This window comes from Cellulophaga sp. BC115SP (assembly GCF_009905545.1).
GTDB classification, from domain to species: Bacteria; Bacteroidota; Bacteroidia; order Cytophagales; family Spirosomataceae; genus Flectobacillus; species Flectobacillus rivi.
This window is the reverse complement of sequence record NZ_JAAALB010000007.1, coordinates 115343-173013: the sequence shown is the minus strand read 5'-3', so window position 1 is coordinate 173013 and position 57671 is coordinate 115343. Positions and strand designations below refer to the sequence as shown.

The 57671-nt window shown below is 36.5% G+C and carries 47 protein-coding genes (2 of these 47 running past the window's edge); 29 read left to right on the top strand and 18 right to left on the bottom strand.

What is annotated here, in order from left to right:
* The 3 genes from GVN22_RS08090 to arfB form a co-directional block, all read right to left on the bottom strand.
* On the bottom strand, window positions 1-242 hold the 5' portion of the coding sequence (locus tag GVN22_RS08090; RefSeq protein WP_166550530.1) for a hypothetical protein. The gene continues 511 nt to the left of window position 1, outside the view; 242 of the gene's 753 nt are visible here — the first part of the coding sequence; the start codon lies at window positions 240-242; its stop codon lies off the left edge, out of view.
* Window positions 243-455: 213 nt separating this feature from the next.
* Window positions 456-1493: an agmatine/peptidylarginine deiminase gene (locus tag GVN22_RS08085; RefSeq protein WP_166550529.1), complete on the bottom strand. Its 1038-nt coding sequence runs from the start codon at window positions 1491-1493 to the stop codon at window positions 456-458.
* Window positions 1494-1655: 162 nt separating this feature from the next.
* Window positions 1656-2063 carry an alternative ribosome rescue aminoacyl-tRNA hydrolase ArfB gene (gene arfB / locus GVN22_RS08080; protein ID WP_166550528.1) on the bottom strand — a complete coding sequence of 136 codons (408 nt, stop codon included), beginning with the start codon at window positions 2061-2063 and terminating at the stop codon, window positions 1656-1658.
* Window positions 2064-2471: 408 nt separating this feature from the next.
* On the opposite strand from arfB, the gene dinB reads away from it, so the two are divergent.
* Window positions 2472-3542 (top strand): DNA polymerase IV, encoded by a 1071-nt coding sequence (gene dinB, locus GVN22_RS08075; protein ID WP_166550527.1) that lies wholly within the window; start codon window positions 2472-2474, stop codon window positions 3540-3542.
* A 999-nt stretch (window positions 3543-4541) separates the two neighbouring features.
* The gene (locus GVN22_RS08070) at window positions 4542-4892 is read left to right on the top strand and encodes a LytTR family DNA-binding domain-containing protein (protein ID WP_166550526.1); all 351 of its coding nucleotides are present in this window, start codon (window positions 4542-4544) and stop codon (window positions 4890-4892) included.
* A gap of 192 nt (window positions 4893-5084) precedes the next feature.
* Here the strand turns inward: GVN22_RS08070 and GVN22_RS08065 are convergent, their stop codons facing one another.
* The 4 genes from GVN22_RS08065 to GVN22_RS08050 all read right to left on the bottom strand — a co-directional run bounded on the left by GVN22_RS08065 (window position 5085) and on the right by GVN22_RS08050 (window position 9870).
* Window positions 5085-6269: an endonuclease/exonuclease/phosphatase family protein gene (locus GVN22_RS08065; RefSeq protein WP_166550525.1), complete on the bottom strand. Its 1185-nt coding sequence runs from the start codon at window positions 6267-6269 to the stop codon at window positions 5085-5087.
* Between the two features lie 113 nt (window positions 6270-6382).
* Window positions 6383-7324 (bottom strand): hypothetical protein, encoded by a 942-nt coding sequence (locus GVN22_RS08060; RefSeq protein WP_166550524.1) that lies wholly within the window; start codon window positions 7322-7324, stop codon window positions 6383-6385.
* A gap of 443 nt (window positions 7325-7767) precedes the next feature.
* Window positions 7768-9165 (bottom strand): HAMP domain-containing sensor histidine kinase, encoded by a 1398-nt coding sequence (locus tag GVN22_RS08055; RefSeq protein WP_166550523.1) that lies wholly within the window; start codon window positions 9163-9165, stop codon window positions 7768-7770.
* A gap of 24 nt (window positions 9166-9189) precedes the next feature.
* The gene (locus GVN22_RS08050) at window positions 9190-9870 is read right to left on the bottom strand and encodes a response regulator transcription factor (protein WP_166550522.1); all 681 of its coding nucleotides are present in this window, start codon (window positions 9868-9870) and stop codon (window positions 9190-9192) included.
* Between the two features lie 256 nt (window positions 9871-10126).
* Here GVN22_RS08050 and GVN22_RS08045 point away from each other — a divergent pair, with 256 nt between their 5' ends.
* Both GVN22_RS08045 and GVN22_RS08040 read left to right on the top strand, forming a co-directional pair.
* Window positions 10127-11419, top strand: coding sequence for a M20/M25/M40 family metallo-hydrolase (locus GVN22_RS08045; protein ID WP_166550521.1), 1293 nt, complete (start codon window positions 10127-10129; stop codon window positions 11417-11419).
* A gap of 201 nt (window positions 11420-11620) precedes the next feature.
* Entirely contained in the window at window positions 11621-12220 is a 600-nt protein-coding gene (locus tag GVN22_RS08040) for a DUF1080 domain-containing protein (RefSeq protein ID WP_166550520.1), read from the top strand.
* Between the two features lie 98 nt (window positions 12221-12318).
* On the opposite strand, the gene upp is transcribed toward GVN22_RS08040, so the two are convergent.
* Window positions 12319-12963, bottom strand: a complete 645-nt coding sequence (gene upp / locus GVN22_RS08035; RefSeq protein WP_166550519.1) for a uracil phosphoribosyltransferase — start codon at window positions 12961-12963, stop codon at window positions 12319-12321.
* A gap of 444 nt (window positions 12964-13407) precedes the next feature.
* Here upp and GVN22_RS08030 point away from each other — a divergent pair, with 444 nt between their 5' ends.
* From GVN22_RS08030 to GVN22_RS08005, 6 genes are all read left to right on the top strand, one after another.
* Window positions 13408-14637: an alkaline phosphatase family protein gene (locus GVN22_RS08030; RefSeq protein ID WP_166550518.1), complete on the top strand. Its 1230-nt coding sequence runs from the start codon at window positions 13408-13410 to the stop codon at window positions 14635-14637.
* A gap of 39 nt (window positions 14638-14676) precedes the next feature.
* Window positions 14677-15774 carry a sensor histidine kinase gene (locus GVN22_RS08025; RefSeq protein ID WP_166550517.1) on the top strand — a complete coding sequence of 366 codons (1098 nt, stop codon included), beginning with the start codon at window positions 14677-14679 and terminating at the stop codon, window positions 15772-15774.
* Between the two features lie 209 nt (window positions 15775-15983).
* Window positions 15984-16694: a LytTR family DNA-binding domain-containing protein gene (locus tag GVN22_RS08020; protein WP_166550516.1), complete on the top strand. Its 711-nt coding sequence runs from the start codon at window positions 15984-15986 to the stop codon at window positions 16692-16694.
* Between the two features lie 178 nt (window positions 16695-16872).
* A complete protein-coding gene (locus tag GVN22_RS08015; RefSeq protein ID WP_166550515.1) occupies window positions 16873-17601 on the top strand; it encodes an intradiol ring-cleavage dioxygenase in 729 nt (242 codons plus the stop codon).
* A 213-nt stretch (window positions 17602-17814) separates the two neighbouring features.
* On the top strand, window positions 17815-18327 hold the full coding sequence (locus GVN22_RS08010) for a hypothetical protein (RefSeq protein ID WP_166550514.1): 513 nt from the start codon (window positions 17815-17817) through the stop codon (window positions 18325-18327).
* Between the two features lie 5 nt (window positions 18328-18332).
* Window positions 18333-18989, top strand: coding sequence for a hypothetical protein (locus GVN22_RS08005; protein WP_166550513.1), 657 nt, complete (start codon window positions 18333-18335; stop codon window positions 18987-18989).
* A 39-nt stretch (window positions 18990-19028) separates the two neighbouring features.
* On the opposite strand, the gene GVN22_RS08000 is transcribed toward GVN22_RS08005, so the two are convergent.
* Window positions 19029-19739, bottom strand: coding sequence for a porin family protein (locus GVN22_RS08000; RefSeq protein WP_166550512.1), 711 nt, complete (start codon window positions 19737-19739; stop codon window positions 19029-19031).
* Between the two features lie 96 nt (window positions 19740-19835).
* Complete coding sequence (locus GVN22_RS07995) at window positions 19836-21059, bottom strand: ABC transporter permease (protein ID WP_166550511.1); 1224 nt, start codon at window positions 21057-21059, stop codon at window positions 19836-19838.
* Window positions 21060-21379: 320 nt separating this feature from the next.
* On the opposite strand from GVN22_RS07995, the gene GVN22_RS07990 reads away from it, so the two are divergent.
* The 6 genes from GVN22_RS07990 (at window position 21380) to GVN22_RS07965 (ending at window position 29416) form a co-directional block, all read left to right on the top strand.
* Window positions 21380-22351, top strand: coding sequence for a hypothetical protein (locus tag GVN22_RS07990; protein ID WP_166550510.1), 972 nt, complete (start codon window positions 21380-21382; stop codon window positions 22349-22351).
* Between the two features lie 92 nt (window positions 22352-22443).
* Entirely contained in the window at window positions 22444-23436 is a 993-nt protein-coding gene (locus GVN22_RS07985) for an Rpn family recombination-promoting nuclease/putative transposase (protein WP_166550509.1), read from the top strand.
* Window positions 23437-23582: 146 nt separating this feature from the next.
* Complete coding sequence (locus GVN22_RS07980; RefSeq protein ID WP_205690815.1) at window positions 23583-24941, top strand: MBOAT family protein; 1359 nt, start codon at window positions 23583-23585, stop codon at window positions 24939-24941.
* Window positions 24942-25193: 252 nt separating this feature from the next.
* Window positions 25194-26720: a glutamine-hydrolyzing GMP synthase gene (gene guaA, locus GVN22_RS07975; protein ID WP_095161867.1), complete on the top strand. Its 1527-nt coding sequence runs from the start codon at window positions 25194-25196 to the stop codon at window positions 26718-26720.
* 320 nt (window positions 26721-27040) lie between these two features.
* Complete coding sequence (locus GVN22_RS07970; protein ID WP_166550507.1) at window positions 27041-27748, top strand: hypothetical protein; 708 nt, start codon at window positions 27041-27043, stop codon at window positions 27746-27748.
* Between the two features lie 39 nt (window positions 27749-27787).
* Window positions 27788-29416: a hypothetical protein gene (locus GVN22_RS07965; RefSeq protein WP_166550506.1), complete on the top strand. Its 1629-nt coding sequence runs from the start codon at window positions 27788-27790 to the stop codon at window positions 29414-29416.
* A gap of 67 nt (window positions 29417-29483) precedes the next feature.
* Here GVN22_RS07965 and GVN22_RS07960 read toward each other — a convergent pair whose 3' ends face one another.
* The 3 genes from GVN22_RS07960 to GVN22_RS07950 form a co-directional block, all read right to left on the bottom strand.
* Window positions 29484-30137 carry a MarR family winged helix-turn-helix transcriptional regulator gene (locus GVN22_RS07960; RefSeq protein WP_166550505.1) on the bottom strand — a complete coding sequence of 218 codons (654 nt, stop codon included), beginning with the start codon at window positions 30135-30137 and terminating at the stop codon, window positions 29484-29486.
* Window positions 30138-30312: 175 nt separating this feature from the next.
* Complete coding sequence (locus GVN22_RS07955) at window positions 30313-31512, bottom strand: PAS domain-containing sensor histidine kinase (protein ID WP_166550504.1); 1200 nt, start codon at window positions 31510-31512, stop codon at window positions 30313-30315.
* Window positions 31513-31595: 83 nt separating this feature from the next.
* Window positions 31596-36143, bottom strand: coding sequence for a C25 family cysteine peptidase (locus GVN22_RS07950; RefSeq protein WP_166550503.1), 4548 nt, complete (start codon window positions 36141-36143; stop codon window positions 31596-31598).
* 292 nt (window positions 36144-36435) lie between these two features.
* Here GVN22_RS07950 and GVN22_RS27860 point away from each other — a divergent pair, with 292 nt between their 5' ends.
* From GVN22_RS27860 to GVN22_RS07925, 5 genes are all read left to right on the top strand, one after another.
* Window positions 36436-38781 carry an ATP-binding protein gene (locus GVN22_RS27860; protein WP_166550502.1) on the top strand — a complete coding sequence of 782 codons (2346 nt, stop codon included), beginning with the start codon at window positions 36436-36438 and terminating at the stop codon, window positions 38779-38781.
* A gap of 114 nt (window positions 38782-38895) precedes the next feature.
* Window positions 38896-39828: a peptidoglycan bridge formation glycyltransferase FemA/FemB family protein gene (locus GVN22_RS07940; protein WP_166550501.1), complete on the top strand. Its 933-nt coding sequence runs from the start codon at window positions 38896-38898 to the stop codon at window positions 39826-39828.
* A gap of 365 nt (window positions 39829-40193) precedes the next feature.
* Entirely contained in the window at window positions 40194-40571 is a 378-nt protein-coding gene (locus tag GVN22_RS07935; RefSeq protein WP_095161887.1) for a PadR family transcriptional regulator, read from the top strand.
* A gap of 51 nt (window positions 40572-40622) precedes the next feature.
* Window positions 40623-43052 (top strand): PspC domain-containing protein, encoded by a 2430-nt coding sequence (locus GVN22_RS07930; RefSeq protein WP_166550500.1) that lies wholly within the window; start codon window positions 40623-40625, stop codon window positions 43050-43052.
* Between the two features lie 132 nt (window positions 43053-43184).
* Window positions 43185-43895 (top strand): head GIN domain-containing protein, encoded by a 711-nt coding sequence (locus tag GVN22_RS07925; RefSeq protein WP_166550499.1) that lies wholly within the window; start codon window positions 43185-43187, stop codon window positions 43893-43895.
* Between the two features lie 400 nt (window positions 43896-44295).
* Here GVN22_RS07925 and GVN22_RS07920 read toward each other — a convergent pair whose 3' ends face one another.
* Window positions 44296-44760 carry a VOC family protein gene (locus tag GVN22_RS07920; RefSeq protein ID WP_166550498.1) on the bottom strand — a complete coding sequence of 155 codons (465 nt, stop codon included), beginning with the start codon at window positions 44758-44760 and terminating at the stop codon, window positions 44296-44298.
* Between the two features lie 358 nt (window positions 44761-45118).
* Between GVN22_RS07920 and GVN22_RS07915 the strand changes: the two genes are divergently transcribed.
* Window positions 45119-46171: a transglutaminase domain-containing protein gene (locus GVN22_RS07915; RefSeq protein WP_166550497.1), complete on the top strand. Its 1053-nt coding sequence runs from the start codon at window positions 45119-45121 to the stop codon at window positions 46169-46171.
* Entirely contained in the window at window positions 46168-47136 is a 969-nt protein-coding gene (locus GVN22_RS07910; protein ID WP_166550496.1) for a YpdA family putative bacillithiol disulfide reductase, read from the top strand. The genes GVN22_RS07915 and GVN22_RS07910 overlap by 4 nt, the downstream gene beginning before the upstream one ends.
* Window positions 47137-47201: 65 nt before the next feature.
* Here the strand turns inward: GVN22_RS07910 and GVN22_RS07905 are convergent, their stop codons facing one another.
* Window positions 47202-49088 (bottom strand): beta-N-acetylhexosaminidase, encoded by a 1887-nt coding sequence (locus tag GVN22_RS07905; protein ID WP_166550495.1) that lies wholly within the window; start codon window positions 49086-49088, stop codon window positions 47202-47204.
* 233 nt (window positions 49089-49321) lie between these two features.
* Window positions 49322-49909 carry a riboflavin synthase gene (locus tag GVN22_RS07900; protein WP_166550494.1) on the bottom strand — a complete coding sequence of 196 codons (588 nt, stop codon included), beginning with the start codon at window positions 49907-49909 and terminating at the stop codon, window positions 49322-49324.
* A 181-nt stretch (window positions 49910-50090) separates the two neighbouring features.
* Between GVN22_RS07900 and GVN22_RS07895 the strand changes: the two genes are divergently transcribed.
* Window positions 50091-50696, top strand: a complete 606-nt coding sequence (locus GVN22_RS07895; protein WP_166550493.1) for a DUF1684 domain-containing protein — start codon at window positions 50091-50093, stop codon at window positions 50694-50696.
* Window positions 50697-50788: 92 nt separating this feature from the next.
* Here GVN22_RS07895 and GVN22_RS07890 read toward each other — a convergent pair whose 3' ends face one another.
* Together GVN22_RS07890 and GVN22_RS07885 are read right to left on the bottom strand one after the other, a co-directional pair.
* Entirely contained in the window at window positions 50789-52597 is a 1809-nt protein-coding gene (locus GVN22_RS07890; RefSeq protein ID WP_166550492.1) for an acyl-CoA dehydrogenase, read from the bottom strand.
* Between the two features lie 192 nt (window positions 52598-52789).
* Window positions 52790-52990 (bottom strand): helix-turn-helix transcriptional regulator, encoded by a 201-nt coding sequence (locus GVN22_RS07885; protein WP_166550491.1) that lies wholly within the window; start codon window positions 52988-52990, stop codon window positions 52790-52792.
* A gap of 247 nt (window positions 52991-53237) precedes the next feature.
* Here GVN22_RS07885 and GVN22_RS07880 point away from each other — a divergent pair, with 247 nt between their 5' ends.
* The 5 genes from GVN22_RS07880 to GVN22_RS07860 form a co-directional block, all read left to right on the top strand.
* The gene (locus tag GVN22_RS07880) at window positions 53238-54608 is read left to right on the top strand and encodes a glycosyltransferase family 1 protein (RefSeq protein ID WP_166550490.1); all 1371 of its coding nucleotides are present in this window, start codon (window positions 53238-53240) and stop codon (window positions 54606-54608) included.
* Window positions 54605-56239: a vitamin K epoxide reductase family protein gene (locus GVN22_RS07875; protein WP_166550489.1), complete on the top strand. Its 1635-nt coding sequence runs from the start codon at window positions 54605-54607 to the stop codon at window positions 56237-56239. The genes GVN22_RS07880 and GVN22_RS07875 overlap by 4 nt, the downstream gene beginning before the upstream one ends.
* Window positions 56240-56270: 31 nt before the next feature.
* Complete coding sequence (locus GVN22_RS07870) at window positions 56271-56540, top strand: hypothetical protein (RefSeq protein WP_166550488.1); 270 nt, start codon at window positions 56271-56273, stop codon at window positions 56538-56540.
* A gap of 4 nt (window positions 56541-56544) precedes the next feature.
* The gene (locus GVN22_RS07865; RefSeq protein ID WP_166550487.1) at window positions 56545-56994 is read left to right on the top strand and encodes an energy transducer TonB; all 450 of its coding nucleotides are present in this window, start codon (window positions 56545-56547) and stop codon (window positions 56992-56994) included.
* Window positions 56995-57112: 118 nt separating this feature from the next.
* A protein-coding gene (locus GVN22_RS07860) for a TlpA disulfide reductase family protein (RefSeq protein WP_166550486.1) crosses the window boundary here: on the top strand, window positions 57113-57671 show its 5' end (the start). The gene runs 854 nt beyond the window's last position; the window shows 559 of its 1413 coding nt (coding positions 1-559); its start codon is at window positions 57113-57115; its stop codon lies beyond the right edge, outside the window.

Below are 57671 nucleotides of genomic sequence, written 5' to 3'. Positions count from 1 at the left end.
TCATCAACCGCTGTAAGAGTGTAATTTAACACTATTTCATCAGCAAAGGATAAATCCTCTTCCAAATCTACAGCTTTCAATTGCTTTACTTGCATACGAGTTTGATAGTCTGTTTTCACAATTGTTTCGGCAACTGGCGTGTTTTGTTGCGAAGTGGATTGAGTAACAGGTTTGGCGGTTTTACACGCACCCAAGGCCCATACAAGTCCAAATGAAGCGAAATACACTAATTGTTTTTTCATGGTGTGCAAAAAATTAGAGGTATCTCTATTTTTACGAAAGTAAGTACGCAAAATCAAATTTTTTTTTTTAGTTTTCAGCTATGGGCATTCAGCAAAAACATTTCTATCGTTACTAAAAAACAATTTAACACTCTTTGCCTTATGCCTGTTGCCTAACACACAAAACTTAAATATAATTCTGCACGAATACTAAAATAGAGATACCTTATGAGCTTACACGGCAGGTTCTTGCTGTGTGAGGCAGTGAAAACTTCCTTGTCCCCAAATAATTTTGTTAGATGGTAATCCAATTACTGGACGATCGGTAAATACCTGAGAAAGAATATCTAAAGCTACGTCATCATTTTTACAATCGAACGTTGGAACCAATACTCCTGCGTTACAAATCAAGAAGTTAGCGTAAGAAGCAGGCGTTCTGAAATCGTCTACTACGACTGGCGATGGAATTGGAATTTCGACAATATTCAACTGCTTGCCATTCAACAAACGCATTTGCTTGAGTAACTGAAGGTTTTCTTCCAAAATTTCGTGATTGTCGTCGGCCTTATTAGGTTCTACCATTGTGATAACGGTGTCTTCATTAACAAAACGAACTGTATCATCAATATGTCCGTCGGTATCATCACCAACAATTCCATCGTTTACCCAAAGTACTTGTTCGGCGCCATAGTAATCATACAAATACTGCTCGATTTGCCCTTGAGTTAAATGTGGGTTACGGTTTTCGTTCAACAAACATTCGCGACTGGTAAGAATCGTCCCAGCGCCATTAAATTCTACGGAGCCACCTTCCATAATAATACCTGGCGTTACATAATTCAAACCTCTATGTTTGGCAATAGCCGTAGGCAAATTATTGTCGTCGTCGAATGGAGGATACTTTCCACCCCAAGCATTATAGCCCCAATTGACAATCATTCGCTCCTTGGTTTCGGGATTAATCAAGAAGGCAGGACCGTGGTCGCGGCACCAAGCATCGTTGGTAGGGTTTACTAAAATTTCGATTTGATTAAGGTCGATCTCATATTTTGGTAACTCGCCCAAAATGAAATTTTTCAACGTCTCATCATTGACATTCAAGCCTACTTTCTCCCCTTTAGAGATTGCTTTGATAAGACCAAAATATTGTGAATACATGAGGTGGCGTTTGTTGCCTTGCCAAGATGCTTCATTATGTGGGAACGTCAGCCAAGTAGCTACGTGTGGATGCCATTCAGGCGGAAAAAAAAATCCTTGTTGCTTCGGAGTCATGTCTACTTCATTTTAAACCACAAAGTTACAAAAACCTTGCCTTGTAACCTGAGTTTTCGGCTCGCCATCTCTCATTAGGGCAAAACAAAAACAACAATTATCTAATTTTCAAATACTTACACTTCACTTTTTAATAAGATGTTAATTTTGTAATCGATCCACTCAATACTCAACTTTACCTCGTTGGGTCTTTCTTTCTGATTTCTTCTTCTTATCTTTCAGGCGCTCTGCAATCATAGCAGCTGTAGGCTTTGTAGGTTTTCTTTTAGGAGCAACGGTCAAAGCCTTTACCAAGAGAGCTTTAAATTTCTTGATAACAAGTGTTTTATTCTTAAGCTGACTTCTATCTTCTTGAGATACCACAATCAACTCACCCTCTGCGTTTATTTGATTTTTCAACTTTCGTAAAATCAAGGCTTTCTGAGGTTCATCAAGCAATTGGGAATTTACTACATTAAAACGTAGTTCTACTTTTGAAGAAACTTTGTTTACATTTTGTCCACCAGCACCGCTACTACGCGAGGCTTGGAATTGTAGTTCGGGTAAAAAATCTATTTCTAAAATATTCATAAAGTCGTTTTTCTGAATTTTAATTAATCCTTTATTTTCAAACTGGTTAGAAGATGTTATATGTTAACGGTATATCTGTTATTTTAAGGCACTCATCAGAAGGATACAACCCAAGCGTACCATAGGTATATTATATATTTAATCTTTCTTGTTACTCAAGTTAGTGAGCAAAATTAAAATAATTTTACCCGCCTTAAGCTTTATGCTATAGGCTAAAAGTTGAAATGAATTTCTCATGAAATAATTTAAGCTCTTTTGCCTAATGCCTACGGCTTACAGCTTAAAGCGTATCAATACAATTTCATTTTTCAATATTTCCGAAATCAGAAATCCCCAATCAGAGATTGTTTAAAAACTTTCGTATAAATTCTATCATATAGAACTCAAATAGCGGCTATTATTTCAAACGTGGAAACCCGAAAAATCATACATATTGATATGGATGCCTTTTACGCGTCGGTCGAGCAACGAGACAACCCTTCGTTGAAAGGCAAACCCGTGGCTGTGGGTGGCTCGAGCGAACGTGGTGTTGTGGCGGCAGCAAGTTATGAAGCACGCAAATATGGAGTCCGTTCGGCAATGTCGTCCAAAATAGCAGCTCAAAAATGCCCTCATTTAATTTTTGTCAAACCACGTTTTGAGAGTTACCGAGCTGTTTCGCATCAAATTAGAGAAATTTTTGCAGAATACACGCCTTTAATAGAGCCTCTCTCGCTCGACGAAGCTTATTTAGACGTAACCAACAACCTCAAAGGAATAGCGAGCGCCACCCAAATTGCGATTGAGATAAAGGAAAAAATCAAGATGCAAACGCAACTTACCGCTTCAGCGGGAGTTTCGTACAACAAGTTTTTGGCCAAGATAGCCTCCGATTTCAATAAACCCGATGGTTTGTATATCATAAAGCCCAAACAAGGACCTTTGTTTGTTGAAACCTTAGAAATTGACCGTTTTCATGGCATAGGGAAAGTTACAGCTCAAAAAATGCACAAGATGGGTATTTTTACAGGGAAAGATTTAAGAGAATATGAAGAGTCTTTTCTTATAAAACATTTTGGAAAAATCGGCAGCTACTATTATCAAATTGCAAGAGGTATTGATACGAGAACGGTAAATTCTGAACGTATTCGTAAATCGGTAGGTTCCGAAAATACCTTTATGCATGATCTTGAAGCACGGGCAGAAATACAACTTGGCCTTGAGCCTTTAATTGAAGATGTATGGCGCTATTGTACAAAACATGAGATATTTGGGCGAACAATATCTCTAAAAATCAAATACAATGATTTTCAAACCGTGACACGAAGTCGCACAACGCTCTCTCCTATTTTTGATAAATCTCTATTTGAAAGAATTGCATACGAACTTTTAGATCATATTATGCCTCCTAGTAAAGGAATTCGGCTTTTAGGTGTTTCGCTCTCAAACCTCAGCAATGAGCAAGATATGGAAGGGAAACAACTCACACTGGAATTTTAGAAGAGAACTAAGTTAGTGGGCAAAATTAAAATAATTTTACCCGCATTAAGCGCTAGGCTTTATGCTGTAAGCTAAAAGTTAAATAGTAGACTTTATCACGGTTTGTAACAAGTAGGTTTAACTAATGATAATGCTTACAGGCAACTTAATCTATTTTGATAAGTAAAAACCGTTAATTAGTGAAATTTAAGGCTTTTATATATCCTTAGAAAATCAATGCAGATTACGCTCTTATCTTATAATAAATAAACCGTGATAAAGTCTAGTATTTCTCATGAAATAATTTAAGCTCTTTTGCCTAATGCCTATGGCTTAAAGCGTATCAATGCAATTTTATTTTGCATTAATACTTAAGTTAGTGAGATAAAATATTAGTAATCATAAAATTGCACTCAAAGCTCATCATTCACAATTAAGCACTCACACTTAATTATCTTACCTTCAATTTATTAAGCAACAAAAAGCTTGCTTTTTTAAAATTAAATACTTACCTTTTTCTAACAAAACCCACCGCCGTCCATAGAATTATATGGTTTTTGTCTGTTTTATTCACAAACAATAAGATTTGATAGTCTAGTTAATCTCTGCAACAAAGACTTTATATAACCGCATCTAGCGCTACATTTTTGCTAATCAATGAGGTAGTTCATATCTCAATATAGGTATTTCGAAGCATATCAATGTCTTCGTAAGCTTGGAAAAGGAAGTATCATATATAATATTACGCACCATATTTTCGAATCTCTCAATTAAGCCGTTTGACATACTTTAAAGCGGTTTTCACATACTAAAAACCGACATTCACACAATTTTACATTTTATTAATCTACAGTCTTATATCTTTGTTACTGTACTTTTCTCTTATTTCCTCAGCACAACACATATATAACTCTGTGATTTTTAACCAAATAACCCAAAACAAGAATTGAACTTTAGTAAGAAAAACCTCAAATTATCTACCGTCTGTCCTTATTGTAACACACTTAAAATTATTTCGCTATGAGTTTTGAAAATTTTTGTATCGTCTCTCAAGGCAACCTTGACTTTAAATTCCAAAAAATTAAAATCGCTATCGAAGACATAGTCATGCTGCAAGCAGATAGCAATTACACTCATGTATATTTGAGTGATGGAAAACGATTTATATTCGCTCGTACAATCAAACTATTTGAAGATATGCTCAAAGATTATAGTTTTGAGCGTATTCATAAAACTTTTATTATCAATTGCGACCATTTACTTGGATATGATTCAAAAACAGAATCCTTGGTTTTAAGTAATAACCTAAAAGCCAATTTATCCAGACGTCGCAAATGCCAATTAAAAAGACAACTATCAGTATTAAATTAAAAGGGATTAGGCATAATTGCCTAATCCCTTTTTTATGTAAGTAAGCTGGCAAAATTAATTTTGCCAGCTTTAAGCTCTAGGCTTTATGCCATAGGCTAAGAGTTAAAAATGTTTCTCATGAAATAATAGAAACTTTTTTGCCTAACGCCTATGGCTTGTAGCCTAGAGCCTATTAATATAGAGTTTGTCTGTTTAGTCAACTTTGGCAACAAGTACTTGTGAATTCAACTCCACAGGCTTATTGAGTTTGTAGTGTGCCATTAATGGAAAATGGTCCGAAAAACCTACCGATGGAACAGTTTTACAGCTTTGTATTTCCCATTGATGGCTATAAAATTGTTGGTCAATTCTTACAAAATACGGTTGGCGATTGAGGGTAAAACCCATTCCTTTGCCTACTTCTTCGAAGGCATTTTTGTATAATAAACTCATTTTTCCGTAAGCGTAACCGAATGGTGTTTCATTAAAATCACCACAAAGAATCACAGGGTAACGACTCCCTGCCACATATTCTTGCACCTCGTCGATTTGTTGATAACGGGAATCAAATCCAAATTTCAATCTTCCAAAACTATCGCCTAGTTCGTTGAAAAAGCTTGCAATTTTACCTTCTTTCAGTGCATCAAACGCTTGGTTGATACGAATTCCCATCGACCAAAAATGTACATTTACTACACGTACGGTATCTCCTTTGTAAGCAATATCCGCAACAATATAACCATTAATATTTGGTTGTCCTTCACGATTCCAGATACGTCCGTATTTCTTCACAATCGGGTACTTAGACAAAAGTCCCAAGCCAACCTCCTCATTCAAATCGTCTGCTAATAGTACTGCTTTTTCGGCATAATTTTTCTCAATGGTTGCGTTAGGCGAATATTCCTGAAAACACGCAATATCGGCATCTAGCTCATTCCATTGTGCAAAATCACTTGGAAAATCCGCAAACTTAGCACTGTTAAAACTCAACACTTTGAGCGAATTCGCATCTTGCAAAGCGGTCATTGGTTTTTCGCTTCCAATACCCATAAATCTACGAGCTAAAGGCGTCGCCAACAAACACCACACTAAACCTACCGTTGCAACAACTCTTTGTTTTTTAACCAATAAAAAAATAGATGCTAAACCACCCCAAATCAACGCTACGGGCAAAGACATCATCATAAATCCAGCAAACCAATGTCCTGAAATTGGCCAATAACAAAATGCCATACTCAAAAACATATAACTCAAGCCCACAAACGAGAAAGGATAACGACGAAGGGCTGTCCACAACAAGCTAACGAATTCTTGCATCGTCTCGAATGCTTCGCTAGTACGAATCATCCAGTAAAGAATAGATATATGTCTGGGAAATGTGATGTGTAGCGTCTTCATGTGTGTTGTGTTTAAGAAATTGACCTCAAGAGATCAATTAGTGGTTTAATAAAAGAACGATGTAAGCATGCCTACACCGTTCTAGATATACTCAGTAAATAAAGGGCAAAAAACTATTTTACTTCAAAAGTACCTGTACCGATTTTGAATCCTTCCGAATATAACTCGATTGAATACTTTCCTGATTTGTAAGCAGATCCTTTGGCGTAAACGACATCTACTTTTTGGTCGTTGTTTTCAAACAACACGTTTTGTTTCACCGTGAATCCTAATTCTTTTCCATCGTATTGCATCGTTCCTGACGAACCATCTGCGCTTACAACTGCACCAGTAGCGTCCATAATACGGATATAGATGTCTTTGTTGTTTCTTTCAGCAACAGGATTGCTAGCTAAGCCAAAAGAGATTTTCAAACGGTCAATTTTAGAAGCTTTGTAACGACCACCATCACGCACTTTACCATTAGACGCCAAGGCATATACCTCAACATTGGTTGCTTTCATGGCCGAAGCAATGGTTACTTTACGCTTCAATTCTTCATTTTGAGAAGTATAATCAGCTACCGTTTTGCTCAAATTATCTTTATCTGATTTCAAACCAGCGTTTTCGCTCAATGCAGCTTGCTTTTCTGACTCTAAGTTTTTGTTACGAGCCATCAAGTCGCCGTTTTCTTCTCTTAGCTTGGTCAACTCTTCATCTTTGGTAGCCAAAAATGTTTCGTATTCTTTGATTTTAGCTTCGTATTTTTGGATAGAAAAACTCAAATCTGATTTCAATTTCTTCTTATCCGATTCTAATTGAGCTTTTACTTTTTCTAATTCGGCAACATTACCGCCCAACATCTCAACTTCCTTGATTTTTTCATCTAATGATTTTGAGATAGAATCTAATTTGATTTGTGTACTCGACAACTGTTCTACTTTTGTCGTAAGTGCTTTTTGTAATTCGAATGTTTCGTTACGAGCACCAATGAACAAATAACTCAACAAAGCGATAACACCTACTGTAACTCCTAATGCTACCTTAAAGAAGGTCTGATTATTATTATTCTCCATAGTTATTAATTTGCTTTAAAATGAATGGTTGGGATTGTTTTAAGAATCAATTTTAAAAAGTAAGGAAAAAATTAGTTACCACAATCATTTATAAGTTCCTGTTTTCGTTCGTTTTACATGAGCAAAATAACTGTAACGCTTTTAAAGAGGAGTTAAATCAACCTTAAATCGACCTTAAAAATTGTGGACTAGAGATTTTTGATTTCGGAATTCATAAAAAACATCTTCACTGTCTATAACATAGTATCTATTTCAGCTTTCCTACAGTTGACGATATTATTCCAAAATACCTTTCAAAATTTTACCAAAATGTGTCATTTAACCTATTAAAATCAAAAAGTGGTCAGAAATTGATTTCCTAACCACTTTTTGATTTTAATAGGTTGTTTAGACCGAAAGTATAATGTCTTTACCATTTTTAAAACAATCACTCAAACACTCAATCACAAATCACTCAATGGGCCAGGCATTAAAATACTTGGGAAACTTACACGGAAAGTGGTGCCCTCTGAAGACGATTCTACGTCTATGTGTCCGTTATGCAGTTGGGTAATTCGATGTACTATTGTTAACCCTACTCCATGACCTTTTACCGATTGTGCGGTAGCGTTGCTTCTGTAAAACGGTTCAAAAATATTAGGAAGGTCTTTGGCAGGAATTGCCGGGCCGTCGTTAAAAAATGATAGTTTTATCCAATAATCATTAGTTGAAAAATCGACTTTGACGGTCTTATTTTCCGAAAACTTACAAGCATTATCCATCAAATTCATCAATACTACTTTCAGTGCTGCTTCATTGCCATTAATGACCAAAGCGTCCGCTTCTTCAGGGAAATCATTGAAAGAAATGTTAATTTGATAGTCTTCATGCCATTTTTGGACTTGACTTTTAGCATCCCAAAGCAACTCATCCATGCGTACAGATGCCTTTGCAATAGCTTTAGAATCTACCACAGTATTTGCCAAATCTAATAAGGTATTGGTCAGCTGTGTAAGAGTACGCGTATCATCTTTCAAAGACGATAAAAGTTTTTGATATACCTCCACCGAACGTGGCTGTAGCAGAGTTATTTCAAGCTGCGAAAAGATTTTGGTTAATGGGTTTTTGAGTTCATGCGAAACATTCGCAATGAATATTTTTTGCGTCAAAAGGGTTTGTTCTACCCTATCAAGTAACCGATTGAAGGTATCTACCAACAAACCGATTTCATCCTCTCGGTCTGGGTGCTCAACTCTTTTTCCAATATTTTTAGGAAAAATAGAGTTTACCTGTCGCGTAATTGCCGACATAGGCGCTAGCGCTTTATCAGCAAAAATCCACCCACTCAAGCCCACCAATAGAATAGCCACAAGGGTCATTATCATCAATATTTTCCGTAAATCAGACAAGGCTTCTTTTCCAGCTTCATCAACAGCACTTACTATAATCCAATGATTATTCCCTTTATATTGGATAGACATTCCAAAAACCTGATAATCATCTACCATCAGGTAACTACTCGCCTGTGTGCTAATTACGCGAGGAAGCACTTGCGCATGAATTTTTTCATTACCTTTTTCAGTCGAAAAAATAAACTTATTATCTGCTTGACTATAAACCGAAACCGACTCATCGTGCAGAATTTCCTTATCCGAAATATTGACCAGCTTGAGCACCGTAGTATCTGCCGCTTGAATCTCAAACAGTAAAGTAGCAGTCGTAACAGCGCTATTTTGAAGACGCTTATAAAAACGTTTTTCTAAATAGAGTTTACTAAAAAAATACACCCCTACCGAAAACAAAATCATAATGGCGGTCACCAGGGCTATAAACTGAAATGTGAGTCTGAGACGGATATTCATATATTGGATTGCTGAAGGATTTACCTAATTTATCACCTTTAGTACGTATCCCATGCCTATGTGTGTATGCAGTAGCTTGACGGTGAAATCCTTATCGATTTTTTTACGTAAAAAATTCACATATACTTCTATCACATTAGTGCCTGTGTCGAAGGTTACATCCCAAATTTTCTCAGCTAATTCTACCTTCGAAATCACTCGACCTTGGTGACGAATAAAATATTCCAACAGACCAAACTCCTTGGCTGTCAACGGAATCGTCTTACCTCCTCTTGTTACAGACTTCATATCCAAATCCATTTCGAGGTCAGCAATTTTGAGTACGTTGGTGGTTTGTAAAGGCGCACTACCACGACGAGTAAGTGCTCGAATACGTGCAACCAACTCTCGAAATTCAAAGGGTTTCGCAAGATAATCGTCGGCACCAGCATCGAGCCCCACAATTTTGTCATCGGTAGTGCCTAATGCCGTAAGCATCAGGACAGGCGTGGCGATTTGAGCCTCCCGAAGTTTTTTACATAGTTCGAGCCCATTGAAGCCTGGCAAAATAATATCAGTAATAATCAAACTGTAAGGATGGCGTGAGGCTAACTGAAAACCCATCGGACCGTCATAGGCAACATCTACTTCGTATTGTTGCTCTTCGAGACCCTGTTGGATAATTCTAACCGTTTTTACCTCATCTTCTATTAATAAAATTCTCATAAGCCTTGAGTTAAGTCAGTGAGTGGGGAGGAAATTCTAGTCCAGATACGAAACAATGGTTACGTGTTGGAGCTTGAAAACGTAAAAAGAGGACGAAAGTACTTACTCAGAGTTAATTTAACACATTTTATAATCAATTTCTAATAAAATATACAGTAAAGTAAGCGTTGAAAAAACCTATTTTATTGTCAAAAATACCATTATAAGCTATATTAGGTATTTGAATTCTTAACCAACAAACGCTTTTCTAAATTAGATGAAAAAAATCGTACTTCCCTCACTCCTTGCTTTAGGCTTGAGTTTTGGCACACAAGCACAAAAACTAAATCCGACCGAACAAAAAATTGCTCAATATATCGATGCTCATTTTGCTCAAACCGAGCAATTATTGAAAGATGCTGTAAATATCAATAGTGGCACACTCAACACTGCTGGAGTAAAACAAGTTGGTGATCTTTTTAAAAAAGAATTTGAAAAAATTGGGTTTGCCACCACTTGGGTCAATCTACCTGATTCGCTCAAAAGAGCAGGACATTTGGTGGCTGAGAAAAAAGGAAAAGTAGGTAAAAAGCTTTTCTTGATTGGTCACTTAGATACCGTTTTTGAAAAAGAAATGACTTTTTCTCCCTATACCTATATCAATGACTCAACTGTCACAGGTCAAGGAGTCAATGATATGAAAGGAGGCGATGTCGTAGTCATAGCCGCACTTCAAGCATTACAAGCTCAAAAGCTACTCGATAATGCCACCATTACAGCATACTTTACAGGCGATGAGGAAAGTGCTGGCAAACCAACCTCTGTGAGTCGTAAAGATTTTATTGACCGAGCCAAAACACATGATGTAGCATTGGCATTCGAAACGGCTGTTGGTTTACATACCGTTGCTACTGCTCGTCGTGGCGCGAGTGGTTGGTCATTGAAAACCTACGGAAAAACAGGGCATTCGTCAAGAGTATTTAGTCCAGAAATGGGGTATGGCTCAATTTATGAAGCAGCACGTATCCTAAATGAATTTAGAGAGCAATTAAGTTCTGAAAAATATCTCACTTTTAACCCAGGCATGATTTTAGGCGGTGCCGAAATCAAATACAACGAAGGAAAAGCCAATGGTTCCGCGGTAGGGAAAACAAATATTATTTCGCCAGAAACAGTCGTAAATGGTGACTTACGATTTTTGACTGAAACTCAAAAAAATAAGGCACGTGAGGTTATGAAGGCTATTGTAGCCAAAAATCTTACCGAAACAAAAGCCGAGATAAGTTTCTCAGATGGTATTCCTGCGATGGAACCAACCGCAGCCAACGAGCAAATTTTAGCACAACTCAATCAAGTAAGTAAAGATTTGGGCTATGGCGAAGTAAAGGCTGGCGACCCAGGTTCGAGAGGTGCAGGTGATATTTCGTATGTGGCAGAATATGTAGCTTGTTTGGATGGACTAGGTGCATCGGGAAAAGGCGCACATGCCCCTGGCGAAACCCTCAATATCAAAGAGCTTCCTGCCTTAATCAAGCGCACTGCTATCTTGATTTACAGATTGACAAGATAATTTTTGAAGAAAAGGCAAAGATGAGATATATTCCTCTTTGCCTTTTTTTTTACTACCACAGAAAAGGATATTCTATAACGTTCTATCTTTTAATTTTCCTTTCAAGTAAGCGACACTTTCGCTTTTAAGCCATTGAACATTTTCAGCGCTTCATTACTTGGTCGCTTAGCTTTTTTACTCAATTTATACCCAATTTTAACTATGAAAAAAGTATCTCTCCTCCTACTCTTGTGGGTAGCGTGCGCCAGTTTTGGTATTGCACAAAAAAAACAATCATTATTCAACAAAAAAGACCTTAGCGGTTGGAAAATTTACGGAACCGAAAAATGGTACGTAGAAAAAGGGCTGCTCATCTGTGAAAGTGGTCCCGACAAAGAATATGGTTATCTGGCAACAGATAAAACCTTCAAGGATTTTGAATTGACCCTTCAATTTTTGCAAGAAGCAGATGGTAATAGTGGGGTGTTTTTTCATTCAAGTATCGAAGGAACCAAAATTAGCGGTTGGCAAGCAGAAGTAGCCCCTCCAGGGCACTCAACTGGTGGTATTTACGAATCTTATGGCAGAGGTTGGTTGATAAAGCCTGCTGAGGAAAAAGACAAAGCGCTGAAGATGGGCGAATGGAATACCATGAAAATCAAGGTAGTAGGCAATAAAGTAACTACATGGCTCAACGGCGTGGAAATGATTACACTTGATGATGAAAAAGTCGGCTCTCGCTCAGGCTCTATTGCGTTGCAAATCCACTCTGGCGGTGGTATCAAGGTAAAATGGAGAAAAATTAATATTGTAGAATTATAAAAGCTTCAATACAGAAATAGGATTTTGAAATTCCATCAGCAAGTAAATTACGAGTGCTTGCCGATGGAATTTTCTATCTTTTACCCAGTTTTTTGGCTTTACAGTTTCCCACCGTATGCCAAATCACCAGCGTCGCCAAGGCCTGGGACAATATAAAATTTCTCGTTAAGGCGCTCGTCTTTGGCTCCTATAAATAGTGATGCTTCTGGAATGTATTCTTGAATATAAGCCAACCCTTCAGGGGCAGCAATAGCAGCGGCAATAATCAATTTGGCGGGTTTACCATATTGTAAAAGTGCTTGATAGGATTTTACTAAGGACTTACCAGTTGCCAACATAGGGTCTACCAACATTACGGTTTTGCCTTCCAATGAAGGGCAAGCCAGATAATCCATCTGAATATCGAAGGTTTCATCAGCTCGATGTTTGCCACGATAGGCTCCAATAAAGGCATTTTCGGACTTATCGAATAGATTCAAAAAACCTTGATAGAAGGGTAAACTTGCACGAAGAATCGCTACCAAAACAGGCTGCTCTATTAATAATTCCGTTGATGCTTCTGCCAGTGGTGTTTGTACTTTTGCTGGCTGATAGTCTAAGGTTTTTGAGATTTCATACGCCAAAATTTCACCCAAACGCTCCATATTCTTACGGAATCGCATAGAGTCGTTTTGAACAGTGATGTCTCGCATTTCTGCTAAAAATTGATTAGCTATCGAATTTTGGGCATTGAGTATAAACATGAGGCTCTGGAATTTTTAGTATTTTGATAATATAAGCAGGGAAGAGATATGTTTAAAATTTCATTCGGCATTTGTTGAAACAAACAAAATTTCTATTTGACACTCTTTACTTTTCTTGTCTTGACACAAGAAAAGTAACAAAAGAAAGTCAAGAAATCCTAAACTCGCCTGCGGCTCAAACAATAGGATTTCAGAAAAATAAATACAAGCAACTTATTTTCAATAACCTACACAACAAAAACTCTAAGGCTAAATGATAAGTTATTCCTTGTATCAGTCAAATTTAGGCTTTATCTATTATATAAAAAACTCTCGGTAACTTCCATTTATATGAAATTAACCTAAGCTTAATCCAAACTGTTTGAAAAATACCTCATTCCTTTCTGAATTTTGTAGCTTAAACTTTTCTTAACTCAATTTTCTTACCATAACGATACTACCTTTATGAAAAAATACAGTTTACTCATTCCATTTTTTCTCTTAAATACTCTTTTTTCTTTTGCTCAAAAATTAACACCGAAAGCGGTATTTATCATTGTAGATGGGATTCCTGCCGATGTGATTGAAAAAGCACAAACTCCAAACCTTTCGGCAATTGCCAAGGTTGGCGGATTTAAACGTGCGTATGTGGGTGGTCAAAAAGGAACTTATTCTCAAACTCCAACGATCTCTGCGGTTGGTTATAATAGCCTTTTGACGGGTACTTGGGTAAATAAGCATAACGTATGGGACAACGATATCAAAGCGCCTAATTATAATTATTGGACCATTTTTAGATTCTTCAAAGAACAGTATCCTCAGAAAAAAATTGCGGTATATTCTACTTGGCTCGACAATCGTACCAAGCTCGTCGGCGATGGTTTGGCACAAACCAAGCAACTCAAAGTTGACTATCATTCTGATGGTTATGAGTTAGATACTGCGACTTATAAGCATGACAAAGAACGTTGGTATATTCATCAGATTGATGAAAAAGTGAGCGATGATGCACAAAAAGGTATTCTTGAAAATGCTCCAGATATGACTTGGTTATATATGGAATACTCGGATGATATGGGACATAAATACGGCGATAGCCCACAAATGCAAAAAGCCATTGAATATGTAGACCAACAAGTAGGAAAAGTGTGGAGTGCTATTCAAGAAAGAGAGAAAAAGCATAAAGAAAAATGGTTAATCTTTATCACAACTGACCACGGACGTGATGCTCAAACGGGTCGTAATCACGGAGGGCAATCTGAGCGTGAGCGTACTACATGGATGACAACAAATGCACAAAACCTTAATGCCTATTTCAAGGAATACCAACCAGCAGTAGTGGATATTATGCCAAGTATTGCCCATTTTATGAACATTAAATTTCCTCAAAAGCAAGCCTTTGAAATAGATGGCGTAGCATTGAATAAACCTGTTTCAGCTATCTCACCAGAAGTAAAACTGCTCGATAATCAGCTGGAAGTATCTTGGAAAGCATTGGAAAAACAAGGCAAAATGAAAATTTGGTTGAGCACAACAAATCATTTTGAAGAAGGTGGCGAAGACCAATATCAACTAATTGGAACGGCAGATTTGACTCAGGAGCATTTGATTATCAAAGATATTCCTGCTTCAAGTTTCTACAAAATTGTACTAGAAAGCCCACACAATACCCTCAATCGTTGGATAGTGAAATAGGGGTCTTGAGCATCTAAAAAATTATCAATACTTTGCAATATGAAACAGCGACTTTCGACTATCTTATTGCAAAGTATTCCAGTCCTTTCGTTTATTGGACTGATTTATATATTTACTCCCGGAGACCTTTTAGCTTGGGAAATGCTCAAACGTAATCCACACGAACTGAGCAATCTTTTTTCGTACACCCTTATGTTTGGTTGCTTTTATGCCAACTATTATTGGTTTACACCACGCCTATATCTCACCGAGAAATATCTTTCGTTTTTAGGGATACTGCTATTGCTGTTTGGTTTTATTTATGTTATTTCAAACCAAATCAATTGGCCTATGATTCTTGGTGAATCACAAAATAGGATTTTACCTCCTCCCCCACATCTAATACACCTTACTCCACCACCACCATCTAGTCATCCAGATATGGGTCATCATGGTCCTATGAATCCCCCAGGTATTATTTTTGATTTTGGAAAATCGATGATTTTATACTTATTGGGTATTCTTTTTACGACTTTATTTCGTACTCGTCAGTTTCAATATGCGCTTTCACAAGCCAAAACCGATGCAGAGTTAAAATATCTCAAAGCGCAAATTCACCCGCATTTCCTATTCAATTCTCTCAATAGTGTTTATGCTATGTGTATTGAAGAAGAGGCGCCACAATCGGGTAAAGCAGTATTACAATTATCAAATATGATGCGCTATGTGATTTCTGATGCCCATGCAGATTTGGTTGATTTGGAGAAAGAGCTTACTTACATCAAAAACTATGTTGCTCTTCAAGAGTTGAGATTGGGAGATACCGCACAAATTGATTTTAAAATAGAGGGAAATAGCCATTCTTTAAAAATAGCCCCTTTATTACTGATTTCGATTATTGAAAATGCCTTTAAATATGGCATTTCACCAGAAGAGGATTCTCCAATCACGATACATCTGAGTATTCAAGAACGGCTTTTATCTCTTTTAGTAGAAAATAAAATCCACCCCAACATTCTACCCAAAGAAAGTACTGGAGTAGGTTTGCAAAACACAAAGCAACGATTAGAACTAAATTACCCCAACAAAAATTATTTGGTAATCAATCATAATCAACATCTTTTTTCGGTATCCTTATCGTTGGAGTTACATCAATAAATCATTGATTCCAAATTAGTACTGTAAGAAGAATTATAAAAACCGTTTATTTCGGATATTGGATTTCGGAAGTGTAAGTTTCTATATACTATAAAAAATAAAGGTATTTTTCTTTATTCCCGAAATCAGAAATCCCAAATCTACAATAGTTTGAATTCCTCAGTACAGCCCTAATTCCCAATCCAGCTATTTGACTAAACCCTTTTGAAATGTCCACTTTAAAAGCCATAGCCCTCGACGATGAACCACCAGCTTTGAAGGTTTTAGGAAGTTTGTGCAAGCGTAACTCTAATATCAACCTTGTGCAAACTTTTACCAAACCTTCCGAAGCCACATCTTTTTTGCAGAACAACGCGGTTGATTTAATTTTTTTAGATATCAATATGCCTACCATTTCTGGTATTGATTTCTTCAAAAGTATTCCACAACCTATCATGCTCATTTTCACAACGGCTTTTAGCGAATTTGCTTTGGAAGGTTTTAATCTTCAGGCGATTGATTATTTACTAAAACCCATCACACCCGAACGTTTTGAGCAAGCATGTCAAAAAGCCTTATTATATCATGAAAAAATATTGAGCACCCAAGAAGAAGAAAATATACCTGAATACATCCAAATAAGAGCCGACTATAGTTTACATCAAATTGCCTTTGAAGATATTATTTTGGTAGAAGCCCTTGATGACTATGTGAAGATTCATTGTACAACAGGTAAACCTATTGTTGCTCGTATGACATTGAAAAATTTACAACTCAAATTGCCAGAAAAACTCTTTATCAGGGTACATAAATCCTATATTATTTCTTTCAATAAAATTAAAGCTTTGCGGAATAAAGTAGTGTATTTACCCAATTTCGAAATTCCACTTGGGCCTACTTATGAAAAGGTTTTATTGGCAAGGTTAAAAGGTTTAGATTAAAAATATTCTTGTAGGCATCCGTTTATTTCTTTTCAAAACATATCTTTCACCGACACATTTTTACTCTTCACCTCAAAAATATACCTTTTCATAACGCTTCATGCTTAAACTAGGTCATGAAAGTAAAGTAACAAGACATATCTCGAAATAGGTATCTAATCTAATAAACAACTGTGTTATGAAAAGAATTGATTTTTTGAAGAGAGCAGGTTTGGGTTTAGTAACAGCACAAATCGTAGCATGCAAAACTGAAAGTGTTGACCCTACATCAAGCTCAAGTAGCTCTAGCTCGTCGTCAACGACAACTAGTGGCTCGACAAATACAAGCTGTACAAGTACTCCATCTGAAACTGAAGGACCTTTTCCTACTAAAACACCTTCGTCTTTAGTACAAAACAATATTACTTCTGATCGTACTGGAACCAAATTGACGGTTAAGATAAATATCCAAAATAAAAATGCAAGTTGTGCTGGTTTAGCTAATGCAATTGTAGATATCTGGCATTGTGATGCAGCTGGCAACTATTCAGAATATGGTGGTACTGGCATGCAAGCTACTAATTATACAACAGTGCACTTTCTGAGAGGTCGCCAAGTTACAGATAGCACAGGTTTGGTTACCTTTACGAGTATCTACCCTGGTTGGTATTCAGGTAGAGCTACACATATTCACGTCCATGTGTACAACAGTTCGGGAACGTCATTATTGGTTACACAAATCGCATTTCCTGAAGATATTTCTAAAATTGTATATGCACAAGGTGTGTATGCCAGCCATGGGCAAGCAGATACTACCAATGCAAAAGATAACGTCTTTGGAGATGGTGTAACTTACGAAATGTCAACTGTTACAGGTAATACCACCGACGGCTATGTCTTAACACATAATATTGTAGTTTCAGCATAAGGCAAGAGGCAAGAGGCAAGAGGCAAGAGGCAAGAGGCAAGAGGCAAGAGGCAAGTAGAAAAAAATTGCTACACACCCTATCTACTCGGTGTTGAACTTTTTTTTCTACTTTTTGATAAACTAACAACTATACCCTCACCCCTAAAACACCTTGTGCCTTTGTGCCTGTTCACTAGCAACTATACCCTGTCCCCTAATCCCTAGAAAACAACCATGTCCAAAGGAATCATTCAACTATGTTATCGTAAAATCATAGACGCTAACTCTACCAAGCTTTGGGACAAGTATGTGTTTGATGATACTCATCAAGAGTTTTTTATGCAAGCACAATTGTATAACCAAGAAGGAAAATTTAGAACTTATCATGAAATTCTTGAGAAAAACCCGCAAGCAGAAAAGCTTCATTTTTTGGTAAGTACTGCAGCTGTTGGATACATTCAGCAGCTTAACGGAGTTGTTCCCGAAGTCACTAACGCATTTGGGAAGCTTTGTTTGTCGTTTGAAAACTTCAGATTTGAAATTATTCAATCACACATTAGTGACAAACAACAACACAGAGTAGCTATCTATTTTTATAGCAAACCACTTTTATGGATAGATACCATTGGGAACCAACTCTTGGTAAGTCATTCGGCTCAAATTCAAGAAGAGCAAGAAACTGATTTGATTGCCTTACAACCCTTACTCAATATTAGTTCGTTTAAAGCTACTTCAACCATTATTTGACAGCTATGATTACACAAACTGAAGGGCGTATCATTCTGTCCGATATGCAACCACATACGCAAACACCAACCTTTCACAAGACTCATATTTGGGAAAAAGGTGAAACACAAAACTACGAGCTAGAATATGTAGAAAAGGTATTGCTTTTGCCTAACTGCACCTTTAGTCTACCTGTTTCTTCCGTTCACTCTGTCTTGATTATTCCCTACATTGGTGATTTATATGTAGAAAACACCCGAATAGGACAAAAATGTATTGAAGAACATCAAACATTTTCTTTGCAAACAAACCTATATTCTGAGATACTTAATCCTTATCAAGATGAAATGGTTACATTTTTTATTGCAAAATATTCCAATGTACTAGCAGAAGAACTTAACGATATTTCGATTCAGGTGAGTAAAAATGAAATACTACCAATACCTGCGTCATCGTGGATAGGACAGTTTGATGGAAGGCAAAAAGGCGAATTATCTTTAAGCAATAACCATAAAGATATCTTAGTGTATGTGGTTGATGGCGCTTTCGAGGTTCAAGATAGGCTATTACACGCAGAGGACGCGCTGTTACTAAATTCAGTCGATGTAGTAGACTTTGAAGCTCTTTCGAACCAAGCCATTTTATTGATTTTTGAATTAGCATTATATACAAAAAGGGGATAAAGTAAACACCCTATCCCCTTATACGTAATCCTACATCAATTATTTATCAGTTTTATCTCCAATAGAAAACCCTAATTTAAGGCCAAATAAACTCGTAAAATCATTACTCGAAGCACCTGAAACATCGCTAATTTTGCCCACAAACTTATGACCATCAGGCATACTAGCCGAAGGGTTACTTACCCCTACTGTGCCATTCAAGCGATCTGTAAAGGCAAATCCTGACTGTGCTACAAACGAAAGTTTTGCTTTTTCTGAAAGTTTAAACCCTACCTCAAATCCAAATGGAATAATCAAGTCATTTACACCTTCAGGGCTACTTGCAGTACCATCCGCATAACGAATGACTGCGCCATTTTGACTAACCTGCGGGTTATATGCAATCACGCCCAAACCAACAAATGGCGAGAATGTAGGCTTTTTTCCCTCTCCTTTCCCAAGTTGATATTTCGCTAAGACCGCCGTCTGGAAGAAGCTTGTTTTTCCTGTATAAGTATATCCAGAATAAGCATTGGTTGCTATAGAACCGAAATCAAAACTAGCATTTAACGAAAACTTTTCAGTCATTCTTTTTTCGATAAACATCCCATAGGTCAAACTACCTGTGAATGCCTGTCCATCGCCGATAATAGAGCCAAAGCCAGTTTTTACACCAATACTCCAAGGTGAAGTTTGTGCTTGTGAAATAGAGGCAATAGGAAAACAGTTGGCTATAAAAATAGCCAATACAGCCAAAGAGAACTTTTTCATGAGGATACTGTTTAAGTGATCAATAATAGCAGGAAGGAATATGTACCTTCTACTTTATCAGACGACTATTCATGAAAAAGTCACAATCAATCTTTTTTACTTCTTAAAAATAATGGCTTTAATAGGTTGAATTCTTGTAATAACGAAGGTCGGAATTAATAAAACAAACAACACTAATGACACTGTTGCGAGATTAAGAAGCAAAATGACACCCCAATTCATGGTTATTGGGACAGTGTTCATGTAGTAGTTGGCAGGATCAAGCGGAATTAGTTTAAAATATTGTTGAAGAAGGCAAAAGCCAATACCAATAATATTACCGTAAACCATACCTTTAAAAATCATCAAAAAGCCACTCCATAGGAATATCTTACGAATTTGCCAGTTGGAACTACCAAGTGCTTTAAAAAGTCCAATCATAGGAGTACGTTCCATCATGAGCACGAGTAATATCGAAATCATGTTGAAGCAAGCCACAAACAAGATTAGGGTAAGAAAAATCACCATATTTCGATCCAACATTCCAAGCCAGTCAAACAAACCCATAAATTTATCCGTCACCTTTTCGAGCTTCATATCAGGTTGCATTTTATCCTGAACTACTTTCGACGAAGCTTGTATGGAGTCGAAATCTTTCAAGTATATCTCATAAGACCCAACGGAATCAGCGCCCCAACCATTTATTTTTTGAATCAACCCTAAATCACCAATAATCAAAGTTTTATCAAATTCCTCCAAACCTGTTTCATAGATTCCAGAAACATTCAATTTTCGAGGGCGATCTGGAGCGTTCAAAAAGTAAATAATTGCGTTATCACCAACATCCAATTTTAGCTTATCTGCAATGATTTTACTAATCAAAATATCTTTTGAATAAGTGGTATCGTTAAATTGAATAGGCTTTCCCGCAATCATGACAGAATGAAAATTGGTTGTATCAAAATCTCTGCTAATGCCTTTCATCACCACGCCTAACATTTCCTCAGGTGTTTTTAAAATACCTGCTTTCTGAGCTGATACCTGTAAATGCTTTATGTCGGGAATATTTTTATAATGACGATACAAATCAGTTTGTTTCGTAATAGGATATTCCTCATAAGATTCATTAGCCGAAAATTTGGCTACGCGAATGTGGGGTGTAATACTAAAGAGTTTTTGTCGAATTGCATCCTTAAAACCAAACAATATACCAAAGGCAATAATCATAACCATCAATCCCAAAGCAATGCTGCCTATGCCGATTTTGGTAACTGTAGTCGAAAATGATTGAGATGCTGTATTTTGAATACGATTGGAGATATATCTAGGGAAATTAGTCATAATTCAAGTGTTTCAAGCATGAAAGCTGATATCGTAGGGGTATTTTTTGAGATTTTCTAAAACACCCAAATTTATTTGAATCTACAAACAAAGTTTATGAGCAGATTACTAAATCATAATGAAGGTTAAAACTTATTACGTTTTCTTTTCAATCTACAAATAAAAAACAAATGTTTCGTATCCTCAAACATCAACTCATTTAATATAAATTAAGCATATCATGGCATTCGGTTTTATTTTAAAAAGAAATAGGTTGGCATCTGTTATATTATGCTATTTTTGTCAAATCAATACATTATATTTTCTGACACATCGACTCTGTGAAGTATTTAGAGTACGCATATAACCTGTACCCAAGCATCCTCAAAATCATAAAGTACCTAGTAGGTGCTTTGGTATTTCTATGGTTAATTGTGTTTACTTATCTCAATTTTATACCTTCTTCAAAAAACTGTTATCATGCTGCCATTCTACAAAAGCAAAAGCTTTTGGAAGAAACACCGTCTCCTCGCATCATCATTACGGGAAGCTCGTCGGCTGCTTTTGGCATCAATAGCACTATTTTACATAATGATTTTAATTTGCCTGTTGTAAACATGGCACTTGACTCTGATTTGGGAAGTAGTTTTATGTTAAAACAACTCGAAGGTCATCTTCAGCCAAACGATATTGTGTTATTGGTGGTCGATTACCAGACTTCTCAAAAAGGGAATCTTTTTCCTCAATTAATTACGGGCGACTATCTCTCTGAGGCTCGTGATTGGCGTTCTTCATTTACATTTTCAGAACGTTTGAATGGGCGTTTAGCCTATTATTGGTATATCTCAAAGTCTTTTTTTTTAAGCTTATGGGATATGGCTCACATTTCTAAAGAATCCTCTTTTAGTAATATTTATACCAGTCAGGGTTTTGATACAAAAGGTGATTTAGTTTCGCATTTGGGACAGCCCCCTTATATCAAGAATTCTTTACCCGCATTGGTAGTAGATAGCACGCTGAATCAACAAATCGAAGAAGTAAATAGCTTTAACAGATACGCTACCCAAAAACAAGCAAAACTGTTTTGGGTAATAGGCAGTTGTTCTGAGGGGTATTTCGAACAAAATCAAAAGGCTATTCAGCAGTATGAAACGGTGTTGAATAATACATTATTTTGCCCAATTATTGGGAATAGCCTAACTGGTGTCATGGACGATGCTTTATATTTTGATTCTCAAAATCACCCTAATGCTGAAGGACGCAAGATTTGGACCTATCGGATTGTAGAATTATTGGATAGTTTTGACTTCTAGCTCAAACAGATGGAAATCAAGCTTCTATGATTATAAAGAGTAAGTCATAAAAATTATCTAACTTTGGATTTTAGAACTACTCCTTTATAAACATGAAAGCAAAATATCTTAATCCATTTACGGACTTCGGGTTCAAGAAAATCTTTGGTGAAGAAGCCAGTAAGCCACAACTTATTGACTTCCTAAACTCCCTTTTGCCCGAAAGAGACCAAATCGTAGAACTCACCTTCAAAAACAATGAACAATTAGGCTTTACGCCTTATGACCGAAAAGCCATTTATGATATTTATTGTGAAAATCAAAATGGTGAAAAGTTTATTGTAGAATTACAAAAAGCCAAACAGAATTATTTCAGAGAAAGGACTATTTATTACTCGACTTTTCCGATTCGGGAGCAAGCCGAAAAAGGTATCTGGAATTACAATCTCAAAGCGGTGTACTGTATTGGCGTGCTGGATTTCACCTTCGATGATTACGAATCTGAACCTGAAAAGTCAGAAGTCGTTCATACCATCAATCTCAAAAATCAGCATGGAAAGGTATTTTATGATAAGTTGACCTACATCTATCTTGAAATGCCCAATTTCAAAAAAGAGGAAACTCAATTGCACACGCGATTAGATAAGTGGCTATATTTCATCAAAAATCTCGAAGACTTTCAGAACATACCAGAGTTATTTAAAGATGAAGTATTTACCCATGCCTTTGAAGTAGCCGAACTAGCCAAAATGGATAGAGAAGATTGGGAAAGGTACGAATACAGTCTCAAAGTATTTAGGGATAACAAAGCCACATACGACTATGCCGTGGAAACTGCCCATGAAGAAGGACTCCTTAAAGGTATGCAAGAGGGTTTGAAAGAGGGTATGGAGAAAGGAATTCAAAAAGGAATTCAAGAGGGGCTTGAAAAAGGATTAGAAAAAGGTATCCAAGAAGGACTAGAAAAAGGAATTCAAGAAGGTATTTTAGAAGGAAAAAAAGAAGAACAACGACATATTGCTCGTCAAGCAAAGGTTATGGGTCTCGGTATTGAAAATATTAAAATACTCACTGGACTCTCAGAAGAAGAAATCAACAACCTGTAGGGGGCTCCCCTACAGGTATTTTTTACATTATGCTTTTTAACTCAATTGAATTTTTAGTGTTTTTTCCAATCGTGACGATTGGCTATTTCTTGTTACCTCACAAATTCAGATGGCTTTGGCTACTGATCGCATCATGTTATTTCTACATGGCATTTGTACCCATTTATATGGTTATTTTGGGCTTTACCATTATCGTTGACTATTATGCGGGTATCTTTATAGAACAAAGCGAAGGTAATCAACGAAAGTGGTTTCTAGTCATGAGTCTTATTGCCAATATCGGTGTTTTGGCCGTTTTTAAGTATTATAATTTTATCAACGAAAATATCACTTGGCTACTCAAAGGTTTTGCTCTTCAAAATCCTATTCCTTATTTAGAAATACTTCTACCGATTGGTTTATCATTTCATACTTTTCAGGCAATGAGCTATACCATAGAGGTTTACAGAGGCAATCAGAAAGCTGAGAGGCATTTTGGTATTTACTCACTCTACGTGATGTTCTATCCACAACTGGTGGCTGGACCTATCGAACGCCCACAAAATGTACTGCATCAATTTCATGAAGAACATTATTTTGATTATAAAAATGTAACTGATGGTCTCAAATTAATGGCCTGGGGAATGTTCAAAAAAGTAGTCATTGCTGATAGATTAGCCGCTATGGTAGGACAAGTATATGACCAACCTCAAGGATATACAGGCTTACCATTAATTATTGCGACTTGCTTGTTCTCAATTCAAATATTCTGTGATTTTTCTGGTTATTCTGATATTGCTTTAGGCTCAGCACAGGTAATGGGCTTTGAATTAATGAAGAATTTTGACCGTCCTTATTTCTCAAAAACTATTTCAGAATTTTGGCGTCGCTGGCATATCTCTCTATCTACGTGGTTTAGAGACTATTTGTATATTTCTTTAGGTGGAAATAGGGTATCCAAATGGCGTCGAGAATTTAATTTATTTATCGTTTTTCTAGTAAGTGGCATCTGGCATGGTGCTAGTTGGAACTTTGTAATTTGGGGTGCTATTCATGGCTTTTACTTGATTTTTGCTAATCAAACTAAAGATATTCGTAATAAAATTGTGCGTTCTCTTGGATTAGCAACATGGCAAACATTCTACAATATTCTTCAGGTATTCACTATTTTTGGACTAACAAGTTTTGCTTGGATTTTTTTCCGTGCAAAAGACTTCCAAACAGCATCATACATTGTAAGTCATTTGTTTACAGATTTACCACAACAGATAAGCCAATTGAGCAACAGTGAGTTTTTTGCCAAAAATGTGATGCTCAACAAAGGCGAACTCAATTTTGTCATGGTCATCTTGGCACTTGTGATAATGGAAAGCGTTCATTGGGCACAAAGGGGTATTCATATTAGAGAAAAACTTAGCCAAAGACCACTCTGGTTTCGTTGGCTTCTATATTACGGAATTATCTTTGCTACCTTGTTTATGGGTATGTATCAGGCGCCAGCACAATTTATTTACTTTCAGTTTTAACAAAAATGGCATAAAGACAAAGTATTCTTTATACCGTTTTTTGTTACTAAATATATTAAAAATGAAAAACCTTGTACAATTCATCATACTTTAGAGACATACGACACTATTCCTTCATTTTTAGGAAGATATTTTATAGCATTTTTGAATAAGCTATGTATTTTTTTCCGAAATTTGCACCTTCTTTTTAGACACGTAGGACTTGCTGATAGGCTAAACCCCTAATTATCAATATCCTAATTCCAAAGTATCATGACCGAAAAAATATTAATCCTCGATTTTGGTTCTCAAGTAACGCAATTGATTGCACGTCGTGTGCGCGAGCTAAGCGTCTATTGCGAAATTCATCCATTCAATCATATCCCTGAAATTGGTGACGATGTAAAAGGAGTTATCTTCTCAGGTAGTCCTTGTTCTGTACGTGAAGAGGATTCTCCACGAGTGGATATGTCTCTTTTCAGAGGAAAGTTACCTTTATTAGGTATTTGTTATGGAGCACAACTTTTGGCACATACTGCTGGTGGTGAAGTATTTAACTCAGGACACCGTGAGTATGGTCGTGCTAAAATGACGAAAGTTCAATCATCTGAACTTTGGGAAGGCGTTTCGGAAGATTCTCAAGTATGGATGTCACATGGTGATACAATCATGTCAGTTCCTGAAAACTTCGAAATCATTGGTTCTACGGATTCAGTGAAAGTAGCTGCTTTCAAAATCAAGGATGAATCAACCTATGGTATTCAGTTCCACCCAGAGGTAACACACTCTTTGGAAGGAAAAGACATGTTGAAAAACTTCGTTGTTGGCATTTGTGGTTGTAGTCAAGACTGGACTTCGGACTCATTTGTAGACTCGACAGTTGCTAATTTGAAAGAAAAATTAGGTAATGATAAAGTCGTATTAGGGCTTTCAGGAGGTGTTGATAGTTCAGTTGCAGCTGTGTTGATTCACAAAGCTATTGGCAAAAACTTATATTGTATTTTTGTAGATAACGGCTTACTTCGTAAAAACGAATTTGAAGAGGTACTCGAATCTTACAAAAACTTGGGATTGAATGTAAAAGGCGTTGATGCCAAAGAACAATTCTATACAGCATTAGCAGGCTTGTCGGATCCTGAAGCAAAAAGAAAAGCCATTGGTAAAACATTTATTGATGTTTTTGACCAAGAAGCTCATTTAATTGAGGATGTAAAATGGTTAGGGCAAGGTACTATTTATCCAGACGTAATTGAGTCTGTTTCAGTAAAAGGTCCTTCTGCTACCATCAAATCTCACCACAATGTAGGTGGTTTACCTGACTACATGAAATTGAAAGTTGTTGAGCCTCTCAATACTTTATTCAAAGATGAAGTTCGTTTGGTTGGTAAGACTTTAGGAATTGATCCAAATATTTTGGGTCGTCACCCTTTCCCTGGTCCAGGTTTGGCTATTCGTATTCTTGGAGATATTACACCAGAAAAAGTAGATGTTCTTCAAAACGTAGATGCTATTTTCATTGGTAAACTAAAGGAAAAAGGACTATACGACCAAGTATGGCAAGCGGGTGCAATTTTGCTACCAATTCAATCGGTAGGTGTAATGGGCGATGAACGTACATACGAAAAAGTAGTAGCGCTTCGTGCAGTAACCTCTGTAGATGGTATGACTGCCGACTGGTGTCATTTACCTTATGAATTTTTGGCTGAAGTCTCTAACGACATCATCAACAAAGTAAAAGGTGTGAACCGTGTTGTTTATGATATTTCGTCAAAACCACCAGCAACAATTGAGTGGGAATAAGCATAAAAAGGAAAGTCCAGTCGAAAGGTTGGACTTTTTTATTTTTGTAGTTTTTTAGTAATCTTCTACTCAGTATTGAGTAGAAAAGCCTCCTCTAAATCATAACACCCTCATTATCAATACAATACAAACACCTCTTTTTCTAAACAATTTTATTTTCAAAAAAATATAACTAAAAAGATATTTTTTTGACCTATTTGGTTTTTATCCTCCGAAAAATAAATTTCCATTCAGTTTTGTGTCCTTTAAGTACCATCCTTAGAATTTTTAGAATGATATTTGAGCGTGCTTTATTAAGTCTCATTTTAAAAATCTCATGTATGAAAAAGTTTTACCTTTTAATCCTCTCCGCTCTTTTGGTGGGCAATGCTGCGACAGCACAGAGTGGCAAACCTGCTCTGGGAAATTCTATTAATCTCCAATTTGGCAGCTTTGGCTTTGGTGCAGGTTTAGCAAGACAACTAAAACCTGGCAAGTTTAATTTACGTATCTCAGCTGAATTTTTAGACAGTAAAAATTTCGTAAAAAATCCCATTAAAGTAAACCTAGGAGACGGAGCGTCAGATGTTTTGATTAATCCAACAGTTACTTCTATGCTTTTGGGAGCAAAGGTAGATTGGCATCCTTTTAAGAAAAGTTCTTTCAAATTAGTAGGTGGTGTATCCTATGGTAGTGGAGACTTTTACGTAGATGTAGAGCCTGCTCAAAAAACTGGACGCTTTAAATTGGCGAAAGATGTAGAATTGGATGCAGAAGAATTTGGAACGGCTCGTTTGATTGTTTCGGGTAACAAAGTACGTCCTTACCTAGGACTTGGTTTTGGTAGAGCTATCCCTAAGCACAAATTAGGTTTTTCGGTTGATTTGGGCACGTATTACACAGGCTCTCCAAAATTGGCAGTACCTCGTACTGGTATGATTGAGTCGATTTTGACGGACCAAAATATCGCAGATATTGAGAAAAACATCAAAAACTACTCATTTGTACCAAACATCACTTTCAGCATTACCTACAAGCTGAGTAAATAATGAAAATTCAAGGTAAAAATTAATTAAAAACGAATACTTATGAAAAAGCTTATATATATTTTAGGTGCTTTTATGCTAGCAGGTGCGTGGTACGCATGTACTCCTCCACTAGAAGGGGTAACACTTAAACTTCCTGTTGCCTTAGCCAACTCAAATGTGGTAGTTCAGTTCCAACCTAGCAATGTTAGCGCAGGCGACTTACCTAGTAATATCAAAATCACACTTGGTGGTGCAGATACAGCCAAAGTTGTAAATAGTGTTGGAGGAAAAACATTAGCGGTAAAGCAAAACGTTTTGACCCTAGCTGCCAAATCAAATAGTGTTCCTAGTGCAAATGCTCCAATCAAGTTTTTTATCATAGCAGAAGCTGACGGATACTTGCGTAGCATTACTCCAGTAGAAATCACAAGTACAAAAGATCAGAACTTAGTTGTTAAGTTGACCAAAATTGCAGCGCCACCAACAGGGGTATCTGTTGTTCAACAACCTGCTACTGTTCCAGCATCAGGTACAACTTCAGCACCTATTACCGCAGCTACTTCGACTACATCAACTGTACAAGAAAAAGCAACAGTAAATATTCCATCGGGTGTTACGATGAAAGATGGTGACGGACAAACCGTTGGCGGTAGTGTAAACGTAGTAGTGACTAAAACTGATGCTACTAAGACACCTGTCAATATTGACTTGAGTGATGTGAGTAAAGTTTTGGATAAAAATAACCAGCCTATTCCTTCGTTTACTTTTAAGCCAGTGGTAGGCATGGACATTGAGATTTCGAATGATAAAAACCAAAAAGTAAAATCATTCTCAGGACAAATTGATGTTCAAACGGAGTTTCCGACTGGAGCTACAGACCCAACTACAGGCAAACCTTTAGCAGCAGGAGACTTGATTGCCATTGCTTCTTATGATGAAGATACTAAAGTATTTAAATATGAAGGAAGTGTAAAGTTAACGACCAATGCCAATGGTAAATTAGAAGCTAAAGGAACCATCAATCACTTAACTTCTGTATTTTTTGCTTCATTTAATGGTATCAGTGTTTCTGGTAACTCAAATAACCCTTCAGATGTTGCAGCCGCAAAAGCAGCCTTTGGTGATAATGTTACACCTGCTATGATTATGGCTATCAAATCTTATTCCTTAGCATTTGGAGGGTCAGTTGGACAGTATGCTAGCGAAACATTTATTGTAGACGTAAACGACGGCGCTGTTGTATTTGAAACGACTGATAGATTAAACAACTCTATTATTACGCCAAATGATATTACTAAAATTGTAGTCAAAAACTCATTAGGAGAAGTAATAACAACAGTCAATAACCCATATCCAAGTGGTTCGTCGGCAACCATCAATATGCCAGCTCCTGCTAATTTCATAGAACTTCAAGCAAATCTAAAGTGTAAGGATGCCAATAAAACGTCTAATGCAGACAATATTCACATGTATGCAAAAAAAGCTGGTGGTGGATATTTCTACATCGGTAAAGCAACTAGAAATGCCTCAAATATCATCACTGCTACTTCTACTATTTTGAAAAGAGGTGGTGTTTATGATTTCATGTTCGATGTGGGTGGTATTTTGTTTTACTACGATAATCAAACAGTAACTACAGGCAGTGTTCATTCTATCAACAGCTCAATGCCAGATGTTTTGTGTAAATAGTCATTAATAAGCACATGACAAATAAGAAAGGGTCTATTTCTGATGGAAATAGACCCTTTCTTATTTACTAGATTACCTTTTTCAAAATATCTTCAATTTCTAATGCTCGCATTTCGGAATAAACACTCGTATGAAAACGATCAAGTTTTGCTAAAATATGAAACAATACTTCGCGTTCGTCGGATTGTAAAACTTGAAATAATACCGAATCTACCTTTATCATATCTGGCAAACAACTCATAATCCAGTTTACGCCTGACTGGGTAATTTTTACTTGTTTGGAACGAGCATCGTCAGGGTCGTTAAACTCTTCTACAAAACCATTTTTTATCAATCGATTGATAACATTAGTTCCCGAAGTAAATTCAGAAATATTACGGTGTATCAATTCACTTTTACGCATTGCCCCCATAAAATGTAAATCCGACAAATAGGCAAAATCCTCAATGTTATCTATTGGTAGATTTTGCATGGTTTTTTTAATGTAAAAATGAAGATACTTTTGTACACGCACCAATGCTTTTCCTAATCCATTCGACGGTTTGGCTGCCCTTCCTCCTGTGTGATGTATATACCCTTCATCAACACTCTTAAACTTTGCTAACTGTTGTTTTCGCAAATAATCCTGACAAAACGCTTCTAAGTTTCCTGTTGGATTCTCATTCTCAAACACTTCCCAAGCCTTCACTAATTCAACTACTGGATTAATTGCTTTTTTCATATATTCATCAACGCTATTACTAACTATCTATAATTTAAGGAGTATCTTTTTCCATCTTTACTACAAATATAAAAGAGTAGTAATAGCTTTGCTAATACTACTCTTTAGTAACAACACTTATCTAATTTTGTTTGAAAAAATCGAAGGGCTTGAGATATATCTCAAGCCCTTCGATTTAAACTACTTCATCAGTCATTCCTGCGATAATTATTCTGAATGTAGTACCTTTCCCTACCTCCGAATACTTGACAAATAGCTTTCCATTGTGATAATTTTCGATAATACGTTTAGCTAAGGTTAATCCCAAACCCCAACCTCGCTTTTTGGTACTAAAACCTGCATTAAACACTTTACTCAGATTTTGTTTACTAATACCTTTTCCTGTGTCCGAAATATCAATAATAATCTGATTATGTTTCCCATTTTCCATGGTTACTTTCAATGCCCCAACACCTGTCATAGCATCTACCGCATTTTTACAGATATTTTCAATAACCCATTCAAACAAATACTTATTAATCTTAACGGTTGGATGCGTTAGATGATTTTCAATGGTAAGCGATACTTTCGAAGAGATTCTTCGTTTGAGATAGCTCAAAAATACCTCAACGGTCTCTGCTACATTTTCTTCTTTGAGTACAGGTATCGAACCTATGTTAGAAAAACGTGTCGTAATTACATCGAGTCGCTGGACATCCTTTTCTAATTCCTTTACGATTTCTGGATCAAAAGCTGGATCTGATTTAAAAAATTCTACCCACGCTGTTAATGAGGATAGAGGTGTTCCTAACTGATGTGCGGTTTCTTTGGCCAAACCTACCCATACTCTATTTTGCTCAGAACGGCGCGATGCATCAAAAAACAAATAGGCTGCCAAACCAAAAATCAAAACCACAATCAGCTGAAATACAGGGTAGTACCTAAGCATATTCAACAAATGGGAATTTCCATAATAGACATATTCTTTATGAAAATCCATGTCTAGCTCAATAGGGGGATTATCATCTCGCATGATTTCATTCAATTTATCCCTTAAAAAAGCTTGTTGCTCTTTCGAATTTAGTCCTGGCGGAATTTGGATACTTTCTGAGGCTGTCAAATACCCAGAGCCGTCCTTCAAAATGACAGGAATCGTGATATTCTCGTTAGCTTTTTTGATTTTCTCGAAAAAGAAATTTACATCTTTGTCCAAATCATTCGTCATCATAAATTTAAACGACTCAGCATAAATCTGAATTTGTTCCTTTTCTCGTTCTTCTAATTTCGAAACAATACGGTCAGTGAAGTACAAGGAAAATGCCCCAATAATAACGCAAACGAATAGAAAGGCGATTTTCCACCAAGTATTTTTACTATAAATATCGACTGTTAACATAGAATAGTTATTGAGCGAATTAGCGAATGGGTAATTTAGTGACTTTGACAAAAAGTATTTGAACAAGAATAAAAGGTCATTTTTTACTTTCTTTCCAATACGATTTTGCCAGTAAAGGTATCTGCTATCGACAACGAATCCTTTGATTCTTTATTTTGTAATGTTAGTTTGTAAAAATACTGCGCATTAGGCAAAAAATTACCTTCTTGATTTCTTCCATCCCAAAATATTTCTTTTTCGGTCGCATTTACGGTTTGTTGGACTTCGTAAAGCTTTTTTCCAGACACATCAAAAATTTGACAATTTGCCCAATATTCCCTTTCAGACAAATTTTCAAATCTCCATCTCGTCCAAGTATGTAATGGATTTGGAAAGACTTTTAATTGGATAGGAGTCATTTTTTCATCAATCACAATCTGAATTTGATACGCTTTGGACGCAACCTTCCCTCCCACTCCATCGCTAGCATTAATAGCTACCCAAACGGTATCTTTAAGCCAGTCTTTGGCTTGATATATTAGTTTTAGCTGTCCTTTTTCTTCTGATAAAAACGTCATGCTTAAGTGACTGCCAGAAACCCAATCACAAGTCTGACACTGTTTTATGGATACTTCTACATTTTCTTTTTTCAAAAAAACAAACCGATTATTATCCCATAATTCTATTTTCAATGGAGGGTTAGGGGGAAAATGCTCATAGTTTTGGGGAATTCTCTCATTCACCTGTACAAGCATTGTTGGGGCAATATTGTCTTGCTTGACTTTCACCAAAATTTGAGCAGAATTATTACTAAAATTAGCTTCATGTTTACGAGAAGGATTTACCACAAAACGTAAAACATAGTCACCAACCTGCTCAAATGCCTTTGATAATGTAGTAAGTGCCAAAGAATCATGTGCCATCAAAGACGGGAGTGTCTCCTTTTGCTCCTCTAAAATTTCGCCATTTCTTACAATTTGCCAATGCAAACTAGTAGTATCGCTCAAAGGTGAATCGGAGAGATTATAAATGTACCGCCTGATATTTAACGTTTGTTCAATCTCTACTTCGTGGGTATCTGTCGATGCCTCTATGGCTAAATCTGCATACGGTTTACCCAACACTCCCCAACGACGGAGTTGACTAGCCTGCTGAACTTGTTTTGCACTAAATTTTACTTGAATAGGACTCGCAAATATTTGGGACGATAAGGTTTGAAAAGATAGATTTTCTTGGAGTAAATAGCTTTTGTTATTAATATTTAGCTCATAGTTTTTAGCTTTTTCCAAAGATTGAAAATCTGTAAAAGCTCGTTCTACATCTTCCAATGTCCCCACTTGTGGAGGAATCATTTCCCAATTTTGACTTTCGGGCAAAAGATATAACGTATCACCAATGGCAGAGATAGCACTAGTACCAAATTTTTCAATGACGGTTTTCTTACCTTTTTGTACTGCTAACAAAAACGGAGCACCCAAGGGCAAAGCTTTGAGTTTGGGAATTGAAAAGCCTAAATTTTGCAAAGAAGTCCAAATATCTGCGGACCACTTTTGCATATCTACACGCCCATGCGACCATAGAATAATCCAATCTCCAGTTTTGAGTTTTTGTAGATAAGTCAACAAGGTATTTTCGCCCAACAATAGATTATCATTCAAATTTTGAATCCAATAAGGCGAATTTCCACAGCTCAATTGGGGCAAAATAAGATAGGGTTTTAATTGTGTGTCGAGCGTAATGGCGTTGAGGCTACTCCAAGGATAGCACAAGCCGTTACCCATCCATTGTTGATCATTGACTTTAGCCCAACCCAAATAATTACTTTGAGGAATATCTGCGCCAGGTACGTACAAAGCTATTTTAAGCGTATCAGGTTGTAATTTCCACTTACTTTTATCCCATGTAATTCCTGAAGTTTTTATGGTTTGAAAATGCTCAGATGTTCGCTGAATCCAACCCAAAGAACTATTGGGTATATAGGTAAACGCTCCATGTTGCAAGACACTATCCTCAACAATCATCCGCCAATAATAAGTCATTGTATCCTTGGCAATACTTTTGAATAAATGGCGAAAAATACCTTGGTTGGTAATCGTTTTTTGCAAAAGAATAGACTTGAAATTTGACTGATCAGCAACCTGCAATTTCAACAAACCCGCTATATTCTTGGTGCCTTCTAACCAAATTTCTGGCTTTGACACAATCGCCCAATTGCTTGGATAAAACAGTTCTAAGGCTTTTTTCAGATGAATATCTTTGAGTTCAATAGCATTGTTTTTCGTATTCACTTCTTTCAAAACGCCCTCTTCGTCAAGCAATAATCGAAGATTGATTGTATCATTTTGCCAGATAGGATTTAATGGAATTTTCAAAATGATAGCATCAGTATTGGTCAAGGATTTTTCATACATTTTTTGAAAAACATCTTGTTGGTTTACATATAGATGAATCGAAAATGGAAGTTGGGTAGCCTTACCATAGTTTATCATCGAAAAAGTTACTTTTAATGAATCCTGCTGGACGTCTACACTCAGACTATTTTTCACAAAAGCCACATCTGGCAACGCTATCGCTTTGAATAGCCGAATGGCAGGGTCACCTTGTAATGTAAATTGTTGTAAGGTAGTTTTGAGATAAGGATCAATAGGTTGATTTTGAAGTAGCTGTGCATGAACTTCCCCTAAAGTTTGAGATAAATCCCTTTGAAATAATTGCTGATAAAGGGTCTTTGAAAAAGAATACAAGGAATTTGGATATGCCAAATGGGTATGAGCCATAAACGCAATAGCACCACGATCGGGAGACAATAACCAATCGGTACTCAATGCCTTTTTTTCTGTAAAAAAATCGCCTGCATCACAACCATTTACTAACACAAACGGGTATTTCCCTTGGTTTTGATACCCCAAATCGGGATTGCTCGCATAGCCAATATCAAGGTCGAGTTGACCAATTGCCGAATGTCCAAACAGTGTAATCATTCCAATGCCTTGATTCACTTCTTCAGACACGTTGCGCACTTCCACATAAGCATCGGTTTGTTTGCCAATCGTATGAACTACCAAATCTTGTTTTTGGGCGATACCTGCCAAGGAATCCAAATAATTTCGAAATAAAGTTTGCTCTATTCCATATCTACCACCACTCAAATGCAAAAGTTGTTTGCGTCCCAAATAGGTATTTTCCTCCTTTTCAAAAGTAATTACTTTGTTTAGATAAGCCTCCACTTCGGTATTCGTCTCGGCAGGTATTCGACCAATCGACTTATTCGTCCCTATAACAAAAGGCGTATCCGAACAAGGATAGCCATTGGTTGGAACCCAATCTCTAGCATAAGCTGATGAGATCTTCCGTGCCATTTGGGGATAGGCGGCAGTACCAAGTAGCAAGATCGTTACAGGCTTGGCGTGGCTTTGAAAAAGAGAAAAATATCGATAAAATGCTAGCGTTGATTTGTCTCCATGGTTAAAATAGTCATATAACATACGGCTAGTTACCACTTCACAACGATAGGCTCCGCCAGCTTGGGAGCTTCGGTAACTAGCATAATTTTGGGCACTTTTCCATAAATTTTCGTGAGTGACAATCAAAAAGTTAGCCGTAGTATCAGGTTGCCAATTACGAATTGGAGATAGTTTTGTTACCTCTACAGGCTTTTCCCACAAAACTATTTGAGTAGCTTTCGTAAAAAGTGTATCTCTTATTTGAGGTATATTTTCGGGAAAAATATCCTGAGAAATATTCCATACGTTGAGCGTTTGGGAGCTCATCGGGATTTTTTTGAGAAAAGCCGATTTCCAAAAATATTGTCCTTCTTTCTGAGCAAAAGGATAAGCATAATCATAGTTGAAACTTGCTATGGCAAATAATGCCTCTGCACCTTTTATCTCCAAAACATTTCCTTTACTGAGCAACAGCACACCGCTTATATCCTTACATTCAGCAGGTTGTAGTTCGACCGTTGAAATCACTTGTGAATCTTGAGTTATTTGCAGCATCTGCTTTGTGCGCTTTTGACTTATGAGTCTTACTTTAAAATTGAGTGTATCTCCTATCAGTTCAGGAGAGTCGAAGAGGAATCGTGCGGGAGCGTTTTCTGTAAAACTCTTGCTCATCCAGCCTTCTGCTTGTTGATAATTGGAGTCCCAAATTTGTTCATTATCAAAAGGTGTTAAAACCAAGCCTGCAAAATAATTATTAGAAAATACCTGAACTTGATTTTTCTGTGTTCTCAAACTCAAAGGATAATTTTCAAGCAAGTTTTGCCTTTCAGTTCGTATTCTAAATACCGATTTTTGTGAAGGCTCGTATGTCAACACATAAGTAGCAGTATCAGAAAAAAGATTGTAGGAAGGATTGGCTTGAGCTTGTGAAGATTCATATAAAGAAGAGTCGGTAGTCCCATCATTGGGTTTTCCCCAAAACAATAGATAGTCTCCTGATGCGAAATAGGAATCATTTTTGCTGTGAATTTCTAGCGCAACTTCTTGTCCTTGCCGATAGAGATGGATATATTGGTGCTCGATAAGGTATGGCCAAAAATTCTGAAGCGTTTCGTATCTGATTTGACACACCGCATTTTGAGTAACAGGAGCGTTGAGCGCTGGATAATAAGTAGTTACTTGAGCAAAACAGCCCAGTACCTTGCTCATAAAAAGCAAACTAAGAAAAATGACTTTTTTCATAAACGTAGGCGTAAACTAGAATTTAGTATAGAATTATTTGAATGGAAATTTACAAAAAAACTTAAAAGTTCTCAAGAAAGCGAAAAAAATCACAAGCTTTACCTAAAAATTATTAAGCTTCCTATACACTCTACTTGATTTTGTATCACAGTTATTTTAAGTTTATAAATGCAGAAATGATTCTTTGATTACAATTTCGAATCATTTGTAACTCATTATCTTTGCCGATAAATTCGATTATTTAAAACTTTAAACTAAAGTGTTTTTAAAAAAATATACCCACTGGCAATTTAATACCTTAAACCCTTCCGATTTAGAAGAGTTTGAAGCAGACCGTTTGTCTTTTCAAACGCGAGCAATTGTTTTTGCTTTGAAGATTGGCATTATTATGATGCCATTATTGACTATCAGTGATATTATCGCACTTAAAGATATTCTTACGCCTAATGGTTGGACGGGCTATTTGGCTGGACTCTCATCTATTGAACTACTTTTTATTCTTGCTCATGCTCAAATTGGAAAGCTAATTCCACAGCCACAAAAAATTAGTAGCCTAAAGGCGTGGATTACCTTGGCTGTTCTCACTTTGACCATAATGCAATATGTTACTGCCTTTATGGCAAAATATTATGGAGCAGAATTGTCGATGATAGCCTTAGCGATTTCATATTTCAACCTTTCTTTTATGCTCAATGCCAAAGAAAGGCTCTATTACAATATTATCTGTTTGGCATTTTTCTTCTTGGGCTATCTTACGATTTTCCCTAAAGAACATATCCTTTTGGACACCATGTTGGTGGCGGTTGGACTGAGTGTTACTCTATACTTTGCTGGCGATATTATTTATAAATTACAATTAGAAAAGTTTGCTCAAAATAGACTCTTATTGAATCAAACCAAAGAGCAAAATGTGCAGTTGAAACGAGCCATTCGTAATCAAAAAGATATTTTGGAGGTACTTTGTAAAGAAATGGGCGTGAGTACCGACGCACTCGACTTTGACAATACCGACGCTTTGGGCTATCAAACTAAAGCATTGTTATTACGCTTTGCAGAATACAAACAACAAATTCTTGAATCAAAAGAGCGCTATCAAGACCTCTTTATGAATATGAATGATGGTGTTGCTATTTTGTCAGAAAAAGGTGTTGTAAAAGAAGCAAATGATACCTTTTTGCAAATTTTAGGCATCAATAGAGATGAAATGACCACCTTTGATTTGGGACGTCTGGTACATCCCGACGATCGAGAACATTCAAATAGTTACTTAAAGAAATTATTGACTGAAGGGTTTTATAAAAACTATGTAGGAAGAGTCGTTCGAGGTGATGGAGAAATTCGTTACTTGGAAGTAAACTCGACTGCGATTATCGAAAATGGAGAGTTTAAGGGTTCGAGAGATATTATTCGAGATATTACTCATCGTCGACTAGCAGAACAAGCACTTGAAGAAGCACGCAATGCCGAAAAACAATTCTTGTCGACCATGAGTCATGAGATTCGTACGCCTTTGAATGCTATCATTGGAATCACGCACTTGTTGTACGATACGCATCCTAATCCTCAGCAAGTTGAGTATTTTGACATCTTGAAAAACTCATCGCAGTTTTTGCTCAACTTGATTACCGATTTATTGGATTTTGCGAAAATGGATGCTGGAAAAATCACAGCACATCCAAAAGACTTTGACTTAAAAGGGCTGCTCAAAACCATTCAGCAAACCTTCCAAATGAAGGTTACACCAAAAGGATTGGATGTAGACTTTATGGCAGATATGCGTATGGACCAATTTTATCATGGCGATGAAACGCTTATCTACCAAGTACTTTTCAATTTGCTAGGTAATGCCGATAAGTTTACTGAAAAAGGTAAAATTGGACTAAAAGTAAAAATCGTAGAAAGAAGCGAAGAGGATACCCTTTTTGAGTTCCAAGTATTTGACACAGGTATGGGTATTCCTGCTGATAAGATTGATTTGATTTTTAATAAGTTTACCCAAATTCATGATAAAAATAAAATCAAAACGCCTGGTACAGGTTTAGGGCTATCTATTTGCAAACAAATCATTGAATATTTAGGTGGTACAATTTGGGTAGAAAGCGTTGAAGGAAAAGGTACTAAGTTTTTCTTTACACTTCGTCTACCAAAAGCTGTTTCGGCTAACGGACTAGCGCTAGAAGAACCTTTGGCTTTGACCGAAACCAAAAAAGCCTCTGAACCGAGCTCAGTGCTTGAAGGCTTCAAAATATTGTTGGTAGAAGACAACGAACTGAATCGTAAATACGCCACGACCTTACTCAAAAAATGGAAAATAGAATATGACATGGCGTTTGATGGCGCGGAAGCTTGCCAGAAAGTCCTCGATAAAAAATATGATTTGATTTTGATGGATATTCAAATGCCAATTATGGATGGCTACGAAGCTACAATCAAGATTACCAATACCGAAAACCCTAATAAAAATACGCCAATCGTAGCACTTACTGCTAGCGCCTTAGTCACCCAAAAAGACAAGGCTTTGGAATGTGGTATGTCCGATTATCTCAGCAAACCATTTACGCCAGTGCAACTCAAAAGTGTTCTGAGTAAGTTTGCTATCATGTAAGCCTTTTGAGTGATGAGTTTTGAGTTGTGAGTTTTGAATAAAACATAAACTATTAATTACCAACGACTTAACCTTATAGCTCATCACTCATAACTCATCACTCAAAACTTTCCCATGCTACACTTATTAAATCACTACGCCACTCAGGAAGAGTGTTCGTTTACACTATCTTTATTTTTTCAACCAGAACATTTACGTTGGCAGTCTACTAGGCAAGCTGTAGGGTTTGCGTGGCAAAGTAATGACAATGCTAAATGGCAGGCTTTAGCCTATTTCTGGCTTGAAAATCAACAGGCAAAGAGTCCATTCGCAGCTAGTTTCGGAGGTTTTGATTTTGATAATGAACTTTCAGACAAACAGCTTTTTGCCTTCGTTGAAGCGGTATTTTACTGGTTAAAAACGCAACAAATTCATACTGTTCAAATCATTCAAGCTCCTGTTTGCTACCAAGTCCATTATCCAAGACTACAAAAAGTATTAGCTTTCTTTTCTACAAATATCATTTCCGAAACCAACCAACATTTGATTGTTTCGGATATACCTTTTTCGAAAATCATAAACCCTACGGCTAAACGACGTTTGGCTAAGTGTGAAAAAGAAGACTTTACGCTGGACATTAATTTGCAAAAACTTCATGAGCAATATGATTTTATTAAAAAAGCACGATTCGCTAAAGGAATTCCATTGACCATTTCCCAAATAAGGTTTTTGTCTCTTTTTGAGACATTTCCTGAAAGCTTCATCCCTTTTACCCTATACCATAAGCATCAAATTATTACAACTTGTACGGCTGTAGTGGTTGTTCCTCAACAAATCTTATACTACTTTCTTCCTGCGAGTGATATCGCTTATAATACTTTCAGTCCAAGTATTTTACTGATAAAACACTTATATGAGTATGCTCAAACAAATCATTTTCAAATCTTAGACTTAGGTATTTCATCAGTCAATGGTATTTTGAATGAAAGTTTATTTCGATTCAAAAGAAATCTTGGTGCCTTCACTACCACCAAACCAACTGGAAAGTTTGAGCTATTAGATCGTTGATTTTGAAGCCGTTTAAACAGCTTCTTTAACTATTTTCTTGTAAAACCTAGACCTTTTCACTTTGTCCCTTCGCGATTTTGTATCTTTTTACAAAATCGTTTTGCTAAGGCCTTACTTCTTATTTTTCAACAAGTCAAAATTTTACCATTCAACCGTTTTTCTAACCATTTATCCAGCTTGGACAAAAAAAATCTCTATAGTACTTTGCATTGCATAGTACCTTTTTATATCTTTGAACTAAGGATTACCCAGTAGTGGGTATTATCCAAATAAATCGACTAATCACCGCAGTAGACTGACAGAGCAAGAAATCTGTATTTTACTGCTTTTTGCTAACAGTCTAGGCTAAAAAATATTTAGAAACTATGGATTTGGAAAATGCCAAAGTGCAGATGCGGAAGGGAATTTTGGAATTCTGCATTCTGCAAATCATATCGAGAGGCGAAGTATATGCCTCGGATATGCTCGAAGAACTAACCTCTGCCAAGATTATGGTCGTAGAAGGAACGCTTTATCCTTTGTTGACTCGCCTTAAAAACTCTGGCTTGTTAGATTACAAATGGGTAGAATCGTCGTCAGGACCTCCACGTAAGTATTATGTTTTGACAGACAATGGTAAAACTTTTCTTGAACAACTCGAAACTACGTGGAAAGAATTACAAGAATCAGTTGCTCAAATTATTCTAGACAGCTACCACAAAAAGCAAGAGGCAAGCAACACCGAAACGGAAGAACAAGCCTAATTTAACCTTAAACCAATATTCACACAGCGTGAGCATAAATTGAATTTTGCGATGAAAAAGACCATTTCTATCAATATAGCAGGTATTATTTTCCATATAGAGGAAGATGGATACGAAAAATTGGGGCTTTATCTCAAGGCTATCCAATCGCACTTTGCTTCTTATGAAGGTTCAAAAGAAATTACCGAAGACATTGAATCTCGTATAGCAGAAAAATTTTGGGATAAACAAAAACGTGATGCCAAACAAGCAATCACTTTAGAAGATGTGGATTCTCTTATTGCTTCAATGGGAACAGTATCTGATTTTGAAGCAATTCAAGAAGAAGAAGATTTAGTGACAGAAGAAAAAGCACAACAAACTGCCCAATCAACACAATCTGAGCAAAAATATACGACTTCTGAACAATACGAATATCCAAAATTTGAAACTGCTAAAAAGCTTTATAGAGACACACAGCGTAAACTTTTGGGTGGCGTTTGTGCAGGCTTTGCACATTATTTGGGTATCGATGCGCTTTGGGTACGTTTGATTTTCTTAATCACTTTCTTAGGTCTAAGTCCGTTAACAGAATCGCCATTGAGTGGGGTAATCTTCGTTTTATATATTGCTTCATGGATTGCCTTTCCTGCGAATGCTTTCTTGGAAGAAGACGATACAGTGAAGAAGTTTTACCGTAACCCCGACCATAAAGTACTAGGTGGCGTAGTGAGTGGCGTATCTTCTTACACAGGTTTTGATTTGGGAATGTTACGCTTTGTATTTGTTCTTTTGATTTTTGCTTTTGGTTCGGGCATTGTTATCTATTTGATTCTATGGGCAATTGCTCCAGAAGCAAAAACCATCACCGATAAAATGCAAATGACAGGAGAGCCCATTACTTTGGAGAATATCGAGAGCAATATCAAACGTACGCTTAATACCGAAAACAAGCCTGAAGATACCCTAACCAAAGTATTATTGTTACCATTCAGAATGATTTCGCAGGTATTTAAAGCGCTTGGTCCTATTGCAAACTTTGCGATTATCTCATTTAGATTCTTTGCTGGTGGTATGATGATTTTCACATCTCTAGTAACCATCGTAGCGCTATTTTTCTCTTTATTCGTTGGTTTTACGGCGCTCGAAACAGCAAATGTGTACATTGGCGACAACCTACCTTTAGGTTTTTTGGCTCGTGATGCCTCACCTTTTATGTTCATAGCTGGGTTTTTAGCAGCTATTGCTCCTGCTATTGCGGTTGGTATTGCGGGGATTTCCTTAATTATTCGTCGTAATATCTTTACTTCGGTAGTTTGGCAAAGTTTACTTGGTATTTTTATAATAGGTCTGTTTGGATCTATGTACACAGGTATTAGTTATGCCAAAAACTTCTCAAGAAGTGCCAGCATTCAACAATCGTCTAACCTTGATTTTGGCAAAAAAACGCCTTTATTCATAATCAAACATGTTTCTGACCATGTAGAATTTGTGCCATCGCTCGAAATTATCGGCTATGAAGGAGACGCATACAAACTTGAAAAGGAGTATTATGCAAAAGGTATTGATAAAAAAGATGCAGAAAAAAATGCATCAGAAATACTTTATACCTACTCAAAAGTTGATTCAGTTTTATCTTTTGACGAAGAGTATGAGTTTACCGAAAATGCTCGTTTCCGTGCCCAACGTGTTCGTTTGAGATTGTATATTCCATACGAGAAACCATTTAGTATGACCAGAGAATTTGCTTCGTTCATCGAGAATAGAATCTCTGGAGGATACTTTGATGGTGAAAAGGACTTGTTTAAAGGCTCTTTGTGGCAGTTTACTCGTGAAGGCGAACTTGTATGTTTAAACCGTTTCCCTGTAGAAAACAATTATGATAACGATAGCAACTCTTCTGATGATGAGACTGATTTCGCACCTAATGACTTTGTACAAAAATTCCCGCTCAAAGACTTCGACAAAGTCCAATCAGCTATAGAAACTCCTTCTGAAGTATATATTCATTTTGGAGAAAATTACAAAGTAGAAGTTGGCGGAGACCAAAAAGATGTGGAAAACATCGTTGCAGAGGTAAAAGAAAGAAAATTAACTATTTCGCAAAAGAGTCCAAGTAAACAAGCTGGTTTCTTGACGGTGCATATTACACTACCCAACCTTTCATACTTAAATCTTGAAAAAGGCTTTGGCAATGTCAGAATCAAAGATATTCAGGCTGACAACTTCCAATTAGATACCAAAGGACAATATAAAATTCGTGCTACGGGTCATCTGGGTAATCTTACAGCTGAGCTTGCAGGATTAACTAATTTGGAAGCTTTTGAACTAAATATCGAAAATGCCAAAATCAATGCTGCTGAAAATGCGCATGTGGAAGTTGATGTAAATCAAAATCTGGAAGCTAAGGCTTCTGGCGTTGCGCAAATTCGTTACAAAGGAAGTCCAAACCTTCAAAAAACGATTAAAGATAATGGTGTAATCAAACCTGAAAGAGATTAGATCAGCATAATAGAGGCATAATGTCAAACGCGTTATGCCTCTATTTTTAAAATACTTTTGTTTTTTTTCTACATCATGCAACCTTCCTAAGTCTCTTTGCATCTTATCGACAAATCATAATCATCAATTAATATGAAACTTCAAACCTACTTTCGCCAAGCTATCATGGCTGGTGCCTTATTTTTAGGAGCTAATTTGGCTCAAGCTCAAAGCCAAAAAGATTTTAATCTTTCAGGATTCAACGAAATTGAGATGTCAAGCGCATTTGTGATTGATGTAACTCAGGGCAGTACTTTTAAAGTACATGCAGATGCCGAAAGAAGCGAAGATCTAGAAGATTTAGAAGTTAAAGTATCAGGCAAACGTCTGATTGCCCGCTACAAAGACAAGGGTAGCTGGGGTTGGAATAAAAACCGTAAAAGAGTACATTTTACCATTGTTGTTCCAGACATCAAAGTGTTAGATTTTTCGGGCGCAACAAAATCAAAAATCTCTGGTTTTAACGACTTAGAATATTTGAAAGTGCAATTTTCGGGTGCATCTAGCTCAGAAATTAGTGTTAATGTTGATAAATTACTATTCGATATTTCAGGAGCTTCTAACGTAACACTTAGAGGAAAAGGTAGCATTATGAAGCTTGATGCTTCAGGAGCTAGTAAGTTCAACGCGCTTGATTTTGTAGCAAAAGACGCCGATTTGGATGTTTCAGGTGCTACAAGTGTACGTGTAAATGCTTCAAAAACATTGAACGTTGAAGCTAGTGGTGCATCTTCAGTACGTTACAGAGGTACTCCTTCGGTACGTAGCGACGCATCTGGCGCCTCATCAGTAAGAAGTGAATAGGCTGCTGTTAAACCTCTTTAAATACTTTTAATACAAACGAGCAGTCCCATCTGGAATAAAATTCAGATGGGACTGCTCGTTTATAATGGGATATTGTGTGAAAATATTTTCAAATTCCAAACTTGGTTTGGAGACGTAAGCATTACGTCTCTACGGAGGGAGAAAATTATTTTCCCGAAAATTCTACCATTTTCAAATCTTCAAATCACCACATTTTCAAATTTAAAAACTTGGTTTGGAGACGTAAGCATTACGTCTCTACAATCGACTAGTTCGAGACTTAGTCTCGGACTCATAGTTTGCTCAGTTTCTAAACTTTATTGAAAAATAAGTCCAAGACTAAGTCTTGAACTAGTATGGTTCCACCATTTTCAAATCTTCAAATCACCAAATTTTCAAATTATCTTTTCGGTTCATTCAATTCAATCACATAGCCATCTGGGTCGGTTACATAGATTTGATAAGCACCATCAAATCGCTGTTGACGATGATAAGGAACTTCTTTTGACTTCAAAAACGCCTCGATACCATCAGCAGAATTACTTGGAATAGTCAGTGAAAAGTGCGCTCCATTTCTATCGTTATTACTCACAGGGTCTTTGCGACCAAGCAATAAATGTAACTCCTGTCCTGGAGCTATCTGAAACCATCTACGTATTGAAATTAAGTTATCTGGCACTGTCACAGGTGACAAACCGATAATTTCCCGATAAAAAGCTGCACTGACTTTGAGGTCTTTTACCGCCAATCCAACGTGATTATATGACAAAATGGTAATTCCTTTGGGTGTATCTTGTGCCAACGCACTTTCTGTACCGATTCCAGCAAAAGCTAACGCCAGTAAAGGCAAATATGACAATTTCATAGTTATTAGGGTATTTAGTTGATTATCAAAATTTTATACAATGGTAAGATGTGTAATTAATAGAAAGATTAAATCTTGAAAAAATATTTCTAACAAATGACTTCATTTTATTTGAAAAACTTGCCCCGAACTTTATATTTTTATAGTAGTAAAATTTTACATCCTCACAATCATAGACGGTTTGCGTGAAAGATGCAGCAATTCTATGGATATTTTTGCTAATTCGTATGCCTAATGCTTGGCGCCTACAGCCCCAAGCAATATTCTAGTATAAGCATAGAGCGAATTTCGCTAATATGGTTTGCGTGAAACTTGAGAACGTGTATTCTGACTGGACCATTTTTTAGACTGATTTTTAATGAAATACATAACATATTTATTCTTACTGAGTATTTCGGTAAATTCTTTTGCCCAAAACTCTGTAAAGCAATTATCCTTACAACTAACACAATCTGCTCCAAACGATTCCTTGAAAGTAGCAGCTATTTTCGAGTGGATTACTGGCTCCATCCAATACGATTTGGAGACTTTTCAGCAACGGCTTCCCACCCTCGATTTGGGTAATTCTCAATCCAGCGCTGTGGTTCTCAATACTCGAAAAGCGATTTGTGGGGGCTACTCCAATCTTTTTTATGACCTCTGCAAATACGCAGGAATCAAAACCCAAGTGATTGAGGGTTTGGGCAAAATTCGCAATTCATCCAATCCTTCCGACTCTACTTTTCGGATAGAAAGCCATGCTTGGAATGCCGTAAAACTCAACGAAAAATGGTACTTGCTCGACCTCACATGGAGTTCGGGGGCGATGATTAACAACACCTACCAGCAACGTCGTTCATGGGAGTTTTACATGATTTCTCCTGCGGTTTTCTTACTAACCCACTACCCTAGCGACCCTGTATGGCAGTTACAAAAAAGAATTATTTCGTATGAAGAATTTGTCAAAGGAAGCCCTTTTTTGAAAACAAAAAGATTTGATTACGAAAGAATTTTGGCTCAATATGAGAGTCTGGACTCCACCACTCAGGTGTTGGAAACCCAAGAACGAATCATTGCTCATGACCCCAAAAACGATAATGCCCACAATATGTTAGGGTATTTTTATGCTACTCGCTCCACCAAAACACTGGAAGAGTACACCGTCATATCACGCTTGATAAGAGAGAAAAAAAATCCTAAAGAACAACAGTCCTTGGCTTTACAGTACAAAAACAAAATGTTTGAACTACTCAACAAAGCCGAAATGGAACTAAACAAGTCCTTAGATTATTATAATCATATAGGTCCTTTGGCTCAAATAAAAGGTGTTTTAGATAATAAAAATGCTATTTATAACAACTTAGAGGCAATTCGAAAGGACAAAGAAATGATGAACAGATACTTTGCCATTTTAGGTCGAAACAAACGATGAACAACTACGATGTAATTATTATTGGTGCAGGCCCAATTGGATTAGCTTGTGGACTAGAAGCTCAAGAAGCGGGTCTCAGTTATTTGATTTTGGAAAAAGGATGTTTGGTCAACTCTCTCTACAACTATCCCGCTAACATGACCTTTTTTAGTACTTCAGAAAGACTAGAAATTGGAAATGTTCCTTTTGTTTCTAACAATGCCAAACCAACGCGTGCGGAAGCGTTAGAGTATTATCGTCGTGTAGCGGTACACCGTAAACTAGCCATCAATTTATTTGAAACCGTTGAGTCGGTTACTTCACAAGAAAACTTGTATCAAATCACTACAAGTAAGGCACAGTATTCATGTAAAAGCATCGTTATTGCTACAGGTTTTTATGATATTCCTTATCTGATGGAGGTTGAGGGCGAAGATTTGCCCAAAGTAACGCACTATTACGAAGAACCGCATTTTTATTCTATGCAAAATGTACTCGTGGTAGGTGCCAATAACTCTGCCGTAGATGCTGCCTTAGAAACATGGCGTAAAGGTGCCAATGTTACCATGGTTGTCAGAAGCGAAGGAATTGGTGAAAGAGTAAAATATTGGGCAAAACCTGATATTGAAAATCGTATCAAAGAAGGCTCTATTCAAGCATTTTTTAACTCAGAAGTAGCAGCGATTCGTCAGCATGAGGTAGACATCAAAACGCCTGAAGGTATCGTTACGATTCCAAATGACTATGTAATTGCCATGACAGGCTATCAGCCTAATCTAACTTTCTTGGAGAAAATGGGCATTGAGCTTTCTCAGGATGAGATTCGTAAACCATTTTATAATGACAAAACGCAAGAAACCAACTTGCCAAACGTATTCTTAGCTGGGGTTATTTGTGGTGGTATGAATACCCACTCTTTATTTATCGAAAATTCCCGTGTGCACGCCACGCATATTATGGATACTTTGAAAAAGCGGTTTCTGTAAATAAAAGCAAAAAAGGTGCTGGATTCTCATCCAGCACCTTTTTTGCAAAGGATTCCCATCCTTTATTAAAACCCAAAATCAGCATTATAGCGCCCAGCACGGTCATATAACGACTTTACAGGGATACTTAATCGTTGCCCGATTGGTTTGCCTCCTCTATAGCTTTGAATTTTCAAGAAAGAAGCATTTTTAGGAATATCCAATTTGCTTTGATATTTTGGAGAAAAAGCATCGGGGTTTGTCCCATCAAAAGTATAATACAAATCCAAGCCTTTAATTTCTGAAAGCATCTCGATTTTGAGATTTGTACCTTCCTTCATCGTTCTAACCAGCGGGTCATATACACTACGTGAATAGTTGATAGAAGCTTCGTCCATTCTCAAAAATTGGTTTTCCATTTTGGTAATAAAATAATCCCAATTTCGCTTTTCTTTCTTACTCCATAATACCTCCGACAAAGCCCATGCTCGTGGATACATCATATATTCAACATGGCGAGAATTAGGAATAGACTCCGTCCAAAGATTCCCTTGTCCACCCAAAATCAAGGAAGAACTCACTCCTGCAGGTGTTGGCTCAAAATTATACACTCTCTTCAAGCGTAATAAATCATAGGTCATCGGTTCTGCTGTTGGCTCACCTTGGTACAAATCCAAATAGGCAAAAGTATTGGGCGTCATTACTACCGCATGATTTTGTTTGGCAGCCTCTATCCCACCTTTATCGCCCCGCCAAGACATTACGGTAGCTTCTGGCGCTAAGCCGCCTTCCAAAATTTCGTCCCAGCCTATGAGTTTCTTCCCTTTGCTCGATAGGATTTTTTCGACTCTTTTGACAAAATAACTTTGTAATTCAACCGTATTTTTCAAACCCTCTCTTTTCATCAAAGCTTGACATTCGGCACTTTTTTCCCAGTATCCTTTATAACATTCATCGCCACCAATATGGATATAGGGGTGTGGAAAAAGCTCGGCTACTTCGCCAAAGACTTTGTCTAGAAACTCATATACCTTTTCGTTTGATGGGCAAAGTGAGTTTTCTACATCTCGGTAAAACTTCCATCCTGCATTCACCTGAAACTTATTGCCTCCTGCACATGACAATTCTGGATAAGCCGTCAGAATTGCCAAACTATGCCCTGGCACATCGATTTCTGGTAAAATTTGTATATACTTTGATTGGGCATACGCCACAATTTCCTTAATGTCTTCTTGGGTATAAAATCCTCCATAAGTAGGTTTCTCGCCTTCTTGAGGCAATTCTCTTTCCCACCAATTACCCACACGTGGCACTCGCCAAGCTCCTATGCTGGTGAGTTTTGGGTAAGATTTTATTTCGATTCGCCAGCCTTGATCGTCAGTCAAATGCCAATGAAAGGTATTGAACTTATAACGTGCCAGTTGGTCGATAAAACTTTTGATATATTCCTTCGGGAAAAAATGGCGACTTACGTCCAACATAATGCCACGCCACGCATAACGAGGATAATCGATGACACTACTCGCTGGGATTTTCCAAACCATTCTTTGGTACTTTTTACCTTCAACTTGTTTAGGAAAAAGCTGAATCAAAGATTGAACGCCATAAAACAAGCCCGCAGGTGTTTGTGCTTTGATATCGATATGTTTAGGCGTTATATCCAAAGAATATCCCTCCTCCTGTCCAACGACTTTGAAAGGTGTACTTTCCAGCTTAAAATTGATATGTTTTCCTATTTTGGGTGTCTCCAATACAGGTAATTTTACCCCTGTAGGAATAGCCAAAGTCATTGCCAAAAACTCGGCAATCTTTCGTACTTCCGCATTTCCTTTGGGTATATGAATACGCGTATCAGCCGTAAGGACAAACTCGCCAAGTGCTTTTTGTTGGGCTACAGGTTCTGGGATAATTTGTTGGGAAAAAACAAGAGGACTACTCCACAATACCAAGGCTAGGAACTTTACTAATTTCATTATTAACAAGAGGTTTTACAGTACGAGTGTTGAATGATAAATTGTAAATTATGAATATAAATTTCTAATTATCAACATTTTACATTTAGCAACTATACAGAATAATATTTATTTATTAGGCAAGAGACACAAGGCAAATAGTTTTAAACACTATTTGCCTTGTGTCAAGAAATTAAATATGATTTTAACCACTTAAAATGGCTTTTGACCTTAGGCTATTTAGTGTTCAAAATCTATCCTAAATTCATCATTTTACGAATGTACTTTCCTACAATATCAAATTCTAAATTGACGATATCGTCTACTTTCAAAGTATGAAAAACTGTATGTTCATACGTGTAAGGAATAATCGCCACACGGAAAGTATTAGTACCTGAATTAAAAACGGTCAAACTGGTTCCGTTAATACAAATCGAGCCTTTTTCTACCGTAATATTTTGTCCTTCTGGTTCATATTCAAAGTCATATAACCACGAACCGTCTTGTGGGGTAATCGCTGTTACACGACCAATTTGGTCGACGTGCCCTTGTACAATATGCCCATCAAAACGACCATTAGCAGGCATACAACGCTCAAGGTTTACTTTTGAGCCTACCTCCAATTTTCCAAGATTGGTTTTCTTCAAAGTCTCATCAATCGCCGTTACTGAGTATAGATTTCCTTCTATGGCAATCACCGTAAGACAAACCCCATTATGAGATAAACTTTGGTCGATTTTTAACTCATTGGTAAACGGACAAGTGAGCGTAAATGTAATATTTGTACCTTCTTTATGAATATCCACCACCTCGCCGATAGCCTCAACAATTCCTGTAAACATAGTTGTAAAAGATTAAAATGAAAATTTGCATTAGCAGGCGCAAAGTTAAGGATTTATTGGAATCGCTTTCACTTCAAAACTTGGCGCCTTTGTATTCTTTAACAACAAGCTCCAACAAATGATTGCCTCTATTGTTATCTTTGCAAACAAAGAACGAACAAAAGGCGAATTTCAGAAGCAAATGAAAAATTTAAAATGGATTATCGGTTTAGTGATTTTAGTCATTGTTGGCTATACCATATTCAACGGAAGCGAATCGGCACCGAAGCAGGATAACGCTGCCTACACGCAACAACTCCAAAAGGCTCGTAAAGAAAAGGACGAGTTTTTCAAAACAGGAAAAGAATCCCCTATCGAAGACAAAGCAACTTTCAAAGGATTACCGTATTTTGAAATAGATCCAGCTTGGAAGATTTTAGGAAAAATAGATAAAGTAAAAAGTGGTCAGAAATTCGAAATCCAAATGACGGGAGGCGAAACAGAAACCTATGAACCTTACGGGAATATTAGTTTTGAAAAAGATGGTAAAAAGGTTTCGTTGAAACTATTTATCAATAGTGAAGGAATGTTGTTCTTACCTTTCAAAGACTTGACCTCTGGTAAAGAAACTTATGGTGCAGGAAGATATATTGATCTTGATCCTAAGAACGAGAAAGATTCACAAATTGAGATTGATTTTAACTTAGCCTATCATCCTTTTTGTGCCTACAACCATACCTTTACTTGTCCGCTACCACCAGCAGAAAACTTGATTCCAATGGCAGTAACAGCAGGTGAAAAACTCTAATTTGGTTGGAGATATGGGATTTAAGATTTCGGAAATAAGGCATATTCCTTCATTTCCGAAATCTCAAATCTCAAATCCGAAATAGATAGCAGCTAGGCTTCTACCTCCTCATGTAACACCGTCAGTACTTCTGTATCCAACAATCTTGCGGCAAGGCTCAAAGTCTTGATTAGTTCATAATGAAAATAGAATTTCATTGTGTGGATTTTATCTTGATAGAACGCCAACTCATCGCCCGTCGGCGCTTGTTGTTCTATCGCATTTTGTGCAACAACGCCTTGTTTCAACCATTGCCAAGCCACGGTGATAATACCAAACAACTCCATATACAAAGTAGCATCTGCCAAAAATACCTCATTGTTTCCTTGGGCGGCCAAGTCAAGCAAGTGCATAGTCACTTTTTGTAAACGACCTAATTCCTTTTCTAGCTTTTCGGCATACGGTAACAAGACTTCATGTGTTTTGGCTTCTGTGACGGTTTTCATCACTTCTGCAAAAAGAAGTTGAGGCGCTTTACCACCGTTAGCGGTAACTCCTCTACCCAGTAAATTCAAAGAATGGATTCCCGTCGTACCTTCATAAATCGACATAATTCTTACATCACGTGCCATTTGCTCCAACGGAAAATCTTCGGTATATCCATACCCTCCAAATACTTGCAAACCTTCATTTACCGCTTTGATACCATATTCGGCTGGATACGTTTTGGCAACCGTCGTCATCAAATCTAGCATCGTTTGATAAGCTTTTGCCTCCTCGCTATCGCTACCCAAGCCATGAATCATATCTTGCCACCAATAACATTGAAACAACAAACCAATACAACCTTCGACAATCGCCTTTTGGAACGTCAGCATACGACGAACATCAGGGTGATTGATAATGAATGTTTGTGCATCAACGAGATTTTTATTGGTTAATCTACGACCTTGCGGACGCTCTTGGGCATACTCCAAAGCCGCATAATAAGCAGCCGAAGCAATATAAGTACCACCCATACCCACGCCCAAACGAGCTTCGTTCATCATTTGGAACATATATTGCAAACCACGATTGGCCTCTCCTACCAAATATCCCACAGAATTATCCTTATCGCCAAAAGTCAAGTGCATCGCTGGCGTAGCTTTTTGACCCATTTTATGATAAATACCTGTCGAAACCACGTCATTGTCTATCGTATAATTACCAGCGTCGTCGGCTCTAAACTTCGGTACCACAAACAAAGAAATACCTTTCGTCCCCAGCGGAGCGCCTTCGATTCTTGCCAAAACTAAATGAATAATATTATCAGCAATATCATGATCGCCCGCAGAGATAAATACTTTTTGTCCTTTGATTTTATAGGTTCCATCTGCCTGAGGTGAAGCCGTAGTCACGACATCCGACAAAGAACTTCCTGCTTGAGGTTCAGTCAAGCACATTGTGCCTGTCCACTCAGCAGTAATCATACGATCTGCAAATTTTTCTTGCAATTCTTTTGAGCCAAAAGAATAAATCAAATGTGCCGAACCAGCAGTCAAGCCCGTAAACATGACAAATGAATTATGCGCAGCTCCACGAATAAACTCATTGGCGGCATTGACCAACAAAGGCAATTGCTGTCCACCATGCTCATAGTGGAAAGTGGCGCTAATCATGCCAGAATCCCCCATCGCTTTCATATAATCCTTTACAGCAGGATGCACTTTTACCTGACCATTGATAAGCTCAGGTTGTTTACGGTCTGATTCCACGTAGGCAGGACGCATGATTTTGTCGGCAATTTCCTCAGCCGTATCCAATACCATATCAAACATATCAGGCGTGTAATCCTGAAAATGAGGATACTGCGTAAGTTCTCCCACTTTGAGTACCTCCTTGAGCATAAAGTCGAGATTTCGACGAGAATATTGTTGTGCCATATATTAAATAGGATTTTATTTCTTTAAAAGTTATATTCTATTTTAAGTAAAAATAATACAAATAAAAATATTATGCAAGCATACCATTTATGATAAAAATTACTGAGCTGTAAGAATCTGTCTGATTTTTATCATGACTCGCTCTTACAGCTCAGTAAGGTGATTTTTACAAAAAATGGGGAATTATTTTTACTAGAAGCGTAATAAAGTATCGAGACTTACACCTAAGGTTTGAGCAAGGCGTTGTGCTTCTATAACATTAGGAACACTCTTATCGCTTTCCCAAGCAGATATTTTACTTTGTGAAGGAATTTGAACTAAATCGGCCAATTCAGCCTGAGAAAGACGGTTTTTCAAACGTAGATTTCTGATATTTTTTCCTAAGTGTGACATAGTAGATGAGGCTATTATAAAGTTGAGTAAACTAGAGAGATTATAGAATATATAAAAATTTAATCGTATTGGTTTATAAATTAACACAAAAATATAAAATATTGAAGAATAAATATAATCTAAATATAGATAAATATTATCTATATTTAGATTGAACATTATCTCTAATTTCAAGCAATTTTGTATTGGCTCTAGTGAGTAACCTGTTCTAGGTAAATTATAGTTATTTTACACTCTAACTTGAAATATGAGCAAATCAAATATTTTATTTCTGACTGCCTCCATTCGTAGCCACGTAATGCCAGCCATGTATCTTGCAGATCTCATTGCTGAAAAATATGATATCTACTTTGCTGTAACAAATGACGTATTAAAGGAATTAGTGGAAGAAAATGGTTATAATAGTGTCATGCATAGCCAATTCAGAATAATGATAGGCATGGAGCCTGGCTATATTTTATCTGAAAAAAAGCAAACACTAAGTTTTTGGAGTTTAGTGAGAGCCTATCGTAAGAATGAGATTTTTGAATTCAGAAAACGAGAGCTTGTTAAACTTATTCAAAATATTAACCCCCAAACTGTCATTATTGATATATTTAGTAGTACCGATTATTTCGTGTTGAAAACGATAAATCAAGAATTGAATATTATTTTTTTTAATCCTATGTTATCGACGTATAAGATAGATGGTTACCCTATAGTTTCTGATGGTACATGGATAAAAAATAAAAATATTAGTAATGCTAATAGGAAGATTGAGTTTTCAATAACTACGCATTTTTGGAATCATATTAAAAAACCTAAAATATGGTTATTGAGCTACCTAAATGAACAACAAAATCGAAGAATTTTTAAAGAAAGCGGAGTTACAGAAGATACTCTAGATAAAGACAATGCTTTCACGAAAATGTTTAAAGGTATTCCTGAGATCATCGCAGCACCACTCGAATTTGAAGTATCGTCTGAAGTAAAAAGAGACTGGCAACATTACTTAGGCTTATGCACCAGAAATCAGAGGAGAGATACAGAATTGGATAAGACGTTTCTGGATGCTTGGGAAAACCTCACAAAAGTTAAAAGTAAGGGACAAAAAATGATATACTGTAGTTTTGGCACTTACTATACTGGACCAGATAAAACACTTTTAAATTTTATATCAAATTTAATCAGTATAATAAATGAGTTAGAAGATGTTCACCTAATCATTTCTGTAAATCATTTCGTAATTGAGACCCTTAAATCACAACAAAAAATATCAGAAAAAATCCTTTTTTTTACTCGTGTACCACAGCTTGAAGTATTAAGAAAAGCCGATTTGTTCATTACACATGGCGGTTTAGGCTCTATTAAAGAAGCAATTGAATATGAAGTACCCATGTTGGTTTATCCTTTGGATTTACAATACGACCAAAATGGAAATGGTTTGAAAGTGGAATTACATGGTATTGGACTTAGAGGGAATTTCGCTTACGAGCGTACTCACGATATGAGAACCAAGATAGATCAATTACTTAATCAGGATGTTTTCAGAGAGAAAATCAGAGAAGTAAATCAGCATATCAAAAGCTCTTATACTCTAAACAACATAAACAAAACGCTAAATCAATTAGGACTATGACATTAAATCCTAACGAAAAAAATGCTTTTGAGGCACTTTGGCAATTAATAAAGTTCTCAAATATCAATGTAACAGCAACAAGTCTAAAAAACAAACTTCTACAACATCAAAATGCTACTACTTTGTTAGGAATGAGTGATGTTTTGAATGAGTTTAACATACCTAATTTAGCTACAAAACTTTCGGTCGAACAACTACATACTATTCCAGTGCCCGCTATTGCTTATTTTGAAGCAAATGGTGGGACGTTTGTCACTATCAAAAAAATTGAGCATGATTTGGTTGAATGGTATCATGATACCGCTGGAGTTTTTAAAGAACCAATTCATAATTTTATCCATAAATGGCATGGTATAACACTATTGGTTGAACCTAATGCTCAATCTGGAGAAGTAAACTATAAAGAAGCACGAAAAAATGAAATCGTTGAAAAGCTAAGAATCCCATTCGTAATAACAGGTTTGCTTACAGTTATAGGCATAATACTTTATCCTATTCTGCAACAAATACCGATTGATAGTAATTTTCAATTTTATGCTCTATTACTGACAAAAACTTTTGGTATCATAACATCAACTATGTTGGTTTGGTATGATTTTGATGCTAATAATTCTTTTTTAAAAAGTGTTTGTCAGATTAATAGTAAAACAAATTGTAGTAATATTCTAAACTCTCAAGCAAGTAAATTTTGGGGTTGGCTAACTTGGTCTGAAATAGGTTTATTCTATTTTACTGGAGGTTTCTTAGCATTATTATTGATAAATACAGATGCGACAAAATATCTTCTGTTTTTTACACTTATGGCACTACCCTATACATTTTGGTCTATCTATTATCAAGCTATTGTTGTAAAAGAATGGTGTCCAATGTGTGTATGTGTTCAGATTTTACTTTGGACGGAGTTTTTGTTATTGTTACCGATTTCATTTCAGAATGTTGAATTAAGCCTTTTTCAAGGATACAATTTCCTATTATCATGTATATCATTCTTCATCTTCCCTATTTTTTGGGCTTTTGTGAAGACTCCATTAAAAAAATCACTACGAACAGATAGTCTCTATATAGAATTTCAAAAACTTAAGCTTTCTCCAGAATACATCAGTTTATTATTATCTAAGGAGTTGCTTTTACCTCCATTTTTCAAAGGTTTAAACACTTTACAATTGGGAAATCCACATGCCTCAAATAGGTTAATTCTGGTTTTAAATCCCATGTGTGCTTCATGTAGAACTTCGTATTTAACAGCAAAAAGGTTGTTAGAAAGCGATATAGATATTAACGTGCATATAGTTTTAGCAACATCCTTAGCTTTAGACGATGAAGCGGCAAAAGTTGCAAGAATCATCCTGGGTCAAGACACTGATGAAGCCATTATGAAAGCGATTGATGAATGGTTTAAGGACAGTTCCAAAAATATAAACAATTGGATACGAAAAATAGACAAAGTAGAAGCTACCCCTCAAGGACAACAGCAATTAGCAATACACCTACGTTGGCTTGAATTAGCAGGAATAAGTGAAGCACCAACTACTTTTTTGAACAATTGTGAAATACCAAAAATTTATTTGGCTCGTGATGTAGAGAAAATCATCAAGCATTACTCAACAACAGGATTTGCAAATCAACAATAGATTTATTTTTTAACCTTAAAAAACAAAAACAATGAAAAGTTTAGTGAATTTCGCTGATTCAGCTTTGTCAAGGGCAGAGATGAAAAATGTAATAGGTGGTGATGTAATATATTGTAGTTATTCTGTATGGTATGATAATTTACATATAGTAGGACTTGGAGCTTGTAGTATGAATTCTGTGGGCAAATGTGATACTGGCTACAGGAATCAATTTGTCGGGGCTTCTCATGTAAAAGTTTATGGCTGTTATACTGCCCCTGGAGGAACGGTTGGAGGATATCAATTTAAAACAAAACATTAAAATTATGAAAACCTTATTTGTACTTTTTATGGTTACAATTTTGGCTATATTTTTTACCAATAGTGCTTTTTCACAAAGAGGAGATACCATTACAGTAATAGATGTCAAATCAATTATGGAGTCTTATCAAAACAAAAATCCAGATACAATAGCATATATGTTTACTGAGTACCCCGCAGTATTTATTGGAGGTAAAGACTCACTTGATTCCTATATCAAAAGAGTTTCATTAAGAAATGTTACAAAATTTGTTAAAAACAAAACTAAGATTTTGTGTTGGGTCATTATAGAAAAAAATGGATGTATTTCCGAAGTAGAAATGATAACGCACAATAATCCAGAGTTAGAAAATAGTATAAAAAATACTCTATATTCATCTCCAAGATGGATTCCTGCAACTCAAGACGGTAGAAAATTAAGGTATAAAACTATTTTAGCATTTAACTTTCCTTAGATAATTGTTTATTAATGATTCCTATTTTTGTTACTATATTGAACGAAATGAAACATATAATCTGATAATTGAGGTACGGATTTACTGTATAGAAAATAAACCGTGATCAAACTATAATATGAAAATAATTTATTTGATATCTTTTATCTTTCTAACTATTTCATGCGGTCAAAATAAACTAGATGAAAGAAGTCTAGTGAGAAAGAATATATCAAAAGATTCGCTTATCGTAATTTTAAATACCCAATATGACAATGACGTGGTATTGGGGTTTAATGACTTATTTGGTAATCGTTATGATATAAATAGAGGTATTACAAAAGTTCCAAGAGGCGTATTTATAACCGATATTCATTGGAAACACCAATTAAGCTTTTTTGTCCCAGACAGTATAAAAAGAATTGAGTTTAAAAAAGATTCTGAGGGATATTTTTTTATTGAAACACAGAACCCTAATCTCGACTATTTATTGAATGTTGATTTAGTGATTCGAAAAGCTATCGACCCTATAAAATCCGAACAGGACTCTTTCGATAGAATTTTCAAGTTTAGTAATATTAAAAATGATGATGAGTTTAAAAAAAGAAACTTATATCATGACAACTTGTATAATAAAAAAGTTGCCTTTTTAAATGAATATACACAATTACATAAGTTAGATAGTATGGTTATAAATG

What these genes read in the sequence shown, in the direction of transcription:
- GVN22_RS08085 (WP_166550529.1), bottom strand. Translation starts at nt 1,493, where the DNA reads ATGACTCCGAAGCAACAAGGATTTTTTTTTCCGCCTGAATGGCATCCA.
- arfB (WP_166550528.1), bottom strand. Translation starts at nt 2,063, where the DNA reads ATGAATATTTTAGAAATAGATTTTTTACCCGAACTACAATTCCAAGCC.
- GVN22_RS08070 (WP_166550526.1), top strand. Translation starts at nt 4,542, where the DNA reads ATGAGTTTTGAAAATTTTTGTATCGTCTCTCAAGGCAACCTTGACTTT.
- GVN22_RS08065 (WP_166550525.1), bottom strand. Translation starts at nt 6,269, where the DNA reads ATGAAGACGCTACACATCACATTTCCCAGACATATATCTATTCTTTAC.
- GVN22_RS08060 (WP_166550524.1), bottom strand. Translation starts at nt 7,324, where the DNA reads ATGGAGAATAATAATAATCAGACCTTCTTTAAGGTAGCATTAGGAGTT.
- GVN22_RS08055 (WP_166550523.1), bottom strand. Translation starts at nt 9,165, where the DNA reads ATGAATATCCGTCTCAGACTCACATTTCAGTTTATAGCCCTGGTGACC.
- GVN22_RS08050 (WP_166550522.1), bottom strand. Translation starts at nt 9,870, where the DNA reads ATGAGAATTTTATTAATAGAAGATGAGGTAAAAACGGTTAGAATTATC.
- GVN22_RS08045 (WP_166550521.1), top strand. Translation starts at nt 10,127, where the DNA reads ATGAAAAAAATCGTACTTCCCTCACTCCTTGCTTTAGGCTTGAGTTTT.
- GVN22_RS08040 (WP_166550520.1), top strand. Translation starts at nt 11,621, where the DNA reads ATGAAAAAAGTATCTCTCCTCCTACTCTTGTGGGTAGCGTGCGCCAGT.
- upp (WP_166550519.1), bottom strand. Translation starts at nt 12,963, where the DNA reads ATGTTTATACTCAATGCCCAAAATTCGATAGCTAATCAATTTTTAGCA.
- GVN22_RS08030 (WP_166550518.1), top strand. Translation starts at nt 13,408, where the DNA reads ATGAAAAAATACAGTTTACTCATTCCATTTTTTCTCTTAAATACTCTT.
- GVN22_RS08025 (WP_166550517.1), top strand. Translation starts at nt 14,677, where the DNA reads ATGAAACAGCGACTTTCGACTATCTTATTGCAAAGTATTCCAGTCCTT.
- GVN22_RS08020 (WP_166550516.1), top strand. Translation starts at nt 15,984, where the DNA reads ATGTCCACTTTAAAAGCCATAGCCCTCGACGATGAACCACCAGCTTTG.
- GVN22_RS08015 (WP_166550515.1), top strand. Translation starts at nt 16,873, where the DNA reads ATGAAAAGAATTGATTTTTTGAAGAGAGCAGGTTTGGGTTTAGTAACA.
- GVN22_RS08010 (WP_166550514.1), top strand. Translation starts at nt 17,815, where the DNA reads ATGTCCAAAGGAATCATTCAACTATGTTATCGTAAAATCATAGACGCT.
- GVN22_RS08005 (WP_166550513.1), top strand. Translation starts at nt 18,333, where the DNA reads ATGATTACACAAACTGAAGGGCGTATCATTCTGTCCGATATGCAACCA.
- GVN22_RS08000 (WP_166550512.1), bottom strand. Translation starts at nt 19,739, where the DNA reads ATGAAAAAGTTCTCTTTGGCTGTATTGGCTATTTTTATAGCCAACTGT.
- GVN22_RS07995 (WP_166550511.1), bottom strand. Translation starts at nt 21,059, where the DNA reads ATGACTAATTTCCCTAGATATATCTCCAATCGTATTCAAAATACAGCA.
- GVN22_RS07985 (WP_166550509.1), top strand. Translation starts at nt 22,444, where the DNA reads ATGAAAGCAAAATATCTTAATCCATTTACGGACTTCGGGTTCAAGAAA.
- GVN22_RS07980 (WP_205690815.1), top strand. Translation starts at nt 23,583, where the DNA reads ATGGCATTTGTACCCATTTATATGGTTATTTTGGGCTTTACCATTATC.
- guaA (WP_095161867.1), top strand. Translation starts at nt 25,194, where the DNA reads ATGACCGAAAAAATATTAATCCTCGATTTTGGTTCTCAAGTAACGCAA.
- GVN22_RS07970 (WP_166550507.1), top strand. Translation starts at nt 27,041, where the DNA reads ATGAAAAAGTTTTACCTTTTAATCCTCTCCGCTCTTTTGGTGGGCAAT.
- GVN22_RS07965 (WP_166550506.1), top strand. Translation starts at nt 27,788, where the DNA reads ATGAAAAAGCTTATATATATTTTAGGTGCTTTTATGCTAGCAGGTGCG.
- GVN22_RS07960 (WP_166550505.1), bottom strand. Translation starts at nt 30,137, where the DNA reads ATGAAAAAAGCAATTAATCCAGTAGTTGAATTAGTGAAGGCTTGGGAA.
- GVN22_RS07955 (WP_166550504.1), bottom strand. Translation starts at nt 31,512, where the DNA reads ATGTTAACAGTCGATATTTATAGTAAAAATACTTGGTGGAAAATCGCC.
- GVN22_RS07950 (WP_166550503.1), bottom strand. Translation starts at nt 36,143, where the DNA reads ATGAGCAAGGTACTGGGCTGTTTTGCTCAAGTAACTACTTATTATCCA.
- GVN22_RS07940 (WP_166550501.1), top strand. Translation starts at nt 38,896, where the DNA reads ATGCTACACTTATTAAATCACTACGCCACTCAGGAAGAGTGTTCGTTT.
- GVN22_RS07935 (WP_095161887.1), top strand. Translation starts at nt 40,194, where the DNA reads ATGGATTTGGAAAATGCCAAAGTGCAGATGCGGAAGGGAATTTTGGAA.
- GVN22_RS07930 (WP_166550500.1), top strand. Translation starts at nt 40,623, where the DNA reads ATGAAAAAGACCATTTCTATCAATATAGCAGGTATTATTTTCCATATA.
- GVN22_RS07925 (WP_166550499.1), top strand. Translation starts at nt 43,185, where the DNA reads ATGAAACTTCAAACCTACTTTCGCCAAGCTATCATGGCTGGTGCCTTA.
- GVN22_RS07920 (WP_166550498.1), bottom strand. Translation starts at nt 44,760, where the DNA reads ATGAAATTGTCATATTTGCCTTTACTGGCGTTAGCTTTTGCTGGAATC.
- GVN22_RS07915 (WP_166550497.1), top strand. Translation starts at nt 45,119, where the DNA reads ATGAAATACATAACATATTTATTCTTACTGAGTATTTCGGTAAATTCT.
- GVN22_RS07910 (WP_166550496.1), top strand. Translation starts at nt 46,168, where the DNA reads ATGAACAACTACGATGTAATTATTATTGGTGCAGGCCCAATTGGATTA.
- GVN22_RS07905 (WP_166550495.1), bottom strand. Translation starts at nt 49,088, where the DNA reads ATGAAATTAGTAAAGTTCCTAGCCTTGGTATTGTGGAGTAGTCCTCTT.
- GVN22_RS07900 (WP_166550494.1), bottom strand. Translation starts at nt 49,909, where the DNA reads ATGTTTACAGGAATTGTTGAGGCTATCGGCGAGGTGGTGGATATTCAT.
- GVN22_RS07895 (WP_166550493.1), top strand. Translation starts at nt 50,091, where the DNA reads ATGAAAAATTTAAAATGGATTATCGGTTTAGTGATTTTAGTCATTGTT.
- GVN22_RS07890 (WP_166550492.1), bottom strand. Translation starts at nt 52,597, where the DNA reads ATGGCACAACAATATTCTCGTCGAAATCTCGACTTTATGCTCAAGGAG.
- GVN22_RS07885 (WP_166550491.1), bottom strand. Translation starts at nt 52,990, where the DNA reads ATGTCACACTTAGGAAAAAATATCAGAAATCTACGTTTGAAAAACCGT.
- GVN22_RS07880 (WP_166550490.1), top strand. Translation starts at nt 53,238, where the DNA reads ATGAGCAAATCAAATATTTTATTTCTGACTGCCTCCATTCGTAGCCAC.
- GVN22_RS07875 (WP_166550489.1), top strand. Translation starts at nt 54,605, where the DNA reads ATGACATTAAATCCTAACGAAAAAAATGCTTTTGAGGCACTTTGGCAA.
- GVN22_RS07870 (WP_166550488.1), top strand. Translation starts at nt 56,271, where the DNA reads ATGAAAAGTTTAGTGAATTTCGCTGATTCAGCTTTGTCAAGGGCAGAG.
- GVN22_RS07865 (WP_166550487.1), top strand. Translation starts at nt 56,545, where the DNA reads ATGAAAACCTTATTTGTACTTTTTATGGTTACAATTTTGGCTATATTT.